57 protein-coding genes, 1 tRNA gene, 1 pseudogene and 1 riboswitch (1 of these 60 running past the window's edge) are annotated in these 53,249 nt (G+C 69.9%); of the genes and pseudogenes, 37 read left to right on the top strand and 22 right to left on the bottom strand.

Annotated features, from left to right (window positions below):
• The 4 genes from hisA to NS331_RS02450 all read left to right on the top strand — a co-directional run.
• Positions 1 to 521: the 3' portion of a 1-(5-phosphoribosyl)-5-[(5-phosphoribosylamino)methylideneamino]imidazole-4-carboxamide isomerase gene (gene hisA, locus NS331_RS02465; protein ID WP_058640429.1), read on the top strand. The gene continues 226 nt to the left of window position 1, outside the view; 521 of the gene's 747 nt are visible here — the last part of the coding sequence; its start codon lies off the left edge, out of view; its stop codon occupies positions 519 to 521.
• Between the two features lie 54 nt (positions 522 to 575).
• Positions 576 to 1,433, top strand: coding sequence for a D-hexose-6-phosphate mutarotase (locus tag NS331_RS02460; RefSeq protein WP_058640428.1), 858 nt, complete (start codon positions 576 to 578; stop codon positions 1,431 to 1,433).
• Between the two features lie 7 nt (positions 1,434 to 1,440).
• Positions 1,441 to 2,220 carry an imidazole glycerol phosphate synthase subunit HisF gene (hisF, locus tag NS331_RS02455; RefSeq protein ID WP_058640427.1) on the top strand — a complete coding sequence of 260 codons (780 nt, stop codon included), beginning with the start codon at positions 1,441 to 1,443 and terminating at the stop codon, positions 2,218 to 2,220.
• An 85-nt stretch (positions 2,221 to 2,305) separates the two neighbouring features.
• Positions 2,306 to 3,502 (top strand): polysaccharide biosynthesis/export family protein, encoded by a 1,197-nt coding sequence (locus tag NS331_RS02450; protein WP_058640426.1) that lies wholly within the window; start codon positions 2,306 to 2,308, stop codon positions 3,500 to 3,502.
• Positions 3,503 to 3,667: 165 nt separating this feature from the next.
• On the opposite strand, the gene NS331_RS02445 is transcribed toward NS331_RS02450, so the two are convergent.
• From NS331_RS02445 to NS331_RS25985, 5 genes are all read right to left on the bottom strand, one after another.
• Positions 3,668 to 5,893, bottom strand: a complete 2,226-nt coding sequence (locus tag NS331_RS02445) for a polysaccharide biosynthesis tyrosine autokinase (protein ID WP_153012723.1) — start codon at positions 5,891 to 5,893, stop codon at positions 3,668 to 3,670.
• A gap of 26 nt (positions 5,894 to 5,919) precedes the next feature.
• Complete coding sequence (locus NS331_RS02440) at positions 5,920 to 6,354, bottom strand: low molecular weight protein-tyrosine-phosphatase (protein ID WP_058640424.1); 435 nt, start codon at positions 6,352 to 6,354, stop codon at positions 5,920 to 5,922.
• A 144-nt stretch (positions 6,355 to 6,498) separates the two neighbouring features.
• Positions 6,499 to 9,504 (bottom strand): YjbH domain-containing protein, encoded by a 3,006-nt coding sequence (locus NS331_RS02435; RefSeq protein WP_058640423.1) that lies wholly within the window; start codon positions 9,502 to 9,504, stop codon positions 6,499 to 6,501.
• Entirely contained in the window at positions 9,501 to 10,205 is a 705-nt protein-coding gene (locus tag NS331_RS02430) for a YjbF family lipoprotein (protein ID WP_082702212.1), read from the bottom strand. Before NS331_RS02430 ends, NS331_RS02435 begins: the two co-directional genes overlap by 4 nt.
• A gap of 53 nt (positions 10,206 to 10,258) precedes the next feature.
• Positions 10,259 to 10,543, bottom strand: coding sequence for a hypothetical protein (locus NS331_RS25985; protein ID WP_153012722.1), 285 nt, complete (start codon positions 10,541 to 10,543; stop codon positions 10,259 to 10,261).
• Between the two features lie 134 nt (positions 10,544 to 10,677).
• Here NS331_RS25985 and hisI point away from each other — a divergent pair, with 134 nt between their 5' ends.
• The 7 genes from hisI (at position 10,678) to tatC (ending at position 14,012) form a co-directional block, all read left to right on the top strand.
• Positions 10,678 to 11,073 (top strand): phosphoribosyl-AMP cyclohydrolase, encoded by a 396-nt coding sequence (gene hisI / locus NS331_RS02420; protein WP_058640421.1) that lies wholly within the window; start codon positions 10,678 to 10,680, stop codon positions 11,071 to 11,073.
• A complete protein-coding gene (locus NS331_RS02415; protein ID WP_058640420.1) occupies positions 11,070 to 11,465 on the top strand; it encodes a phosphoribosyl-ATP diphosphatase in 396 nt (131 codons plus the stop codon). The genes hisI and NS331_RS02415 overlap by 4 nt, the downstream gene beginning before the upstream one ends.
• Before the next feature lie 59 nt (positions 11,466 to 11,524).
• Positions 11,525 to 11,917 (top strand): DUF4870 family protein, encoded by a 393-nt coding sequence (locus NS331_RS02410; RefSeq protein ID WP_058640419.1) that lies wholly within the window; start codon positions 11,525 to 11,527, stop codon positions 11,915 to 11,917.
• A gap of 56 nt (positions 11,918 to 11,973) precedes the next feature.
• Positions 11,974 to 12,330, top strand: a complete 357-nt coding sequence (locus NS331_RS02405) for a histidine triad nucleotide-binding protein (RefSeq protein WP_058640418.1) — start codon at positions 11,974 to 11,976, stop codon at positions 12,328 to 12,330.
• 43 nt (positions 12,331 to 12,373) lie between these two features.
• Positions 12,374 to 12,616: a Sec-independent protein translocase subunit TatA gene (gene tatA / locus NS331_RS02400; protein ID WP_058640417.1), complete on the top strand. Its 243-nt coding sequence runs from the start codon at positions 12,374 to 12,376 to the stop codon at positions 12,614 to 12,616.
• Between the two features lie 38 nt (positions 12,617 to 12,654).
• Positions 12,655 to 13,116, top strand: coding sequence for a Sec-independent protein translocase protein TatB (gene tatB, locus NS331_RS02395; protein ID WP_058640416.1), 462 nt, complete (start codon positions 12,655 to 12,657; stop codon positions 13,114 to 13,116).
• 86 nt (positions 13,117 to 13,202) lie between these two features.
• Entirely contained in the window at positions 13,203 to 14,012 is an 810-nt protein-coding gene (gene tatC, locus NS331_RS02390) for a twin-arginine translocase subunit TatC (RefSeq protein ID WP_058640415.1), read from the top strand.
• Positions 14,013 to 14,068: 56 nt separating this feature from the next.
• On the opposite strand, the gene NS331_RS02385 is transcribed toward tatC, so the two are convergent.
• The gene (locus tag NS331_RS02385; RefSeq protein WP_058640414.1) at positions 14,069 to 15,226 is read right to left on the bottom strand and encodes a S1C family serine protease; all 1,158 of its coding nucleotides are present in this window, start codon (positions 15,224 to 15,226) and stop codon (positions 14,069 to 14,071) included.
• Positions 15,227 to 15,524: 298 nt separating this feature from the next.
• Here NS331_RS02385 and NS331_RS02380 point away from each other — a divergent pair, with 298 nt between their 5' ends.
• Genes NS331_RS02380 through pdxA form a run of 3 tightly spaced genes read left to right on the top strand, consistent with a single transcriptional unit; the run spans position 15,525 to position 18,677 of the window.
• Positions 15,525 to 16,850 carry an MFS transporter gene (locus tag NS331_RS02380; RefSeq protein WP_058640413.1) on the top strand — a complete coding sequence of 442 codons (1,326 nt, stop codon included), beginning with the start codon at positions 15,525 to 15,527 and terminating at the stop codon, positions 16,848 to 16,850.
• On the top strand, positions 16,847 to 17,611 hold the full coding sequence (locus NS331_RS02375; RefSeq protein WP_058640412.1) for a Nif3-like dinuclear metal center hexameric protein: 765 nt from the start codon (positions 16,847 to 16,849) through the stop codon (positions 17,609 to 17,611). The genes NS331_RS02380 and NS331_RS02375 overlap by 4 nt, the downstream gene beginning before the upstream one ends.
• Before the next feature lie 10 nt (positions 17,612 to 17,621).
• On the top strand, positions 17,622 to 18,677 hold the full coding sequence (pdxA, locus tag NS331_RS02370; protein ID WP_058640457.1) for a 4-hydroxythreonine-4-phosphate dehydrogenase PdxA: 1,056 nt from the start codon (positions 17,622 to 17,624) through the stop codon (positions 18,675 to 18,677).
• A 96-nt stretch (positions 18,678 to 18,773) separates the two neighbouring features.
• Here pdxA and mscL read toward each other — a convergent pair whose 3' ends face one another.
• Positions 18,774 to 19,208 carry a large conductance mechanosensitive channel protein MscL gene (gene mscL / locus NS331_RS02365; protein ID WP_058640411.1) on the bottom strand — a complete coding sequence of 145 codons (435 nt, stop codon included), beginning with the start codon at positions 19,206 to 19,208 and terminating at the stop codon, positions 18,774 to 18,776.
• Positions 19,209 to 19,453: 245 nt separating this feature from the next.
• Here mscL and petA point away from each other — a divergent pair, with 245 nt between their 5' ends.
• The 8 genes from petA (at position 19,454) to NS331_RS02325 (ending at position 24,833) form a co-directional block, all read left to right on the top strand.
• A complete protein-coding gene (gene petA, locus NS331_RS02360; RefSeq protein WP_058640410.1) occupies positions 19,454 to 20,074 on the top strand; it encodes a ubiquinol-cytochrome c reductase iron-sulfur subunit in 621 nt (206 codons plus the stop codon).
• Between the two features lie 16 nt (positions 20,075 to 20,090).
• A complete protein-coding gene (locus NS331_RS02355) occupies positions 20,091 to 21,494 on the top strand; it encodes a cytochrome b (RefSeq protein WP_058640409.1) in 1,404 nt (467 codons plus the stop codon).
• A gap of 23 nt (positions 21,495 to 21,517) precedes the next feature.
• Entirely contained in the window at positions 21,518 to 22,273 is a 756-nt protein-coding gene (locus NS331_RS02350) for a cytochrome c1 (protein WP_058640408.1), read from the top strand.
• 102 nt (positions 22,274 to 22,375) lie between these two features.
• A complete protein-coding gene (locus tag NS331_RS02345; RefSeq protein ID WP_058640407.1) occupies positions 22,376 to 22,987 on the top strand; it encodes a glutathione S-transferase N-terminal domain-containing protein in 612 nt (203 codons plus the stop codon).
• Between the two features lie 38 nt (positions 22,988 to 23,025).
• Positions 23,026 to 23,544, top strand: coding sequence for a ClpXP protease specificity-enhancing factor (locus NS331_RS02340; protein ID WP_058640406.1), 519 nt, complete (start codon positions 23,026 to 23,028; stop codon positions 23,542 to 23,544).
• 34 nt (positions 23,545 to 23,578) lie between these two features.
• Positions 23,579 to 23,654 (top strand) — tRNA-Thr (locus NS331_RS02335).
• 349 nt (positions 23,655 to 24,003) lie between these two features.
• Positions 24,004 to 24,387, top strand: coding sequence for a DUF4148 domain-containing protein (locus tag NS331_RS26540; RefSeq protein ID WP_058640405.1), 384 nt, complete (start codon positions 24,004 to 24,006; stop codon positions 24,385 to 24,387).
• 8 nt (positions 24,388 to 24,395) lie between these two features.
• On the top strand, positions 24,396 to 24,833 hold the full coding sequence (locus tag NS331_RS02325; RefSeq protein WP_058640404.1) for a DoxX family protein: 438 nt from the start codon (positions 24,396 to 24,398) through the stop codon (positions 24,831 to 24,833).
• 44 nt (positions 24,834 to 24,877) lie between these two features.
• Here the strand turns inward: NS331_RS02325 and NS331_RS02320 are convergent, their stop codons facing one another.
• Complete coding sequence (locus tag NS331_RS02320; protein ID WP_058640403.1) at positions 24,878 to 25,597, bottom strand: Crp/Fnr family transcriptional regulator; 720 nt, start codon at positions 25,595 to 25,597, stop codon at positions 24,878 to 24,880.
• Positions 25,598 to 25,623: 26 nt separating this feature from the next.
• Between NS331_RS02320 and NS331_RS02315 the strand changes: the two genes are divergently transcribed.
• The 5 genes from NS331_RS02315 (at position 25,624) to NS331_RS25315 (ending at position 31,358) form a co-directional block, all read left to right on the top strand.
• Positions 25,624 to 27,300: an adenylate/guanylate cyclase domain-containing protein gene (locus tag NS331_RS02315; protein ID WP_058640402.1), complete on the top strand. Its 1,677-nt coding sequence runs from the start codon at positions 25,624 to 25,626 to the stop codon at positions 27,298 to 27,300.
• Between the two features lie 9 nt (positions 27,301 to 27,309).
• A riboswitch (S-adenosyl-L-homocysteine riboswitch) is annotated at positions 27,310 to 27,379 on the top strand.
• A 75-nt stretch (positions 27,380 to 27,454) separates the two neighbouring features.
• Positions 27,455 to 28,888, top strand: a complete 1,434-nt coding sequence (gene ahcY / locus NS331_RS02310; RefSeq protein WP_058640401.1) for an adenosylhomocysteinase — start codon at positions 27,455 to 27,457, stop codon at positions 28,886 to 28,888.
• Between the two features lie 117 nt (positions 28,889 to 29,005).
• Positions 29,006 to 29,779, top strand: a complete 774-nt coding sequence (locus NS331_RS02305; RefSeq protein ID WP_058640400.1) for a TlyA family RNA methyltransferase — start codon at positions 29,006 to 29,008, stop codon at positions 29,777 to 29,779.
• Between the two features lie 29 nt (positions 29,780 to 29,808).
• A complete protein-coding gene (gene metF, locus NS331_RS02300; protein WP_058640399.1) occupies positions 29,809 to 30,642 on the top strand; it encodes a methylenetetrahydrofolate reductase [NAD(P)H] in 834 nt (277 codons plus the stop codon).
• Positions 30,639 to 31,358, top strand: a complete 720-nt coding sequence (locus NS331_RS25315; protein ID WP_082702210.1) for a septal ring lytic transglycosylase RlpA family protein — start codon at positions 30,639 to 30,641, stop codon at positions 31,356 to 31,358. Before metF ends, NS331_RS25315 begins: the two co-directional genes overlap by 4 nt.
• A 54-nt stretch (positions 31,359 to 31,412) precedes the next feature.
• On the opposite strand, the gene NS331_RS02290 is transcribed toward NS331_RS25315, so the two are convergent.
• Positions 31,413 to 32,312, bottom strand: a complete 900-nt coding sequence (locus NS331_RS02290) for a 23S rRNA (adenine(2030)-N(6))-methyltransferase RlmJ (RefSeq protein ID WP_058640398.1) — start codon at positions 32,310 to 32,312, stop codon at positions 31,413 to 31,415.
• A gap of 197 nt (positions 32,313 to 32,509) precedes the next feature.
• On the opposite strand from NS331_RS02290, the gene rplM reads away from it, so the two are divergent.
• The 4 genes from rplM to mdtD all read left to right on the top strand — a co-directional run bounded on the left by rplM (position 32,510) and on the right by mdtD (position 35,464).
• On the top strand, positions 32,510 to 32,938 hold the full coding sequence (rplM, locus tag NS331_RS02285; protein WP_058640397.1) for a 50S ribosomal protein L13: 429 nt from the start codon (positions 32,510 to 32,512) through the stop codon (positions 32,936 to 32,938).
• 11 nt (positions 32,939 to 32,949) lie between these two features.
• The gene (gene rpsI, locus NS331_RS02280) at positions 32,950 to 33,342 is read left to right on the top strand and encodes a 30S ribosomal protein S9 (RefSeq protein WP_058640396.1); all 393 of its coding nucleotides are present in this window, start codon (positions 32,950 to 32,952) and stop codon (positions 33,340 to 33,342) included.
• Positions 33,343 to 33,568: 226 nt separating this feature from the next.
• Positions 33,569 to 33,943 carry an iron-sulfur cluster insertion protein ErpA gene (gene erpA / locus NS331_RS02275; protein WP_058640395.1) on the top strand — a complete coding sequence of 125 codons (375 nt, stop codon included), beginning with the start codon at positions 33,569 to 33,571 and terminating at the stop codon, positions 33,941 to 33,943.
• A gap of 102 nt (positions 33,944 to 34,045) precedes the next feature.
• Positions 34,046 to 35,464 (top strand): multidrug transporter subunit MdtD, encoded by a 1,419-nt coding sequence (mdtD, locus tag NS331_RS02270; protein WP_058640456.1) that lies wholly within the window; start codon positions 34,046 to 34,048, stop codon positions 35,462 to 35,464.
• A gap of 6 nt (positions 35,465 to 35,470) precedes the next feature.
• Here mdtD and NS331_RS02265 read toward each other — a convergent pair whose 3' ends face one another.
• Together NS331_RS02265 and NS331_RS02260 are read right to left on the bottom strand one after the other, a co-directional pair.
• Positions 35,471 to 36,610 carry an anhydro-N-acetylmuramic acid kinase gene (locus NS331_RS02265; RefSeq protein WP_058640394.1) on the bottom strand — a complete coding sequence of 380 codons (1,140 nt, stop codon included), beginning with the start codon at positions 36,608 to 36,610 and terminating at the stop codon, positions 35,471 to 35,473.
• A 93-nt stretch (positions 36,611 to 36,703) separates the two neighbouring features.
• Entirely contained in the window at positions 36,704 to 38,056 is a 1,353-nt protein-coding gene (locus NS331_RS02260; RefSeq protein WP_082702209.1) for a M23 family metallopeptidase, read from the bottom strand.
• Positions 38,057 to 38,223: 167 nt separating this feature from the next.
• Between NS331_RS02260 and tyrS the strand changes: the two genes are divergently transcribed.
• Positions 38,224 to 39,459 (top strand): tyrosine--tRNA ligase, encoded by a 1,236-nt coding sequence (gene tyrS, locus NS331_RS02255; RefSeq protein ID WP_058640392.1) that lies wholly within the window; start codon positions 38,224 to 38,226, stop codon positions 39,457 to 39,459.
• Between the two features lie 47 nt (positions 39,460 to 39,506).
• On the opposite strand, the gene NS331_RS02250 is transcribed toward tyrS, so the two are convergent.
• Complete coding sequence (locus tag NS331_RS02250; RefSeq protein ID WP_082702208.1) at positions 39,507 to 40,133, bottom strand: OmpA family protein; 627 nt, start codon at positions 40,131 to 40,133, stop codon at positions 39,507 to 39,509.
• Complete coding sequence (locus NS331_RS02245) at positions 40,130 to 40,639, bottom strand: FecR family protein (RefSeq protein ID WP_082702215.1); 510 nt, start codon at positions 40,637 to 40,639, stop codon at positions 40,130 to 40,132. Before NS331_RS02245 ends, NS331_RS02250 begins: the two co-directional genes overlap by 4 nt.
• 93 nt (positions 40,640 to 40,732) lie before the next feature.
• On the opposite strand from NS331_RS02245, the gene NS331_RS02240 reads away from it, so the two are divergent.
• Entirely contained in the window at positions 40,733 to 41,695 is a 963-nt protein-coding gene (locus tag NS331_RS02240) for a cation diffusion facilitator family transporter (protein WP_058640391.1), read from the top strand.
• Positions 41,692 to 42,132 carry a D-aminoacyl-tRNA deacylase gene (gene dtd, locus NS331_RS02235; RefSeq protein WP_058640390.1) on the top strand — a complete coding sequence of 147 codons (441 nt, stop codon included), beginning with the start codon at positions 41,692 to 41,694 and terminating at the stop codon, positions 42,130 to 42,132. The genes NS331_RS02240 and dtd overlap by 4 nt, the downstream gene beginning before the upstream one ends.
• Positions 42,133 to 42,197: 65 nt before the next feature.
• On the opposite strand, the gene ybeY is transcribed toward dtd, so the two are convergent.
• Positions 42,198 to 42,659: an rRNA maturation RNase YbeY gene (gene ybeY, locus NS331_RS02230; RefSeq protein WP_058640389.1), complete on the bottom strand. Its 462-nt coding sequence runs from the start codon at positions 42,657 to 42,659 to the stop codon at positions 42,198 to 42,200.
• Positions 42,659 to 43,615 carry a PhoH family protein gene (locus NS331_RS02225; protein ID WP_058640388.1) on the bottom strand — a complete coding sequence of 319 codons (957 nt, stop codon included), beginning with the start codon at positions 43,613 to 43,615 and terminating at the stop codon, positions 42,659 to 42,661. The genes ybeY and NS331_RS02225 overlap by 1 nt, the downstream gene beginning before the upstream one ends.
• A 48-nt stretch (positions 43,616 to 43,663) precedes the next feature.
• Between NS331_RS02225 and ruvA the strand changes: the two genes are divergently transcribed.
• Positions 43,664 to 44,245 carry a Holliday junction branch migration protein RuvA gene (gene ruvA, locus NS331_RS02220; RefSeq protein WP_017761470.1) on the top strand — a complete coding sequence of 194 codons (582 nt, stop codon included), beginning with the start codon at positions 43,664 to 43,666 and terminating at the stop codon, positions 44,243 to 44,245.
• 21 nt (positions 44,246 to 44,266) lie between these two features.
• Here ruvA and NS331_RS02215 read toward each other — a convergent pair whose 3' ends face one another.
• From NS331_RS02215 to NS331_RS02190, 6 genes are all read right to left on the bottom strand, one after another.
• Positions 44,267 to 45,214: a phosphatidate cytidylyltransferase gene (locus NS331_RS02215; protein ID WP_058640387.1), complete on the bottom strand. Its 948-nt coding sequence runs from the start codon at positions 45,212 to 45,214 to the stop codon at positions 44,267 to 44,269.
• Positions 45,211 to 45,999 (bottom strand): lysophospholipid acyltransferase family protein, encoded by a 789-nt coding sequence (locus tag NS331_RS02210; RefSeq protein WP_082702207.1) that lies wholly within the window; start codon positions 45,997 to 45,999, stop codon positions 45,211 to 45,213. Before NS331_RS02210 ends, NS331_RS02215 begins: the two co-directional genes overlap by 4 nt.
• On the bottom strand, positions 45,996 to 46,439 hold the full coding sequence (locus NS331_RS02205) for a hypothetical protein (RefSeq protein WP_153012721.1): 444 nt from the start codon (positions 46,437 to 46,439) through the stop codon (positions 45,996 to 45,998). The genes NS331_RS02210 and NS331_RS02205 overlap by 4 nt, the downstream gene beginning before the upstream one ends.
• A gap of 65 nt (positions 46,440 to 46,504) precedes the next feature.
• Positions 46,505 to 47,830 (bottom strand): phosphatase PAP2/dual specificity phosphatase family protein, encoded by a 1,326-nt coding sequence (locus NS331_RS02200; protein WP_058640385.1) that lies wholly within the window; start codon positions 47,828 to 47,830, stop codon positions 46,505 to 46,507.
• On the bottom strand, positions 47,827 to 49,590 hold the full coding sequence (locus NS331_RS02195; RefSeq protein WP_058640384.1) for a bifunctional alpha/beta hydrolase/class I SAM-dependent methyltransferase: 1,764 nt from the start codon (positions 49,588 to 49,590) through the stop codon (positions 47,827 to 47,829). The genes NS331_RS02200 and NS331_RS02195 overlap by 4 nt, the downstream gene beginning before the upstream one ends.
• A gap of 56 nt (positions 49,591 to 49,646) precedes the next feature.
• Positions 49,647 to 50,255, bottom strand: coding sequence for a CDP-alcohol phosphatidyltransferase family protein (locus tag NS331_RS02190; protein WP_058640383.1), 609 nt, complete (start codon positions 50,253 to 50,255; stop codon positions 49,647 to 49,649).
• 110 nt (positions 50,256 to 50,365) lie between these two features.
• Here NS331_RS02190 and ruvB point away from each other — a divergent pair, with 110 nt between their 5' ends.
• Positions 50,366 to 51,430, top strand: a complete 1,065-nt coding sequence (gene ruvB, locus NS331_RS02185; RefSeq protein ID WP_058640382.1) for a Holliday junction branch migration DNA helicase RuvB — start codon at positions 50,366 to 50,368, stop codon at positions 51,428 to 51,430.
• A gap of 36 nt (positions 51,431 to 51,466) precedes the next feature.
• Positions 51,467 to 52,444: a CDF family Co(II)/Ni(II) efflux transporter DmeF gene (gene dmeF / locus NS331_RS02180; protein WP_058640381.1), complete on the top strand. Its 978-nt coding sequence runs from the start codon at positions 51,467 to 51,469 to the stop codon at positions 52,442 to 52,444.
• Between the two features lie 603 nt (positions 52,445 to 53,047).
• On the opposite strand, the pseudogene NS331_RS26535 reads toward dmeF, so the two are convergent.
• Positions 53,048 to 53,249, bottom strand: a pseudogene (locus NS331_RS26535) (hypothetical protein); the annotation flags it as partial.

Here is a 53,249-nt window from a genome sequence, read left to right as displayed (position 1 = left end):
ACATCCCGGTGCAGCTGGGCGGCGGCATCCGCGACCTGGACACCATCGAGCGCTACATCGACGACGGCCTGCGCTACGTGATCATCGGCACCGCCGCCGTGAAGAACCCCGGCTTCCTGAAGGACGCCTGCGTGGCCTTCGGCGGCCACATCATCGTGGGCCTGGACGCCAAGGACGGCAAGGTGGCCACCGACGGCTGGAGCAAGCTCACCGGCCACGAGGTGGTGGACCTGGGCAGGAAGTTCGAGGACTACGGCGTCGAGTCGATCATCTACACCGACATCGGCCGCGACGGCATGCTCTCGGGCATCAACATCGACGCCACCGTGAAGCTCGCGCAGGCGCTGACCATCCCGGTGATCGCTTCCGGCGGCCTGTCCAACATCGCCGACATCGAGCAGCTGTGCGCGGTCGAAGGCGAGGGCGTGGAAGGCGTGATCTGCGGCCGCGCCATCTATTCGGGCGATCTGGACTTCGGCCAGGCCCAGGCCCGTGCGGACGAACTGGCCAATGCGGCCTGAGCGCCCGATGCGCGCCGGTCCGCGCCCGCCTTTCGCCTGCAAGAGGCCCGTGCAGTGAGCCACCGCGAGACCATCGTCCGCGGCCAGCCGGCCGTCGAACTCTCGGCCCGCACCGGCGACCGCCTCGTGGTCGCGCTGCATGGCGGCCATCTGCTGTCGTGGCAGGACGCCGACGGCACCGAGCGGCTGTACCTCAGTCCGACGGCGCTGTTCGACGGCCGTTCGGCGATCCGCGGCGGCGTGCCCATCTGCTTTCCCCAGTTCAACCAGCGCGGGCCGCTGCCCAAGCACGGCTTCGCCCGCAACCTGCCGTGGACCTTCGCCGGGGAGACGGCGCCCGACGCCTGGACGCTCCGGCTCACGGACAGCGACGCGACCCGCGCCTTCTGGCCCGAGCGCTTCGGCCTCGACCTGACGCTGAGCGTGCCGCGGGCGGGCGTGCTGCGCATCGCGCTGCAGGTCGCCAACACCGGGGTTGCGCCCTGGTCCTTCACCGCGGCACTGCATACCTACCTGCGCGTCGACGAACTGGCCGATGCGCGTCTGCTGGGCCTGCAGGGCGCGCCGTGCTGGGACGCCGTGCGCGACGCGCGCGCCACCGAGACGCGCGATGCTGTCGGCTTCGGCGAGGAATTCGACAGCGTCTACGGCGCGCCCGCACAGCCGCTGGTGCTGCGGCAGCCGCGCGGCGACCTGCACATCGCGTCGTCGCCCGACTGCCCGCAGACGGTGGTCTGGAACCCCGGCCCCGCGCTGTGCGCTCGCCTGGCCGACATGCCGGCCGACGGCTGGCGCCACATGCTGTGCGTCGAGGCCGCGGCCATCGACGCGCCGATCGAGCTTGCCCCCGGCGCCGCGACGTTGCTGTGGCAGCAGCTCGACGCCCGGCCTTCCTCTTCTCCGACCGCCTGATCCCGCCATGCTCGCCAAACGCATCATTCCCTGCCTCGACGTCACCGGGGGCCGGGTGGTCAAGGGGGTCAACTTCGTCGAGCTGCGCGACGCCGGCGATCCGGTCGAGATCGCGGCGCGCTACAACGCGCAGGGCGCGGACGAACTGACCTTCCTGGACATCACGGCCACCAGTGACGGCCGCGACCTGATCCTGCCGATCATCGAGGCCGTTGCCTCCCAGGTCTTCATTCCGCTGACCGTCGGCGGCGGCGTGCGCACGGTGGAAGACGTGCGCCGCCTGCTCAATGCCGGCGCCGACAAGACCAGCTTCAATTCGGCCGCCATCGCCAATCCGCAGGTCATCGAGGATGCCTCGTCCAAGTACGGCGCGCAGTGCATCGTGGTGGCCATCGACGCCAAGCGCCGCACGCCCGAGGAGGCGGCGACGCGCGGCGAGGGCTGGGACGTGTACAGCCACGGCGGCCGCAAGAACACCGGCCTGGACGCCGTGCAGTGGGCCGCCGAGATGGCGCGCCGCGGTGCGGGGGAGATCCTGCTGACCAGCATGGACCGCGACGGCACCAAGAGTGGCTTCGACCTGGCGCTGACCCGCGCGGTGAGCGATGCGGTGTCGGTGCCGGTGATCGCCTCCGGTGGCGTCGGTTCGCTGGACGACCTGGCCGACGGCGTGCAGCAGGGCGGCGCCGACGCGGTGCTGGCCGCCAGCATCTTCCATTACGGCCAGCACACGGTGGCCGAGGCCAAGGCCTACATGGCCGGGCGCGGCATCGTGGTGCGGCGCTGAGCGCCGGAGCGGGCCGCAAAGCCGAATATCATCCGCGGGGCAGAGACAACCCTCTCGCCGCCGCACTGCGCGCGCCGCGCCTTGCATGGCGCGCATTCCACGATCAGAACAGGTAGTTGACTTGAAATTCCCAGTGAATGTGCCGGCCTGGACGGCATTGGCGGCGGCCGCGGCCTTGCAGGGCTGCACGGTGATCCCGGGGCCGGGACCGGTCGGGCCGTATGCCGACCAGAGCGAACTGCCGCCCAAGTTCCAGTACGTGCCCGACGAGGCGCCCGAAGGCCGCATCACCCCGATCACGACCGCGCTGGTGCGCACGCTGCAGCAGTTCGCCCCGAAGGGCGTGCCGGCGGACGTGCAGGCGCTGTTCGGCAAGCCCGACCCGTACACCATCGGCCCGGGCGACGTGGTGGGCGTGATCGTGTATGACCATCCCGAGCTGCTGCCGAATGCCGGCGCGGTGATTTCGCAGTCCGTGGACCCGACGGGCGTGAGCGTGGCGCCCGGGTTCATCGTCGCTGGCAATGGCGAGATTTCCTTCCCCTACGTCGGCCGGGTCAAGCTCGAGGGGCTGACCGAGTCCGAGGCATCGGACCTGCTGGCACGGCGTCTGGCACGCAACATCCAGAGCCCCCAGGTCACGGTGCGCATCCAGTCCTTCCGCAGCCGCCGCGCCTATGTGGAGGGCCAGGTTCGCACGCCGGGCTCGCAGATCTTCACCGACCTGCCGATGACGGCGGCCGAGGCCATCAACCGTGCGGGCGGCATCGTCGATGCGGGCGACCGCTCGTCGATCGTGCTGACGCGCGGCGGCCGCTCGACCCGCATCGACCTGCCCGCGCTGCGCGAGGCCGGCCATGACCTCACCGACATCCCGCTGCGCAACGGCGACACGATCTACGTGGGCACGCGCGAGGACACCAAGATCTACGTGATGGGCGAGGTGCTGCGGCCCACCGCGCTCGCGCTGCGCGGCTCCGGTCGGCTGATGCTCAACGAGGCCCTGGGCGAAGCCGGCGGTCCGTCGCTCGATACCTCGAACCCGGGACAGATCTACGTGATCCGCAAGGGCGTGACCGGCTCTCCGGCCATCTTCCAGCTCGACGCCAAGAATCCCGCCGCGCTGGCCCTGGCCAGCCAGTTCCCGCTGCGGCCCCAGGACGTGGTCTACATCGACCCCGTGCCGCTGGTGCGCTGGAACCGCGTGATCAGCCTGATCCTGCCCTCGGCTTCGGCCGTCAACGTGGGCAGCGAGACCATCGACCGCGCGCGCGGCTGGTAAGCCCTTGCGTTGAGCGCGGCCGGAAGGCTTCTGCGCCCGGCCAACGAAAAGACCGCCCGAGGGCGGTCTTTTTTTGCCTGTGCGGCAGCGCGAAGCCGGTGCGAACCGCGAGCCGGTCCGCCACCGCCGTGCTGTGGCAGGCAGCGGCCGAGGGGCCCGCCGTGATCAGCTCTTGTACTTGTACTCGGTGTAGCGGTAGCCGCCGTAGCGGTAGCCCTGGCTGCCGTAGTGGCGGCGCGTCATGTCCATGGCGTTGAACACCACGCCGGCCGGCGTGACGTTGCCCTGGCGCAGGCGTTTGGTGCTCTCGACCAGCTCGCCCATCTGGGTCTGGTCGGCGCGGGCCACCAGCAGCACCACCGCTGCATGGGCGCCGGCGGCGGCCGCATCGGCGGCCACCAGCACCGGCGGCGCGTCCATGACCACCAGGTCGTACTGGGCGGACAGCGTGTCCAGCAGGCGGCCGAAGGTGTCGGAGAGCAGCATGTCCGCCGGGTTGGGCGGATAGCGGCCCGTGGTCATCACGTCCAGGTTGGGCACCACCTGGGCATGCACGGCCTGCTCGAGCGTCAGGTCGCCCAGCAGCAGTTCCGACAGGCCGCCTTCGCGCTTGAGGCCGAACTGCTTGTTGATGTAGCCCTTGCGCATGTCGGCGTCCATCAGCAGCACCCGCTTGCCGGCCGCGGCCATGATGGCGGCGAAATTGGCCGAGACGAAGCTCTTGCCGATGCCAGGCGTCGGGCCGGTGATCAGCACGCGGTTGTTCTCGCCTTCGAGCAGCGCGAACTGCAGCGCGATGCGCAGGCTGCGCACGCTCTCGACGGCCGTGCTGTCGGGATTGGTCACCGTCAGCACGTGCACGCCCTTCTGGCCCGTCTCCATGCGGGCTTCCAGCGCACCCTGCTCGGCGGTGTACGGGATCACCGACATCACGCTCATACCGGTGTGGTTCTCGATCTCCTGCGGGTTGCGGATGCCGCTGAAGAACATGCTGCGCACGAAGGCCAGGGCGACGCCGGCCAGCAGGCCCAGCACGCCGGCCAGGGCCACGATCAGGCCCTTCTGCGGCTTGACGGGCAGGCGCGGCGGGACGGCCGGGTCGAGCAGGCGCACGTTGCCGGTCTTGCCTTCCTTGACCAGGCGCAACTGCAGCGAGTTGTTCAGCAGCGACTGGTAGAGCTGGCTGCCCACGCGCACGTCGCGCTCGAAGCGGAAGGCGTCCTGCTGGATGGTGGGCATGCGTCCCACGCGGGCGTTGAGGGCATTGATATCCTTCTGGATCAGCCCGATCTGCTGGTCGATGGTCTGGATGCGCGGATGGTTGGCGGTGTAGAGCGACGCCAGCTCGCGGCGTTTCTGCTGTGCCTCGAGCAGCTTGCCCTGGAGTTCGACGATCTGCGCCAGCGTGCCCTTGGCCTCCTCGTCGAAGGCGACGGTGGAATTCTGGTTGCGGAAGCGGGTGTACGCGTCCTCCGAGCGCTCGAGCTGCTTCTTGAACTCGGGCAACTGTTCGTCCAGGAAGCCCAGCGTGCGTTCGGCTTCGGCGGCCTTGCGCTCGCGGTTCTGTTCGACGTACTGGGCCGCGACCGCGTTCAGGATGGACGTCAGGCGCGCGCGGTCGCTGTCTTCCAGCGCCACGCTGATCACGTTGGACTGCCGGCCCTGCTCGCTCGGCTGGATGCGGCGCTGGAGGTCCTCGATGGTGCGCAGGCGCGAGTAGCGGTGCACGACGAACTTGGCGCCGGGCAGGGCGTCCAGCGTGTCGATCTTGATCTCGATGTCGCCCAGGGGCGTCTTGTGCACCACCTGTTCGCCGACGCGGCCGGTGATCGGCTGGTCGAGGTCGGGATGCGTGAGCTCGTAGCGGCCGTCGCCCAGCGCTTCCACGATGAAGGGCTTCTGGTCTTCCAGCTCGGCCGGCACGACGAAGCGGCCGACGGCGATCTTCTCGGTGCCGTACACATGGCCGCTCAGCCCCGGGAAGGACAGCGGCTTGGACAGCGACTTGGCGCGGCGCGACAGCCATTCGCCCACCAGCGGCACGTAGTCCGGCTTGGCATCGATGTAGAAGCGTGTGGCATCCACCGCGCCGCCGATGACCAGGCGCGAACGCAGCACCTGGATCTCGCCGGTGGCGGGCGTCTTCACCTCGAACAGGCTGGACGCGTCGCCCAGGAAGCCCTTGGCGTCGGGGGCCGCGTCCTCGACCTGGATCAGCAGGTTGGACTGGTAGATGGGCGTGGACAGCAGCGCATAGGCGGCGCCGAGGACCAGGGCCAGTGCGGTGATGCCGGCCACCAGCCACTTGTTGTCGACCAGGATGTCGAAATACTCGGCCAGATGGATCTCGTCGTCATCCTTGTCGACGGCGTGGGCGGGGGTGGTTTGCATGGGGCTGGCCGCGGAGGCAGGGGGCTTCATGAGAGTTTGCGGATGCGCGCTGCCCAGTGCTGGACGCCGGCATCGATGAGTTGCAGCGCGTTCTCGAACGCGTCGCGGCTGAGCTTGTAGGGATCGGGCACGTTCAGCTTGGCGGCCTCGCCGATGCGGTAGACCTTGCCGCGCACGAAGGGATAGGTCTGCTCGAGGAAGCGCTTCTGGCCGTCGTCCATCGTCAGGATGAGATCGTTGTCCTGGCACAGGGCGCGGCTCACCTGGCGGGCGCGATGCTGGCCGATGTCGATGCCGCGCTCGGTCATGAGCGTCTGGGCCATGGGGTCGGCGGCATGGCCGATCAGTGCGCCGGTGCCGGCGGAACTCACCTTGAGGTCGGGCAGTTGCTGCGCCAGCAGGGCCTCGGCCATGGGGCTGCGGCAGATGTTGCCGACGCAGATGACGAGGAGGGACTTCATGGAATCAACGGGAACCGGAGGGCGTCGGGGGCAGGGGAAGAATGGGCGCAGGGGCCGATGGAGGCCGTGGGCGCCCAAGGGGAAATCGAGGCGCGGCGCGCAGGGTGGCTGCGCGGCGCGCGGATGCTAACCGCGGCCAGGGCGTCAGTACTTGGCATCGAAGTCCAGAATATTGTCGCCCGCCCTTGGCGCCTGGCTCGGCGGCGGCCCGAAGCGGAAGGCGTCCGGGTCGCGGATGTAGGTCAGGTCGTAGAGCGAGACGGCGCGGCCCAGGCGGGCGCCGCCGTCGCGGGTCAGTGGCGACCAGTTGAAGCCGATGAGCGAGCGGCTCGAACGCGGCAGCAGGGCGTCCAGCGGGATCGACAGGTAGATGCCCTTGTCGAAGCTGCCCTCGCCGAACTGCGCCGCCGACACGTTGGTCTTGGTCGCATAGGCGCCCAGCGTCAGGCCGTTGTCGAAGCGCTTGGCGATGTCGAGCGTGGCGCCGCGGTCGCCCGCCAAGTACTGGCCCGCGCTCACGCGCACCAGCACGCCGTTCCAGCCGGTGTTCCAGTACAGCGAGGCATGGCCGGTGTTGACGCGGTAGTCGCGCAGGCCCAGGTGCTGGTCGAACTCGCGCTGGCGCACGCGGTTGACGTCGATGCCGAAGGCCCAGCGGCTGCCCCAGGGCCGGTACAGCCACTCGGCGCCCACGCCGGCAAACATCGGCTCGAGGTAGCCGCCGTAGACGCTGTAGAACTGGTCCTTGGTCAGCTGGCCGACGTGCGTGAGCTGCAGGTTCGGAATCGTGACGCGGCTGGTCGTCAGGTAGAGACGCTGGTCGGTGCGCACGCGCGGCAGGCCGCTGGGGGCGTCGTAGGTGAAGCCCTTGTAGTTGTCGGCCAGGCGCAGGTTGACCGTACCCTGCAGCCAGGTCTGTTGCGAGAAGTTGTACTGGGCACTGGCCCGCGCGCCCAGCTCTACCAGGGCGAAGCTGTTGGGGCCGCCGATGATCTGGTTGAAGTAGGGCGACACGCCGAAGGTGAAGGTGTCCGTCGGCCGCAGCCAGGCGGCGCCGGTCTGGCCCGGCTTGCCCTCGGCCACGGGCGTCAGCAGCGTGTCGGGCTGCGGCTGGGGTTCCGGCGCATAGTCGCGGCGCGTGACGTCGCGCGCCAGGTGAGGCGGCAGCGGCTCGGTGCGGGCGCGCACCCATTCGTCGCGGGCGATGGCCTGCGCATGCAGGGGCAGGCCGCGCTCCTCGTAGTGGATGACGAAGGAGCGGATGGCCGCCGGCGCGTCGCGGTGCAGCACGGCCACGGCGCGCTCGGTGCGCGTGTCGCGGTAGACGGTGTTGGCGTCGGTCACCCACAGGTGCAGCACGTCGCCGTTAGGCGCGATGCGCAGGACGCGCCAGCCCGTCTGCGCTTCGATCTGCGCCGCCGTCTCCTGCCAGCCCGGCGGATTGGCCGGCGCACCGGGCACGAAGTTGGGCGGCGGCGGATCCAGCAGCTTGGGCACCTGGGCCGTGGACAGGTTGCCGCCCACCGTCAGGCCGATCATGAACCGTTCGCCACGCTCGAAGCCGGCGGACAGCGTCACGTTCTGCGCCAGCTTGTAGGCCAGCCCGACGTTGAGCGGCGAGCGCCGCGGCAACGGGTTGGCGAGCGGCTCGTTCTGGTAGTTGTTGCCGTCGTATTCCAGCTTGAGCGTGAGCGGATACCACGGCGTCTGCCACTGGACGCCGCCGAACAGGGCGGCCGGCCCGCGGAAATAGGCGTTGAGGTTGGCCTCGCCGGTGTTGTCGGAGCCGGGCCGCGTGGCGAATCGGTTGCTGATCAGCCGCAGCGGGTTGCTGATGTTGCCGCTCGCGCCCAGGTAGCCCCAGCCGATGCCCAGGCTGACGTCCAGGTCGCCGAAGCGCTTGTTGGCGACGAAGTACTCGCTCGAGAACAGGCCGGTGCCGCCGATGTCGCGAAAGCCCAGTGACAACTCAGGCACACGGGCCGACTCGCGCAGCAACCTGAACTTGACGTCGATGCTCTTGTCCTTGTAGCTCTGGTTGGGGAACTGCGGTCCGTACTCGCGGTTGGAGACGCTGGTGTAGCGGAATCCGGCCTCCATCCAGTCGAAGGGCTGGAACATCACGTTGAGCCGGCTGTAGGGCCACACCGAGCTGTAGGAGGTGCGCACCTCGCCGGCCGCGCTCATGCGGGCGGTGGGCGTCTGCAGCAGGCCGATCTCGCCCCAGTCGTTGGCGCTGCCATCCAGAGGGCGCGGCCAGGCGGCTGGCATGGCGGGCAGGCTGCCGGTCGCCGCGAAGCCGCCCGGCAGCGCGGGAGTGGGGACAGGTGTCGTGGCCGCGCCGTCGTTTGGCGTCGGTACCGGCTGGAATGCCGCACGCGCGGCCGAGGGCGCGGGGCCCTGCGTTCCCAGGAACTTGATGAGGCCTTCGGAGGCCGCGACCATGTCCTCCATGGACCGGGGCGGTGCCCAGACCCAGGCGCCGGGCGCGGGCTCCACGCCCGCCTCCCGGTTCCACGCCGCCACGCCCATGCGCGCGGTGCGGCCGTCGGCCTGCGCGATCCAGGCCCAGTCGGTGCCATCCAGCCGGCCGCAGGCCCGCAGGTAATCGCCCACCCAGCGGCCGCTGGCATGCCGAACGTGGCAGAGAGTGCCGTCCGGCTGGACCACGACGACGTCGCCTGTGGCATCCTGCGGCAGCACGAAACGCGCACGGTCGCCAGCCACCGGATCCTGGCCCGGGTTCACCTCCAGCCAGCGCGGATCCACGATGCCGAGCGCGACCCGGCCTGTCGCGGGCAGGGTGTGCAGCCAGCCCAGCAGCCGCTGGCGGATGGCGCGGTCCTCTCCGGAACGCTGCGCCGCGGAACGCTCGAAATGGATCAGCAGCACGTTGCGCAGGTACTGCTGGGGAAGCTTTTCCTGCGGCACCAGCCATGCCACGCCAGGGTCCGCCGGTCGGGGGGACTGCTGGAGTAGCCATTGGCTCAGGCGCTCGCCGGGCCGCGTCGGCGTCGCCTCGGTGCCGGCAGCAGGCAGGGTGCCTGCCGCGTTCTGCGCCAGCGCGCCGCCCGCCGTGCCCAGGCAGAGCGCGGCAAACAGGTGGAGCGTGAGGGGGTGCAGGCGGGACGCGCGCTCGCAGGTGGTCATGAGCCTGCGGTCGGCGTGCGGCTGGCGACGGAGGGCGTCCAGCGCTCGAAGGTGTAGCAGACGTCGGGGCTCAAGCACTGTTCCGAATAAACAACAAAAGGTGCGCCTTCCGCGTCCCGGGCGACACCGAAATGCGCGGGCGGCAGGGCCGGGCTGTCGAAAGAGCGGGGGACTGCACGCTCTTCGAACCACGTCAGCTGGGAGGCGGGGCGACCCTTGAGCGCAGCCGGTTTGTAGGCATTCAGACGAGAGACGTTCACTTTTTCCTGGATGTCGGCGTGGTAGCCGGGCATCACGTCGCGTGCGCGGTCGAAGCTGATGCCACCTTGGCCGGAAAGCAGCCGCTGCCAGCTCGGCGCATCGGCCAACCGGGTGGTGCGCCAGTCCACCGTCAATCCCGAGGTGCCGACCAGGCGACCATCTCGCAGGCGGATCACTTCGCGCTCGCCCGTGTACCAGACCTCGACCGGTCCTTCCGGTGTAGGGTCCACGTAGCCGAGCACCAGATACGCCACCGAGTCACCCCGCGTGGCGCGAAGGTAACGAAACGCGGGGTTGAAGACGGGTTGCCTCTCGTCGATGCGGCCACTGGCCCGTTCGACCACGTAGCGCGCACTCTCGAAAGTCGCACCGCCGCCGGTGCCGCATGCTGCAAGAAAGAGCGTTGCCAGGACGCAACAAAGCGGCCTTGGATTCAGCATCGAAGGCCGCTGTTGCGTGGATCGCACCCTCCCGCGGGGGAGGATGCCGGGCCTCACCGGGTGCCGGTGGTGCCGGTCGTGCCCGTGCCGGGCAGAATGAAGTTGCCACCGCCGCTGTCGCCACCCGAGCTGGCGGCTGCACCGACGACGACGCCGGCTGCGACGACCACGGCCACCGTGGCGCCGACGGACAGGCCGCCGATGCCGGCTGCGGTGGCGGCACCACCACCCGCGCCACCGCCGCCAGCAGCAGCGGGAGCGGTCTGGGCGCCGGCCACCATGGGAGCGGCGATGAGGGCAGCGGCAGCCGCTGCGGAAACGAGACGAGCGAAGTTCATGGCAGTTCCCCTATAAAAAGGTGTGCGGCCCAGCCAGACGATCTGGATGGCGGATTCAGTCGAAGTGAGTTTAACGGCCTTTCGGCGCCCGGGCCAACTGATTTGTTCCGGTGTTGCTGGGTGACAATGCGCTCATGACAACATGGCTTGACGAAGTGCGCTGGGATGCGGCCGGGCTGGTGCCGGCGATCGCCCAGGAGCACGGCAGCAAGGACATCCTGATGTTCGCTTGGATGAACCGGGAGGCCCTCGCAAAGACGGTGGAGACCGGGCGTGCGGTGTATTTCAGCCGCTCGCGCGGCAAGCTCTGGTTCAAGGGCGAGGAGTCCGGCCATGTGCAGCGTGTGCACGAACTGCGCCTGGACTGCGACAACGACGTCGTGCTGCTTTCTGTCACGCAGGAGGGCCATGATCCCGGCATCGCCTGCCACACGGGGCGTCACAGCTGCTTCTTCCAGAAATACGTCGACGGCCAATGGGTCAGCGTCGAGCCGGTCCTCAAGGATCCCGGTGCCATCTACCAATCATGAGTGACCACGATTCCACGCCGGCCAGCGGCACGGCGGATGTGCTGGACCGGCTGGCCGCCGTCATCGACGCCCGCAAGCCCGCTGCCGGGGGCGACCCGGGCCAGAGCTACGTCGCCCGCCTGCTCCACAAGGGCCCCGACGGCTTTCTCAAGAAGATCGGCGAGGAAGCCACCGAGGTGGTGATGGCCTGCAAGGACGCCGACCACGGCGCCGACCGCCAAAAAATTGTGAACGAAGTGGCCGATCTGTGGTTCCACAGCATGGTGGCGCTGGCGCACTATGGGCTGGCGCCCCGGGACGTCGCGGCTGAGCTGGCGCGGCGCGAGGGCACCAGCGGCATCGAGGAAAAGGCGCTGCGCAAGGCGCAGGCCCGTGAGGCCGCGGGCGACTGAGCGTCGCCCGGCGCACATCGCCGCGCCGTCGCTGCAATACAAACTCTGAAGGGGATCGCATGAGCAACAGGGACATCATCGAGGTGGATCGCGGCGACTCGCTGCGCACCATCGGCTGGGTGAGCTATGTGCTGCACCTGATCGTCGCCGTCGCTGCGGTGGTGCCGGGCGCGCAGGTGTCCGTCCTGTTGCTGCTGCTCGCACTGCTGATCGACTTCGTCAAGCGCGATGATGCGGCGGGCACCTGGCAGGCCTCCCATTTCAGCTGGCGCATCCGGTCGGTGCTGTGGGCCGGGCTGCTGTATGTGCTGACCTCCTGGCTATGGCTGATCTTCCTGCTGCCGGGCTTCATCGCCTGGAGCCTCATATCCCTCTGGTTCCTCTACCGCATCGTCAAGGGCATGGTGCGGATGAATGCCGGCCGCCCGATGGACGCGGTGGCCATCGCCTGAGGCGCGGCGGACCTGCTGTGGCCGTTTGACCCCTGTTGCCCTGGAGACCGATTCGAATGGCAGAGCACGACTGCATCTTCTGCAAGATCGTGGAAGGCAAGATTCCTTCCAACAAGGTGTACGAGGACGAGGAACTGCTCGCTTTCCACGACATCGCGCCCTGGGCGCCGGTGCACTTCCTGATCGTGCCCAAGCGTCATATTCCCTCGATGGCCCAGCTCGGGCCGGAGGATGCCGGCCTGATGGGCCGCATCATGACGCTGGCACCGCGCCTGGCGCTGGCGCAGGGCTGCGGTGCCTATCCCGAAGGCGGTTTCCGTGTCGTCGTCAACACGGGCCAGGAAGGCGGGCAGGAAGTGCACCATCTCCATGTCCACGTCATGGGCGGTCCGCGTCCCTGGCTCAAGGGCTGAGGCCGCCGGCGGTCTAGAATTTCAACATTGTTAGGAGCATTCCATGGGTTCGTTTTCCATCTGGCACTGGCTGATCGTGCTGCTCATCGTGGTCATGGTGTTCGGCACCAAGAAGCTCAAGAACATGGGCTCGGACCTGGGCGGTGCGGTCAAGGGTTTCAAGGACGGCATGAAGGACGGTTCCTCGTCCGACGCGCCGGCCGCATCGGCCCCGCATCAGCAGGTCACCGGCCAGCCTGCGGCCGACAAGTCCACCATCGACGTCGAGGCACGCCAGAAGTCCTGAGCCGTGCAGCACGCCATCCCTGAGGCAAGGACGTCGCGGTGATCGATCTCGGCATTTCCAAGATGGCGTTGATCGGCGCTGTGGCACTGGTGGTGATCGGCCCCGAGAAGCTGCCGCGGGTGGCCCGTACCGTGGGCACCCTGCTGGGCAAGGCGCAGCGCTACGTCAACGACGTCAAGGCGGAGGTCAACCGCTCGATGGAGCTGGATGAGCTTCGCAAGATGAAGGACGGCGTGGTGGGTGCTGCGCGCGAGGTCGAGCAGAGCATCCGCGACCATGCCGGCCAGGTGCAGGACGACCTGTCGGGCCTGGACACGGTGACGCCGGCCACGTCGTACGAGGCGGCGCCGGTGTACCCGGTCTACCGCCATCCCAAGAAGAACTGGCGCCTGAAGCAGGGCGCCGTGCCGCACTGGTACAAGGCGCGCAACAAGCTGCGCACGCGGACGCAGTCCGGCGCTGCGCGAGTGGCCCGGCACCGGCCGCGGCCTGGCGGTTGAGGCAGCGCGGGCCGCCTGGGCCCGGCGCGCCGTCTTTCACTTTCCTCCCGTTTCTGTGCGCTGATCCAGCCACGCGGTGACCTCTGATGGCTGATTCGAATTCCAACAACAAAGAAGACGAGCTCGCGGGCACCGAGCAGCCCTTCGTCGCCCATCTGGTCGAGCTGCGCGACCGGCTGCTCTACTGCATCTACGGCATTGCCGCTGCCGCTGCGCTGCTGGCCTTCTGGCCCGGGCCGGCCGGGCTGATCGACTGGATCGCGGTGCCCATCAAGGCCCACATGCCGCCCGATGCCAAGCTGATCGCGGTGGGTGTGTTCTCGCCCTTCTTCGTGCCGCTGAAGGTGCTGGGCATGGCGGCGGTGCTGCTGGCGCTGCCCTGGCTGATGTACCAGATCTGGGCCTTCGTGGCGCCGGGCCTTTACAGCCATGAGAAGCGCTTCGCACTGCCGCTCATCATCTTCGGCAGCTTCCTGGCCTATTCCGGCATCGCCTTCGTGCAGTTCTTCGTGCTGGACAAGATGTTCGCCTTCATCCAGCGCTTCACGCCGCCGTCGGTGGCGGCAACGCCGGACATTTCGTCGTATGTGGAGTCGATCCTGTCGCTCTACATCGCCTTCGGCCTGGCCTTCCAGGTGCCGATCGTGGTCATGCTGCTGGTGCGCTTCGAGATGGTCACGATCGAGAAGCTGCGCAGCTTCCGCGGCTACTTCATCGTGCTGTCCTTCGTCGTCGCCGCCGTGGTGACGCCGCCGGACGTGATCTCGCAACTGGCGCTGGCGGTGCCCATGTGCCTGCTGTACGAGGTGGGCATCGTGGCCGCGGGCTATTTCTCGCGCGCCACCAAGTCCGAGGAGGAGCGCAGCGAGGAGACGGCGGGGCCGACCGGGCAGTAAGCGCCGGCAACGGTTCGGCCGCGGGGCTGGACCGCCGGCCGAAATCCCTGGCGTCTCTATTCCGGCTGCTGCCGGCGCACCGGCGTGGCGGGCCGGGTGCCGGCGGTGACGTCCAGTTCCACCCGGTCGTTGCCGCGCTGGACCTGGAAGCGGCTGCCGGTGCCGGGCTTGAGTCCCGCCACCGCGGTGAGCAACTCCTGCACGTTGCCGATGGCCTTGTCGTCCACGCCGGTGATCACGTCGCCCGGCCGGATGCCCGCCTGCGCCGCCGGCGCGTTCTGCAGCACGCCGGTGATGATGACGCCCTGCGTCGCCTTGACGCCGAAGGTCTCGGCCATCTCCGGCGTCAGCGTGGCGGGCTCCACGCCGATCCAGCCGCGCGTCACTCGGCCGTCCTTGACGATGCCTTCGAGCACCTGCTTGGCCGTGGAGACCGGAATGGCGAAGCCGATGCCCATGCTGCCGCCGGAGCGCGAATAGATGGCCGTGTTGATGCCCTGCAGGTTGCCCTGCGTGTCGATCAGCGCGCCGCCGGAGTTGCCGGGGTTGATGGCGGCGTCGGTCTGGATGAAGTTTTCGAAGGTGTTGATGCCCAGCTGGTTGCGTCCCAGTGCGGAGACGATGCCGCTGGTCACCGTCTGGCCCACGCCGAAGGGATTGCCGATGGCGAGCACCTGGTCGCCGACGCGCAGCGCGTCCGAGTTGCCCAGCACCACGACCGGCAGCTTGTCGAGCGCGATGCGGATGACGGCCAGGTCGGTGTCGGGGTCGGTGCCGATGAGCCGGCCGGTCGCATGGCGGCCGTCGTTGAGCGTGACCTCGATCTCGTCGGCGCCCTCGACCACATGGTTGTTGGTCAGGATGTAGCCATCGCTGCTCACGATCACGCCGCTGCCCAGGCCGATCTGCGGCTGCTCGCTGCCCTGGTCGCCGAAGAAGAAGCGGAACCACGGGTCGTTGGAGCGCGGATGGCGCGGCGCGGCTTTGCTGGTGTTGATGCTCACCACCGCCGGTGCCGCCTTCTGCGCGGCGGCCGCGAAGCTGCCCGGTGCCGCCTCGGCCGTGGGCGCCGATGGCGCCTCGACGATCGACACGACGCCGCCCAGCGAGGTGCTGCCGCGGCGCACCCAGTCGGGCTTGAGCGTGACGAGGACGAAATAGGCAGCCAGCAGGACCGTGACGGCCTGGGCGAAAAGCAGCCAGATGCGCTTCATGAGGAAACCAGAGGCAGGAAAAAATGCAGGGAGCGTCCCCGCGGGGCCCGGGATTGTCGCTGATGACCCCTGGACGGGCCGTGTCGCGGCCGTCGGACAAGCGCCCGTCCCGGACCCGGAGAGCGGGTAAACCCTAAAATCCTGCCCCTTGGCCTATCCGGCCTGCCCGACGTGGCCCGGGCGCGACCCATCCGGTCGCCTGCTGCGCGCCGCTCGTCCTCGCCCCTTTCTCGCCTCGATTCGCGCCCGACCTGTGCCGGGCGCCGGCGGCGGCCGTCTCCGCCGGTTGGGTTTTTCCATGTCTTCTGCTTCCCCATTCGCCGGCGCCGCCGCCGGCCCGCGCCCGTTGACCGCGCGGGACTACAAGACGCTCGCGCTGTCCGCGCTGGGCGGCACGCTCGAGTTCTACGACTTCGTCATCTATGTCTTCTTCGCTGCCGTGATCGGCGGCCTGTTCTTTCCGGCCGACATGCCGGACTGGCTGCGCCAGCTGCAGACCTTCGGCATCTTCGCCGCCGGCTACCTGGCCCGGCCGGTGGGCGGCATCGTCATCGCGCACTTCGGCGACCTGCTGGGGCGCAAGCGCATGTTCTCGCTGTCGATCTTCCTCATGGCCGTGCCGACGCTGGTGATCGGCCTGCTGCCCACCTATGCCGCCATCGGCGTGGCCGCGCCGCTGCTGCTGCTGGCCATGCGCGTGCTGCAGGGCGCTGCCATCGGCGGCGAGATGCCGGGCGCCTGGGTCTTCATCGGCGAGCACGTGCCGGCGCAACGCTACGGTCTGGGCGTGGGCACGCTCACGGCTGGCATCACCGGCGGCATCCTGCTGGGCTCGCTGGTGGCAGTGGCCATCAACACGCACTACGCGCCGGCCGAGGTGAGCGACTTCGCCTGGCGGATTCCCTTCATCCTGGGCGGCGTGTTCGGCCTGGTGTCGGTGTACCTGCGCCGCTTCCTGCACGAGACGCCGGTGTTCCAGGAGCTGGCGCAGCGCCGCAGCGTGGCCGCCGAGCTGCCGCTCAAGACCATCGTGCGCGACCACCGCGCGCCGGTACTGTACGTTGCGCTGCTGACCTGGGTGCTGTCGGCCGCCATCGTCGTGGTGGTGCTGTACACGCCCACCTACCTGCAGAAGGTGCACCACGTTCCGGCCGCCGTCGCGCTGGAGGCCAATGCCCTGGCCACGTTCATGCTGACGCTGGGCTGCGTGCTCGTCGGCTGGGCCTGCGACCGCTTCGGCACGCGCCCCACCATGCTGGTCGGCTGGGCGGGCCTCTTCATCACGGCCTACCTGTTCTACACCGGCCTGCCGGGCACCACCGCGTCGCTGTTCTGGCATTACGGACTGGTCGGGCTGTTCGTGGGCACCATCGCCACGGTGCCGATCGCGAGCGTGCGGGCCTTCCCGGCGCCCGTGCGCTTCTCGGGCCTGTCCTTCGCCTACAACATGGCCTATGCCATCTTCGGCGGTCTGACGCCGGTGATCCTGACGCTGTGGCTGCAGCGCGACCTGATGGCGCCCGCCCACTACGTCGGCGCGCTGGCCGTGCTGGGCTTCGTGCTGGCATGGTTGCCGCTGGCCGTCCGGGGCCAGCCGATGCAGGCCGCGACAATGCGCGGATGAGCCTGTCCCGATCCGCCCTCCTGCAGTCCTTCGATGCCCTGCTGACGCCCGACCGCTTCAAGGACTACGGCCCCAACGGCCTGCAGGTCGAGGGCCGCGCCGAGATCCGCAAGATCGTCTCGGGCGTGACGGCCAGCCGGGCCTTCATCGAGGCCGCCATTGCCGAAGGTGCGGATGCGCTCTTCGTGCACCACGGGCTGTTCTGGCGCGGCCAGGACGGCCGGGTGACCGGCTGGATGCGCCAGCGCCTGGGCCTGCTGATCGGCCACGACGTCAACCTGTTCGCCTACCACCTGCCCCTGGACGCGCATCCGCTGCTGGGCAACAACGCGCAGCTCGGCCGCGTGCTCGGGCTGGAGGCGCAGGCCACACGCTTCGGCGAGCAGGACCTGGGCTGGCTCGGCACGCCCGAGGCCGGCACGGCGTTCGACGGCGCCGCGGCGCTGGGCCGGCACGTCGAGTCGCGGCTGGGCCGCCCGGTGACCGTGGTGCCCGGCGACGGCCGGCCGCTGCGCCGCATCGCTTGGTGCACCGGTGGGGCGCAGGGCTTCTTCGAGGCCGCCATCGCTGCAGGGGCGGATGCCTTCCTCACCGGCGAGATCTCGGAGCCGCAGGCGCATTACGCCCGCGAGACGGGCGTGGCCTTCCTGGCCTGCGGCCACCATGCGACCGAGCGCTACGGTGCCCCGGCCGTGGCAGCGCAGGTGGCGGCGGCGCACGGACTCGAGCATGTCTTCATCGACATCGACAACCCGGCCTGAAGGGATGGTCATGGACGCATCCTCCGCCGCCCATTCCCTTTTTGCCATCACGCAGGGCGACCCGGCCGGCATCGGGCCGGAGATCGTCGTGCGGGCCTGGCATGAGGCGCCCGACGCCCTGCGGGGTGCTTTTGTCGCAGGCGACGTCGCCGTCATGCGACGGGCCTCGCAACTCGTCGCGGGACCGGGCGGCATCGCCTGGCCTGTCGCGCAGATCGCGCAGCCGGCGGACGTGCAGCAGGTGCCGCCGCGCTGCATGCCCGTGCTGCAGGTGGGCGAGCCGTTGGTGCCGCCCGACTACGGCCGCATCAGTGCCGGGGCCGGACGCAGCGCCGGCACCGCCGTCGAATGGGCGGCCCGCGCGGCATTGCGCGGTGAAATCGCCGCCATGGTGACGGCGCCGCTGCACAAGGAGGCGTTGTCCGCCGCCGGCTACGGCTTTCCCGGCCACACCGAACTGCTGCAGGCCGAGGCGGCCGCCTTCCAGGGCTGCAGCATCGACGACGTGCCGGTGCGCATGATGCTGGCCAACGACGAACTGCGCACCGTTCTGGTCAGCATCCATGTCTCGCTGCGCGAGGCCATCGACCGCCTGAGCCGTGCGGGCGTGCTGCAGACGCTGCGCATCACGCATGCCTCGCTCGCGCGCATGCTTGGCCGTGCGCCGCGCATCGCGGTGGCGGGGCTCAATCCGCATGCGGGGGAGGGTGGCCTTTTCGGCCGCGAGGAGATCGACCTCATCGCGCCCGCCGTGGCCGATGCGCGGGCCGAAGGCATCGACGCCTCGGGGCCCTATGCGCCGGACACGGTCTTCATGCGGGCCCGACGCCTGCCAGGCCGGACGGCCGGCGAATTCGACGTTGTGGTCGCGATGTACCACGACCAGGGCCTGATTCCGGTGAAGTACCTGGGCGTGGAAACCGGCGTCAACGTGACGTTGGGCCTGCCCTTCGTGCGCACCAGCCCGGACCACGGCACGGCCTTCGACATCGCCGGCCAGGGCATCGCCAAGGCCGACAGCCTGATCGCCGCCGTGCGCATGGCGCGCAGCCTGGCGGGGAATTGAAACGCCAGCGGCGGGGGCCGGCCGTTCTCAGGGCGGCCGGCGACCGACCGGCACGCTGCGCCCGGCGGCGCCTTCATGCCCGCCGGCAGCGCCCGCTCAGCGGCGCGCCAGGCTGTCGCGGATCTCGCGCAGCAGCACGATGTCTTCCGGCGGCGCGGCAGGGGCGGCCGCCTGCGGCTCGGCCTTCTCGCGGCGCAGCCGGTTGATCTGCTTGACCATCAGGAAGATCACGAAGGCCAGGATCAGGAAGTTCACGACGATGGTCAGGAAATTGCCGTAGGCCAGCACGGCGACGCCGGCTTTCTTGAGATCGGCCAAGGTATTGGGCACGCCGGCGGGTATCGTGCCGAGCACCACGTACAGGTTCGAGAAGTCGAGCCGTCCGAACACCAGGCCCACCAGCGGCATGATCACGTCGCCCACCAGCGAGTCGACGATCTTGCCGAAGGCCCCGCCGATGATCACGCCGACGGCGAGGTCGACCACGTTGCCCTTGACCGCGAACTCGCGGAATTCGCTGAAGAAGCTCATGAATTGTTTCTCCTGTCCCATGCGCCTTAACAATTGGCGCAGGAAGTATAGGGAGCAGGAAGGCCGTTCCACGGTGTCGTCCGCACGTCGCGGGCGGCGGTCGAACACGGCCTCCGGACCGCACGCCGGCGGGCCTGGCCGCCCTGTATATCGGGTCTGTCCCAAATTGAAGCCGACAAAACCCCTCCGTTAAAATTGTTTGTTGACCCGGCTCAGCCACCACAAGTACATCGAGGAAGCCCCCCATGAGTGACATTCCGGTCGGCCCGAAGCGGGTCGACGCCAGCAAGCGGACTTGGCTGATCGCATCCGGCTGTGCCGGCGCGGTGGGTGGGGTGGCCACGGCGATTCCCTTCGTCAGCACCTTCCAGCCGTCGGAAAAGGCCAAGGCCGCCGGCGCGCCGGTCGAGGTCGACATCGGCGGCCTGCAGGTCGGCGAGAAGATCACCGTCGAATGGCGCGGCAAGCCGGTGTGGATCCTCAAGCGATCGCCGGCGCAGATCGCCGAGCTGCCCAAGCTGGACCCGCAGCTCGCCGATCCGGAGTCCAAGCGCAACCCTTCTGAATTCACGCCCAAGTACGCGCAGAATGAGAACCGCTCGATCAAGCCCGAGGTGCTGGTGGTCGTGGGCATCTGCACCCACCTGGGCTGCTCGCCCACCGACAAGCTGCAGGCCGGCCCCCAGCCCTCGCTGCCCGACGACTGGCAGGGCGGCTTCCTCTGCCCCTGCCACGGCTCGACCTTCGACCTGGCCGGCCGCGTGTTCAAGAACAAGCCCGCCCCCGACAACCTGCCCGTTCCTCCGCACAAGTACCTGTCGGACACGCGCCTGTTGATCGGCGAAGACGGCACCGGCAACGCCTGAGCGGGAGGAGACACCCATGGCCGACTTCAAGGACATCTCGCCCAACGCGCCCGCCGGCGCCAAGCTGGGCAACTGGCTGCACAACCGCTTTCCGACGGCTTTCGACGCCTACCGCGTCCACATGTCGGAGTACTACGCGCCGAAGAACTTCAACTTCTGGTACATCTTCGGCTCGCTGGCGCTGCTGGTGCTGGTCATCCAGATCGTCACCGGCATCTTCCTGGTGATGCACTACAAGCCGGATGCCACCCAGGCCTTCGCCTCGGTCGAGTACATCATGCGCGACGTGCCCTGGGGCTGGTTGATCCGCTACATGCACTCCACCGGCGCCTCGGCCTTCTTCGTGGTGGTGTACCTGCACATGTTCCGCGGCCTGCTCTACGGCAGCTACCGCAAGCCGCGCGAGCTGGTCTGGATCTTCGGCTGCGCCATCTTCCTGTGCCTGATGGCCGAGGCCTTCATGGGCTACCTGCTGCCCTGGGGCCAGATGTCCTACTGGGGCGCGCAGGTGATCGTGAACCTGTTCTCCGCCATTCCCTTCATCGGCCCCGACCTGGCGCTGCTGATCCGCGGCGACTACGTGGTGAGCGACGCCACGCTCAACCGCTTCTTCAGCTTCCACGTGATCGCCGTGCCGCTGGTGCTGCTGGGCCTGGTGGTGGCGCACCTGCTGGCGCTGCACGACGTGGGCTCCAACAACCCCGACGGCATCGAGATCAAGGCCAACAAGGACGCGCAGGGCCGGCCGCTGGACGGCATTCCCTTCCACCCGTACTACACGGTGCACGACATCTTCGCGGTCGTGATGTTCCTGATCGTGTTCACGGCGGTGATCTTCTTCGCGCCGGAGATGGGCGGCTACTTCCTGGAGTACAACAACTTCATCCCGGCCGACCCGCTCAAGACGCCCAACCACATCGCGCCGGTCTGGTACTTCACGCCCTTCTATTCGATGCTGCGCGCCATCACCAGCGAGATGATGTATGCGCTGATCGCCTGCGTCGTCGGCGCTGCCGTGTTCGGTGTCTGGAAGACGCGCCTGGCGCGCATCGCCAAGATCGCCATCGTCGTGGCGGCCGTCCTGGCCTGCGCGATGATGCTGTCGATCGATGCCAAGTTCTGGGGCGTGGTCGTGATGGGCGGCGCCGTGATCATCCTGTTCTTCCTGCCCTGGCTGGACAAGAGCCCGGTCAAGTCGATCCGCTACCGGCCTTCCTGGCACAAGTACCTCTACGGCGTCTTCGTGGTGGTCTTCGTGGTGCTGGCCTACCTGGGCGTGCAGCCGCCGTCGCCCCTCGGCGAGCGCGTGTCGCAGGTGGGCACCCTGTTCTATTTCGGCTTCTTCCTGCTCATGCCGTGGTGGACCCGCCTGGGCGAATTCAAGCCCGTGCCCGACCGCGTGACCTACGCCGCGCACTGAACGAGCGCCGGAGAAGCATCCCCATGAAGAAACTGATCCTCACGTTGATGATGGCGCTGGGCGTCGCCACGGGCGCCCTGGCGGCCGAAGGCGGCATCGCCTGGGACAAGGCGCCGGGGCGCACCAACGACCTGGCGTCGCTGCAGAACGGTGCCAAGCTGTTCGTCAATTACTGCCTCAATTGCCACTCGGCCGCCTTCATGCGCTACAACCGCCTGCAGGACATCGGCCTGACCGAGCAGCAGATCAAGGACAATCTGCTGTTCACCACCGAAAAGGTGGGTGACACGATGAAGGCCAACATCGATGCCCGACAGGCCAAGGAATGGTTCGGCGGCAACCCGCCCGACCTCACCTTGGTGGCGCGTTCGCGCGCCGGTCACAATGGCACCGGTGCCGATTACCTCTACACCTATCTGCGCACCTACTACCGCGACGACACCAAGGCGACCGGCTGGAATAACCTGGCTTTTCCGAGCGTGGGCATGCCCAACGTGCTCTGGGAACTGCAAGGCGAGCGCCGCCCGGTCTACGACAAGGTGGAGCAGCACGGTCACGAGACCGAGGTCCTCAAGGGCTGGGAGCAGGTCAAGCCGGGCAAGATGACGCCGCTGCAGTTCGACCAGGCCGTCGGCGACCTGGTCAACTACCTGCAGTGGATGGCAGAGCCCGCGCAGAACACGCGCGTGCGCGTGGGGGTGTGGGTGTTGCTCTTCCTCGTGGTGTCGCTGGTCTTCGCCTGGCGTCTCAATGCCGCGTTCTGGAAGGACGTGAAGTAGCGGGAACGCCGACGGCGCTGCCCGGGCCTGCCGGGCGCGTGGACCGACAGAGTGGGCTGCGCCAGCGGCCCACTCTTTTTTGATTTTTTGGAGCCTTTCGCCATGATGGTGCTGTATTCCGGAACGACCTGCCCCTTCTCCCATCGCTGCCGCTTCGTGCTGTTCGAAAAGGGCATGGACTTCGAGATCCGTGACGTCGACCTCTACAACAAGCCCGAGGACATCAGCGTGATGAACCCGTACGGGCAAGTGCCGATCCTGGTCGAGCGCGACCTGATCCTGTACGAATCCAACATCATCAACGAGTACATCGACGAGCGCTTCCCGCATCCGCAGCTGATGCCCGGCGACCCGGTCGACCGCGCCCGCGTGCGTCTGTTCCTGCTCAATTTCGAGAAGGAACTGTTCGTCCACGTCTCCACGCTCGAGAACCGCAGCGCCAAGGGCAACGACAAGGCCATCGAGAAGGCCCGCTCGCACATCCGCGACCGCCTGACGCAGCTCGCGCCCGTGTTCCTCAAGAACAAGTACATGCTGGGCGAGAACTTCTCCATGCTGGACGTGGCCATCGCCCCGCTGCTGTGGCGCCTGGACTACTACGGCATCGACCTGAGCAAGAACGCCGCGCCGCTGCTGAAGTACGCCGAGCGCATCTTCTCGCGCCCCGCCTACATCGAGGCGCTGACGCCCTCCGAGAAGGTGATGCGCAAGTAATTGCGCGGCCGTCCGGAAGAAAGACGCCTCATTCCTCCATGATCAGTGCCCTCGAATCCACCTCGCTGCGGCCGTACCTGCTGCGTGCCCTGTACGAGTGGTGCACCGACCACGGTTTCACGCCCTACATCGCCGTTCTCGTGGACGACACGGTGCAGGTGCCGCGCGAGTACGTCAAGAACGGCGAGATCGTGCTGAACATCAGCTACGACGCGACCAGTGCGCTGAAGATCGGCAACGACTTCATCCAGTTCAAGGCCCGGTTCGCCGGCACGGCGCGCGACATCGCCGTGCCCATCGGCCGGGTCGTGGCCATCTATGCGCGCGAGAACGGCCAGGGCATGGCCTTCCCGCCGCTGGAGGCCGGTGCACCGGACGCCGGCGATGCCGCCGGCCCGGTGGCCAGCCAGCCGGTGCCCGAGCCGCGCGCGGGCATGCACCTGGTGGGCGAGGGCGGCGAGCCCGAGCCCAGCGTCGCGACGCCAGCCGCCACGCCCGACGACGAGCCGCCGCGCCCGCCGCAGGGCGGTCGGCCTGCGCTCAAGCGCGTGAAATAGCGCACGGGGCCCCTTCGCTAGAATCGCCCGCTTCGCCGCTTTAGCTCAGTTGGTAGAGCACCCGCCTTGTAAGCGGTAGGTCGTCAGTTCGATTCCGACAAGCGGCACCATCTCCAGGCCTGGCGGCCAGCCCGCCCTGCCCAAAGCCTCCGCGCAGTTCCTGCCGGAGGCTTTTTTTCGTCCGCGTCCGGCCGCCTGTCCCGATCGGCGGCACGTTGCCTGCCAAACAGGCAATCCACCCGGATGGCCCGCAGGAACGTCACTTGGCGTCGTCCTCCCCGACATATGCCCAGGCTTATCCACAGAAATCCGGGACAACCTGAGGGCGCGACCTGCTTCCGGGTGTGCGCAAACGCACTGCCGCGCGGACGCCGCGGCGAGAGACTCCTTCCATCGATTCGCCGACGCCCCGGGCGCGGCGGTCGAACTTCCGAACCTCAACGTCCCAAGGATTGCGCCATGAACACCAAGACCGCCCTGATCGCCGCACTGCTTGCCGCCGTCGCCGGCACCGCCGCCGCCGAAACCCAGGCCGACTACATCCAGCAGAACCGCACCGCCTTCCACGGCACGCTGTCGCGCGCCCAGGTGCAGCAGGACCTGGCCGCTGCCCAGCGCGGTGGCGAACTGGCGGCCATCGGCGAGGCCAGCAGCTTCGGCCAGCCCAGCCTGGTGGTGGGCGAGCGCAGCCGCGCCCAGGTGCAGGCCGAGGCCGTGGCCGCCGCCCACGCGCCCAACCAGAACCTGGACCCGCGCGCCTTCGTCGACAGCCGCCTGCCGGCCCGCCTGCAGACGACGGCCCAGCCCCAACAGGCCGCTGCCGGGCAGCAGCCCGCCCTGTGAGGTCCGCCATGACCGCCGCTGCCAACGAAAACGGCCTCGTGTGGCCGCGCCAGAACGATGCCGGCAAGCTGGTGCTGCGCCTCGCGGTCGGCCTGCTGGTGCTGCTGCACGGCCTCTCCAAGCTGGGCACGGGCCCCGGCTTCATCGTCAAGATGCTGGCCGCCCATGGCCTGCCGGGCGCCATCGGCTACCTGGTCTACGTGGGCGAGGTGCTGGCGCCGGTGCTCATGATCCTGGGCCTGTGGACGCGCGCCGCCGCCGGCGTGGTGGTGATCAACATGATCGTCGCGCTGCTGCTGGTGCACACCAGCCAGTTCTTCGCCATGACCAGCCAGGGCGGCTGGGCGCTGGAACTGCAGGGCCTGTACCTGTTCGGCGCGCTCGCCGTGATGCTGATGGGCGCTGGCCGCTTCGCGCTGGCCGGGCCGCAGCGCGGGCTGAACTGAGCGTCCTGGAGGCCGCCGCGCTCAAGGGGCGCGCGGCGCCGCGCTCAGCGCTCCCCGTCGCCCATCACCTCGGCCACCAGGCGCGCCAGCCGGGCGAGGTCGGTGACGACCAGCGCATCGGCCTCCTTGCGCAGCAGCCCGGCGCGCACCAGCGCATTGAGCTCGCGCGTGACCTGTTCGCGGTTGGTGCTGATGCGGCTGGCCAGCTCGGCGTGGCGCGGCACGGGGGCGATGCGCGCTTCCCGGGCGGCATCGGCGTCCTCGGTCGCGGCCCGCGCCAGGCGCAGAAGTTCCGCATGCAGCCGGTTCTGCACGCCCAGCGTGCTCAGCTCGATCACCCGCTCCGACAGCTGGCGCACCAGCAGCGCCAGCCGCGCCATCAGGCGCAGGGCGACGGCGGGCTCTTCCTGCAGCATCGCCAGGAAGGCCTCACGCTCCAGCACGGCCACCAGGCTGTCCGCCACCGTCACCACGTCGGCCGAACGGGGCTGGCCGTCCAGCGCCGACAGGTCGCCGACGATCTCGCCCGCACCGAGGTCGCGGAAGGTGACCTGCCGGCCGTTGGCGCCATAGGTGGTCACGCGCACCGTGCCGTCGACCACCAGGAAGACGTCGGCGCGCCGCTGGCGCCGCAGCAGCAGCGGCTGGCCGGCGGGCACGCGGCGCCACGTGCAGCGCCCGGCCAGCGCGTCCAGCCGCTCGGCCGGCAGTTCGTCGAAGAGGGCAAAGCGCCGAAGCGCGAGACTGGAGGGCCGGTCGCTCATGGGCGGCCGATTATGCTCAGCCGCCCATGACCCCGCCTCCCGCTCCGGCCGCGCCGCCGGCCTTCGACTTGCGCTCGCGGCGCGACCTGCGCTGGGCCAGCGGGCTGGTGCTCATGGCCTACGTCACGCTGCACCTCGCCAACCATGCGCTCGGCCTGGTGTCCATGCATCTGGCGCAGCAGGTGCTGGCGCCGTTGCGGGCGTTCTGGCATGCCTGGCCCGGCACGCTGCTGCTCTATGGCGCTGCCTGCGTGCACATGCTGCTGGCCTTCGTGGCGCTGTGGGAGCGGCGCAGCCTGCGCATGCCGCCGCTGCAGGGCCTGCGCATCGTGCTGGGTTTCGCCTTGCCGCTGCTGCTGGCCTCGCACCTGGCGGCCATGCGCGGCGGCTACACACTGCTGGGGCTGGACGGCAGCTATGCCCGCGTGGTGGCCGGACTGTGGGATTCGGCCGGCGGCTGGTTCCAGGTGCTTGCCATGGCGGTGGCCTGGGCGCACGGCTGCATGGGCCTGCATTTCGCGTTGCGGGCCGCCCCGCGCTGGCGCCGAGCCCAGCCGCTGCTGCTGGTGGCCGCCGTGCTGCTGCCAGTGCTGGCGGCCCTGGGCTTCGTCGCCATGGGCCGCGAATGGCAGGTCGCGCCGCAGCCGGTGAACGGGCCCGACGCGGCGGGCAGCGCGCGGCTGTCCATGCTGGCGGATGGGGGCGAGGCGCTATTCCTGGCGGCGCTGGCCGGCGTGCTGGTGGCCCGGCTGATCCGCAGTCGCTGGCTGCGCCTGGCTGGCGGACGCGTGCTGACGCTGCGCTATCCCGACCGGCAGGTGCAGGTGCCGGTGGGCTGGAGCGTGCTGGAGGCGAGCCGGGCCCATGGCATCGCGCACCTGTCCCTGTGCGGCGGCCGGGCCCGCTGCTCCACCTGCCGGGTGCAGGTGAGCGGCCCCGACGCCCACTGCCCCGCGCCGAATCCCGACGAGGCACGCACGCTGGCGCGCGTGCACGCCGGCCCCGGCGTGCGGCTGGCGTGCCAGCTGCGGCCGACCGGCGACCTGTCGGTGCGGCCGCTCCTGGGCCGCACCGCCGCGGCCGACGCGCAGCGCCCGCGCCTGGGCGGCGAGCGCGAGGTGGCCGTGCTCTTCGTCGACCTGCGCCGCTGGTCCGGGCTGGCGGAGCGCCAGTGGCCCTTCGACCTGGTCTACGTGCTCGACCGCTATTTCGCGCTGGTCGGCGAGGCGGTGCGCGAGGCCGGCGGCGTGCCCAACCAGTTCATCGGCGACAGCGTGATGGCCATCTTCGGGCTGGACGAGGGGCTGGACCTGGCCTGCCGCCGCGCCTTCCGGGCCGCCGCCCTGGTGAGCCTGCGCATGCGCGAATGGCGCGACCGTTTCGAGCGCGAATTCGGCCAGCCGCTGGACTTCGGCATGGGCCTGCATGCCGGCTCGGCCGCGCTCGGCGAAGTGGGCCATCTGGACGTGCAGAGCTTCACCGCCGTGGGCGAGGTGGTGAACACCGCCAGCCGGCTGCAGGAGCAGACCAAGACGGCCGGTGCTGCGCTGGTGGCCTCGCGCTTCGCCGCCGAGCAGGCGGGCCTGGCGCCGGGGGCGGCAAAGTTGCAGCGCATCGAGGTGCGCGGCCGGCGCGCGCCCATCGAGGTGCTCGCCTGGTCCGCGGAGGACATGGCCGCCGCACCCTTCGCCGCGCTTTTGTAGAATCCCCGGCCAACCGAGGAGCGTTGCAGCGCCGTCAGGCGTGAGGCTCGGAATTCACACGCAACCACGCTCACCCGCATCGCGCCGTGGTGAGTGCTTTTTCTCCCTCCCCACGCGCAGCGGAAACCCTGAAACCCGTGTTCTGGAGCATTGCATGAGCGCCGTTCTCAAAGTTGACCCGTCCGCCGACCAGGCGATTGCCGACATCTCGCTGGCCGACTGGGGCCGCAAGGAAATCAAGATCGCCGAGACCGAGATGCCCGGCCTGATGGCCATCCGCGAGGAATTCGCGGCGGCCCAGCCCCTGAAGGGCGCCCGCATCACCGGCTCGCTGCACATGACCATCCAGACGGCCGTGCTGATCGAGACGCTGAAGGAACTGGGCGCCGACGTGCGCTGGGCCTCGTGCAACATCTTCTCCACGCAGGACCATGCCGCCGCCGCCATCGCCGCGGGCGGCACGCCGGTGTTCGCCATCAAGGGCGAATCGCTGGAAGACTACTGGGACTACACCCACCGCATCTTCGACTTCGGCCCCAAGGGCTCGGCCGGCGAAGGCCCCAACATGATCCTGGACGACGGCGGCGATGCCACGCTGCTGATGCACCTGGGCCAGCGCGCCGAGAAGGACCTGTCCGTGGTCGCCAACCCGTCGAGCGAAGAAGAGCGCATCCTGTTCGCCGCCATCAAGGCCAAGATCGCCCAGGACCCGACCTGGTACACCCGCAAGTCGGCCGAGATCATCGGCGTGACCGAAGAGACCACCACCGGCGTGCACCGCCTGAACGAGATGTCCGCCAAGGGCACGCTGCTGTTCCGCGCCATCAACGTGAACGACTCCGTCACCAAGAGCAAGTTCGACAACCTCTACGGCTGCCGCGAGTCGCTGGTGGACGGCATCAAGCGCGCCACCGACGTGATGATCGCCGGCAAGGTCGCCGTCGTGGCCGGCTACGGCGACGTGGGCAAGGGCTGCGCCCAGGCCCTGGCCGCCCTGCGCGCCCAGGTGTGGGTGACCGAGATCGACCCCATCAACGCCCTGCAGGCGGCCATGGAAGGCTTCAAGGTCGTGACCATGGAGTACGCCGCCGACAAGGCCGACATCTTCGTGACCACCACCGGCAACAAGGACGTGATCCGCCACGAGCACATGCTGGCGATGAAGAACGAGTCCATCGTCTGCAACATCGGCCACTTCGACAACGAGATCGACGTCGCCTCGATCGAGAAGTACCAGTGGGAAGAAGTGAAGCCCCAGGTCGATCACGTGATCTTCCCGGACGGCAAGCGCATCACCCTGCTGGCCAAGGGCCGCCTGGTCAACCTGGGCTGCGCCACGGGCCACCCCAGCTTCGTGATGTCGTCCTCCTTCGCCAACCAGACCATCGCGCAGATCGAGCTGTTCACCAAGCCCGATGCCTACCAGGCCGGCAAGGTCTACGTGCTGCCGAAGGTGCTCGACGAGAAGGTCGCGCGCCTGCACCTGAAGAAGGTCGGCGCCCAGCTCACCGAGCTGACCGACGCGCAGGCTGCCTACATCGGCGTCGCCAAGACCGGGCCCTACAAGCCCGACACCTACCGCTACTGATCCCGCACCGGGCCGTGGCGGCCGCCGGCACCGTCCACACCGGGCGGTGCGCGGGCCGGCCGCTGCGGCCGGTGAGGGGCGGCGCCCGTCCGCACGGGCCGCCGCGTCGCTGCATCCATGCGCGCTGACCAGTTGCTCGTCGACCGCGGCCTGGCCGCCTCCCGCTCGCAGGCCGCGCGCCTGATCGCGGGCGGCCTGCGCTGGCGCCTGCATGCGGCGCTGCCCTGGCGCGCCGTGGCGAAGAACGGCGACGACGTGCCGTCCATCGCCGAGCTCGACCTGGCCGATGCGGCCGAGGCCCGCTACGTCTCGCGCGGCGGGCTCAAGCTCGAAGGCGCGCTGGACGCGGCGGGCATCGCGGTCGCCGGCCTGCGCTGCCTGGACGTCGGCCAGTCCACCGGTGGCTTCACCGACTGCCTGCTGCAGCGCGGCGCCGCCGCCGTGGTGGGCGTGGACGTGGGCCACGGCCAGTTGCACGAGCGGCTGCGCGGCGACGCGCGCGTGCGCGCGCTCGAGAAGGTCAATGCCCGCCATCTGCTGCCGGCGCAGTTCGCGCCGGTGGGCGGTGCCGGTTTCGACCTCGTGGTGGGCGACCTGTCCTTCATCTCGCTCACGCTGGTGCTGCCGGCACTCTTGCCGCTGATGGCGCCCGCGGGCCGGCTGCTGATGCTGGCCAAGCCGCAGTTCGAACTGCAGCCGGCGCAGATCGGCAAGGGCGGCATCGTGCGCGATGCGGCGCTGTATGCCGAGGTCGAGGCCCGGCTGCGGCAGGGCTGCGCCGATGCGGGGCTGGTGCTGCTGCAGTGGCTGGACAGCCCCATCGCGGGCGGCGACGGCAACCGCGAGTTCTTCATCCACGCGGCGCGGCCCGCGGCCGTGGACGAGCCATAGAGCCACAAGAAAGAAGAAAGGGATTTCCGATGCGTCTTCCGATCAGTTTCGAGTTCTTCCCGCCGAAGACGCCCGAGGGCGCGGTCAAGCTGCGTGCGGTGCGCGCGCAACTGCGCGAACGCGCGCCGCAGTTCTGCTCGGTGACCTACGGCGCCGGCGGCTCCACGCAGGCCGGCACCTTCGCCACCGTGCTCGAGATCCTGGAAGAGGGCAACGACGCCGCCTCGCACTTCAGCTGCATCGGCGCCACCCGCGACACGGTGCGCGAGCAGCTGCAGCAGCTCAAGGCCATGGGCGTGCGCCGCCTGGTGGCGCTGCGCGGCGACCTGCCCAGCGGCTACGGCATCGGCGGCGAGTTCCAGTACGCGAGCGACCTGGTGGCCTTCATCCGCGCCGAGACCGGCCGCGACTTCCACCTGGAGGTGGCCTGCTATCCCGAGGTGCATCCGCAGGCCCGCTCGCCGCAGGCCGACCTGCAGGCCTTCGTCACCAAGGTGCGTGCCGGCGCCGATTCGGCCATCACGCAGTACTTCTTCACGCCCGAGGCCTACTTCCGCTTCGTGGACGAGGCGCGCCGCGCGGGTGCCGAAGTGCCCATCGTGCCCGGCATCATGCCCATCACCAGCTCCACGCAGCTGATGCGCTTCTCCGACGCCTGCGGCGCCGAGATCCCGCGCTGGGTGCGGCTGCGGCTGCAGTCCTTCGGCGACGACACCGCCTCGATCAAGGCCTTCGGCCTGGACGTGGTCGGTGCCCTGTGCGAGCGGCTGGTGGTCGGCGGCGCCCCGGCGCTGCACTTCTACACGATGAACCAGGCCGCGCCCACGCTGGCGCTGCTGGACCGGCTGGGCGGCGCCGCATGAGCGTGGCGGCGACGGCGCGCGCCGTCTGCGCCGGGCTGGCCACGCTGCTGACGGTGGCCTGCGCACCGTTGCCGCCGGCGCCCGGCGAGCCGGCCGCGGCGGGCGCGTCGCCCCCGGCGGCTGCGGCGGTGCCCAGCGCTCCTGCCGCGGCACCCGCCGCGGCCGGCAAGCCGCCGGCTCGCAGCCTGCTGCCGCTCCAGCGCCAGGCGCCCCTGCCCGCGGATGCGCCGACCTCGCGCGTGGTGCAGATCTTTCCCGAGCCCGGCGATGCCCCCGACGCGACCGAATTGCCCGGCGAGGAATTCGAGCGCGGCGGCGGCTCCTGGTACGGCATCCAGTTCCACCGCCGCCGCACCGCCAGCGGCGAGATGTTCGACATGACGAGCCTGACGGCCGCCCACAAGACACTGCCCTTCGGCACCAAGGTCTGCGTGCGCAGCCTGGTCAATGGCCGCGAGGTGCTGGTCCACATCAACGACCGCGGGCCCTTCACGCCGGGCCGCATCATCGACCTGAGCCAGGCCGCGGCCGAGCGCATCCAGCTCACCAGCCTGGGCTTCAAGCAGGTGTCGCTGACGGTGATCGGTGACGAGGGCGGCCTGTGCGACGGCCAGCGCGTGGAAGGCGGCCTGGTGCCGATCAACGTGGCGCCGGTGGTGCGCCAGCCGGTGCGGCGTGCGCCCGCGCGCGGCAAGGCGCCGGTGCGGCGTCGCTGACGGGCCCGCAGCCGGCCATCGGCCCGGCCGAGGCAGCGCAGGGCGCAGCGACGCTCAGCCGCCGTGCTCGAGCGTGAAGGCCGCGTTGGCGTCCTGCGCCAGCATCTGCGCCATGCGGGCCAGCGAGGGCCGCAGGCGCGCCGCCAGCGTGTGGGGCGGATTGATCAGGAACATGCCGCTGGCCGGCAGCCCTGGGCGGCGCACCGTCTCGCCCGGCAGGGCCGTCGCCATGCGGCTGGACTTCACCGTCAGCGAGGCGCTCAGCCAGGGCTTGCCGGCCTTGGTCGCCAGCGTCTTGAGCCGGCGCGGCAGCTCGTGCGCTTCGGGCCGCGGAATGATCGGGTACCACACCGCGTACACGCCCGTGGCGAAGCGCTTGAGCGCGTCGCCCACGTAGGCGGCGGTGCGGGCGTAGTCGGTCTTGATCTCGTAGCTCGGGTCCGTCAGCACCAGGGCGCGGCGCGAGGGCGGCGGCAGGAACTTGGTCGCGCTGCCGAAGCCGTCCTCGCGCAGCACGGCGATGCGCCGCCCGGCGTCGAGCTGGGCCACATTGCCGTCCAGGGTCTTGGCATCGGTGGGATGCAGTTCGTAGAGCTTGAGCCGATCCTGCTCGCGCAGCAGGTGCTGGGCGACGAAGGGCGAGCCGGGGTACACGCGCAGCGCCTCGCCGCGGTTGAATTCGCGCACCAGCGCCAGGTAGCGGGCCAGGGCGTCGGGCAGCGGCTCCTTGGCGGTGGCGGCGGCCTCCGCCAGGCGCAGCACGCCCTCGGCGGCCTCGCCGCTGGTGCCGGCATAGTCGCCGTCCAGCCGGTACAGTCCCGCGCCGGCATGGGTGTCGACCACGGTCAGGGCCGTGTCCTTTTCCAGCAGGTGGTCGAGGACGGCGATCAGCACCGTGTGTTTGAGCACGTCGGCATGGTTGCCGGCATGAAAGGCGTGGCGGTAGCTGAACATGGGCCAATGCTAACCGCCGACGGGCGCATCTGGCGCCGGTGCGGCATCCGTGCCTATAATGGAAGGCTTCGCAGCGAATTCCCAGAGCCCCGCGGCGAAGCGCGGCCTGCCCGCGTTCACCACCTAAGAGCCTTCCTCCAGAGAAGGACCGACCGTGGAAAAGGGCTCCTTCCAAACCTCCTTTCCAAGGAAATCTCATGTCTACGTTCAGCGCCAAGCCCGCTGACGTGAAGCACGAGTGGTTTGTGATTGACGCAACCGATAAGGTTCTCGGACGGGTCGCCAGCGAAGTGGCCCTCCGTCTGCGCGGCAAGCACAAAGCCATCTACACGCCTCACGTCGACACCGGTGACTTCATCGTCATCGTCAACGCGTCCAAGCTCAAGGTCACCGGCACCAAGAGCATCGACAAGGTCTACTACCGTCACTCCGGCTTCCCGGGTGGCATCACCGCCACCAACTTCCGCGACATGCAGGCCAAGCACCCCGGCCGCGCGCTCGAGAAGGCCGTCAAGGGCATGCTGCCCAAGGGTCCTCTGGGCTACGCCATGATCAAGAAGCTGAAGGTCTACGGCGGCGCTGAGCATCCGCACAGCGCCCAGCAACCGCAGCCGCTGGAAATCTGAGGAGTCCCGAGATGATTGGTGATTGGAACAACGGCACCGGCCGTCGCAAGTCCAGCGTCGCCCGCGTGTTCCTCAAGAAGGGCAGCGGCAAGATCACGGTGAATGGCAAGCCGATCGAGCAGTTCTTCGGCCGCCAGACCTCGATCATGATCGCGAAGCAACCGCTCGCGCTGACCGAGAACCTGGAAACCTTCGACGTGCAGGTCAACGTGCACGGCGGCGGCGAATCCGGCCAGGCCGGCGCCACCCGCCACGGCATCACCCGTGCGCTGATCGACTACGACGCGACGCTGAAGCCGGTGCTGAGCCAGGCTGGCTTCGTCACCCGCGATGCGCGTGAAGTCGAGCGTAAGAAGGTCGGTCTGCACTCCGCACGCCGCCGCAAGCAGTTCTCGAAGCGCTGAGCCTGGCTGCTGCGGCCCTGCATGGCCGCGTTGCGAATCCTCGCCGGACGCCAGTCCGGCTCCGGTTCGCGCCTTGCCCTGCAGGCCCTCGCGACGCCAGTCTCAGCGCTTCGGGCGCTGGCTGGTGCCGCAAAAGAAAAACCGCCCTCGGGGCGGTTTTTCTTTGCCTGCGTTAGCATCCTTCCCTTGGCTGTGCCTGCCCGGCCGGCTCTCACGGAGATTTCCCATGACCGCAGTTGCCGAAACCACCGCGCCCGCCGTGCAGGCGATGCCCGAGCCGATCGTGTTCACCGATTCCGCTGCCGCCAAGGTGGCCGACCTGATCGCCGAGGAAGGCAATCCCGACCTGAAGCTGCGCGTCTTCGTGCAGGGCGGTGGCTGCTCCGGCTTCCAGTACGGCTTCACCTTCGACGAGGTGACCAACGAGGACGACACGACCATGACCAAGAACGGCGTGTCCCTGCTGATCGATGCCATGAGCTACCAGTACCTGGTCGGCGCCGAGATCGACTACAAGGAAGATCTGCAGGGCGCCCAGTTCGTGATCAAGAACCCCAACGCCACCACCACCTGCGGTTGCGGTTCTAGCTTCTCGACCTGATCCCCGCACCGTGCGAACAGCAACGCCTGCGTCGCACTGCCAAAGCCGCCTTCGGGCGGCTTTTTGTTTTCCCTGTTCCGGAGCCTGCCTTTGACCGATCCCATGCCCGACGCCTCGGCCGCCGCCACCGATGCCCGCCAGCGGGTGCTGCTGTGGCTGGTGGCCATCGGCTTCTTCATGCAGACGCTGGACGCCACGATCATCAACACCGCGCTGCCGTCGATGGCGCGGGCGCTGGGCGAGAGCCCGCTGCGCATGCAGTCGGTGGTGGTGTCCTATTCGCTGACCATGGCGATCCTGATCCCGGCCTCGGGCTGGCTGGCGGACCGCTTCGGCACCCGCCGCATGTTCATGCTGGCGATCGGGTTGTTCACCTTGGGCTCGCTGGCCTGCGCGGCCTCGCGGCACCTGGACGAGCTGGTGGCTGCGCGCATCCTGCAGGGCCTGGGCGGTGCGCTGCTGCTGCCGGTGGGTCGGCTGTCGGTGCTGCGCACCTTTCCGCGCGCGCAGTTCCTTCAGGCGATGAGCTTCGTCGCCATCCCCGGACTGATCGGTCCGCTGCTGGGGCCGACGCTGGGCGGCTGGCTGGTGGAATACGCCTCCTGGCACTGGGTGTTCCTCATCAACCTGCCGGTGGGCCTGATCGGCCTGCTGGCCACGCAGCGCTTCATGCCCGACGTGCGCGCCGATGCGCCCGGCCGTTTCGACCTGCTGGGCTACGTGCTGCTGGCCATCGGCATGGCGGGCCTGTCGATGGCCATCGAGGGCGGCGGCGAGCGCCTGGGCCATGCCGGCGCGCTGGTGCTGGCCATCTTCGGCTTCGCCGCCATCGTGGCCTACTGGCTGCATGCGGCGCGGCATCCGGCGCCGCTGTTCTCCACGCACCTGTTCCGGGTGCGCACGCTGTCGGTGGGGCTGCTGGGCAACCTGTTCTGCCGCCTGGGCAGCGGGGCAATGCCCTTCCTGATTCCGCTGTCGCTGCAGGTCTCGCTGGACTATTCGCCCATGCAGGCCGGCCTGATGATGCTGCCCACGGCGCTGGCCGGCATGGGCATGAAGCGCATCGCGGCGCAGCTGATCCTGCGCTGGGGCTACCGCCGCATCCTGGTGGGCAACACCTGCATCATCGGCCTGCTGATGATCAGCTTCGCGCTGGCCTCGCCGGGCGAGCCGGTATGGCTGCGGCTGGTGCAGTTCGCGCTGTTCGGCGCCTTCAACTCGCTGCAGTTCACGGCCATGAACACGCTCACGCTCAAGGACCTGGACGGCGCCAGCGCCAGCAGCGGCAACAGCCTGTTCTCGATGGTGCAGATGCTGGCGATGAGCATGGGCGTGGCCATGGCGGGGGCCGTGCTGTCGGGCTTCAGCAATGCCTTCGGCGCGCATGCGCTGCCGGCCTTCCAGGCCACCTTCGTCACCGTGGGGCTGGTGACCATCGCCTCGGCCTTCATCTTCTGGCAGGTGCCGCCGGAGGCGCGCTCGCCGCAGCTGGAAGAGCCGGACGTGGCCGGGCGGCACTAGGCGCCCTCAGGCGGGATACAGCGCTCCCAGCACGCGCAAGCCGTGCGCGCCGGTCACGGCCGGCAGGTTGCCGGGCGCGCCGTTCACCAGTTGCCGTGCCAGCCAGGCAAAGGCCGCGGCCTCCACCTGCTGCGGCGGCAGTCCGTGGTCGGCCGAGCTGTCGATGGCCACGCCGGGCAGATGCCGCGCCAGCCGGCGCAGCAGGTCGCCGTTGAAGGCGCCGCCGCCGCAGACGATCAGGCGCCGCGTGGCCGGCGCGTGCGTGCGCAGCGCCTCGGCGCTGCTGCGGGCGGTCAACTCGGCCAGCGTCGCCTGCACGTCGGCTGGGTCGGCGGCCCGGTCGGCGTCGTCGAGGCGCTGCGCCAGCCAGTCGGGATGGAACAGGTCGCGGCCGGTGCTCTTGGGAATGGGCTGGGCGAAATAGGGCTCGGCCAGCAGGCGCTGCAGCAGCGATGCGCGCGCCGTGCCGGTGGCGGCCCAGGCGCCGTCGGCGTCGAAGGGGTGGCCGCGGTGCAGCTGGCACCAGTGGTCGAGCAGGGCATTGGCCGGCCCGCAGTCGAAGCCGCGCACCGGCGTGCCGTCGCCCGGCAGCAGGCTCAGGTTGGCGATGCCGCCCAGGTTGAGCGCGGCACGCGCCTCGCCGGCCCGTCCGAAGACGGCCGCATGGAAGGCCGGCACCAGCGGCGCCCCCTGGCCGCCGGCGGCGACGTCGCGGCTGCGGAAGTCGGCCGCCACGGCGATGCCGGTCAGCTCGGCCAGCAGGGCCGGGTTGTTGAGCTGCATCGTGTAGCCCGTGCCGTCGAAGGCGCCGGGCCGATGACGCACGGTCTGGCCATGGGCGCCGATCGCGCGGATGGCGGCGGCGTCCAGCCCGGTGCGCGCCAGCAGTTGCGCCACCACGTCGGCGTAGACCCGGGTCAGGCCGTTCGCGGCCAGGGACGCGCGGTGCAATTCATCCACGCCGGCGGGCGTGTTGAGGGCCAGCAATTCGGCCCGCAGCGCCGGCGGAAATGCGGCACCGGCGTGGGCGCACACTGCGAGGCCGTCCGCGCCGAACTCCGCCACCACCCCATCCACGCCGTCGAGCGAGGTGCCCGACATCAGGCCGATGTAGCAGTCCGGGGCGGCGGGAGGCGTCGTGGTCATGGGCGGCTCGGGAATGAAAAAAGCGCCGGACGGGCCGGCGCTTGGGATGTTGCCAGGCCGCCGGCGGAGGCGCCGCGGCCGGACAGCGGTCGTTCAGTCGGCTCGCGCCTGCAGCGTCGCGCTGGCGGCGGCCAGCTCGGTGCGGGCGGCGCCCATCACCTTGGCGAAGGCGGCACGGGCGGAGGCGGGCACCGGCGTGCCGCCGTCCTGCTCGGCCAGCATGCGCTGCGGGTCGAAGTACTGGCCGTCGATGCGGAACTCGAAATGCAGGTGCGGGCCCGTGGCCCAGCCCGTGGAACCGACGGCACCGACCTTCTGGCCCTGGCTCACCGACTGGCCGGCCTTGACGTCGATGCGGCTCAGGTGCGCATAGGCGGTCTGCTGGCGGTTGCGGTGGTTGACGATGACGATGTTGCCGTAGCCGTTCTGCCAGCCGGCGAAGTCGACCGTGCCGTCGCCCACCGTGCGCACCGGCGTGCCGGGCGGGGCGGCGAAGTCGGTGCCGGTGTGCTGGCGCCAGCTGTTGAGGATGGGGTGCAGCCGCATCGCGAAGCCGCTGGACACGCGGGTGAATTCCACCGGCGAGGCCAGGTAGGCGCGGCGCAGGCTCTCGCCATTGAAGCGGTAGTAGCCGCCCTTCTGGCCGGGTGCCTCGAACCACAGGGCCTGGTGCACCTTGCCGCCGGTCTCGAACTCGGCGGCCAGCACGCGGCCGCTGCGCATGGCCTGGCCGTCGGCCTCCAGGCTTTCGTACTGCACGGCGAAGCGGTCGCCTTTGCGCAACTGGCGGAAGTCCACGTCGCCCGAGAAGATGTCGGCCAGCTGGCTGGCGATGGCATCGGGAATGCCGGCGGCGTCGGTGGCGGCGAACAGCGAACTCTGGATCGTGCCGCCGGCCACGCGCTGGTTGGTGTCCAGCGTCTCGGCCTCGTTGCGCACGGCAAAGCCGCTGCCGTCCGGCTCGACCGTCACGCGGCGGAAGCCGCCGTTGGCGTCGGGCACCCAGCGGGCGGACAGGCGGTGCAGCCGGCCGTCGTGGCCGATCTCGGCCGAGATGGTGCGGCCCACGCGGCTGAGCATGGCCAGCCGGGCGTCGCCGTTGCCGCGCACGAAGGCGGCGGCGGCGGGGTCACGCACACCCAGGCGGCCGAGCAGGGCGTCGGCCGTGTCGCTGGCGCGGGTGAATTCGGTGCGGAAGAGGGTGAAGCTGTAGCCGTCCAGGGCCTCGCTCTGGCTTTCGACCGACAGCGGGGTGACGGTTTCCAGCACCTGGCGGATCGGCAGATCCGCCGCATCGGGGCCCAGCGAGGCGACGGCGAAGGCGCCGCCGCCGGCGGTCATCAGCAGCGCGGCGACGGCGGCGGTGAGATGGCGGGGATGGGTCCGGATGACGAAGGCCAGGCGAGACGCAAAAGCTTCCTCGGCGGCCAGAATGCCGTTGATCAATGTCGACAACGTAGGAATCCAGGGCTCGGGTTCGGCGGCCGCCGGGTCGGGCTGTAGGTCTCAGGCCGACACAGGGCGGGGCGAAAAAGAGGCGCTGCGTAGAATGCAGAGCGCGAAACCCGGCGGAGTATAGCGGCGCAGTGTTGTTTCCGCCCCTCAAAATCCCAATGAATCCTCAGATCGATATTGGTCATTCCCTATCGGATGGTGTAAGACAAGCGCTCGACATCTCGCTGCGCGGCGCCGACGAACTGCTGCCTCAGGACGAGTGGGTGCGCAAGCTGCAACGGGCCGAATCCACCGGCCAGCCGCTGCGCATCAAGCTGGGCCTAGACCCCACGGCACCGGACATCCACATCGGCCACACGGTGGTGCTCAACAAGATGCGCCAGCTGCAGGACCTGGGCCACCAGGTGATCTTCCTGATCGGCGACTTCACCACGCTGATCGGCGATCCGTCGGGCCGCAACAGCACCCGCCCGCCGCTCACCCGCGAGCAGATCGAGGTCAACGCCCAGACCTACTACCGCCAGGCCAGCCTGGTGCTGGACCCGGCGCGCACCGAGATCCGCTACAACTCCGAATGGAGCGACCCGCTGGGCGCGCGCGGCATGATCCAGCTGGCGGCCAAGTACACCGTGGCGCGCATGATGGAGCGCGACGACTTCACCAAGCGCTTCAAGGCGGGCCAGTCGATCTCGGTGCACGAATTCCTGTATCCGCTGATGCAGGGCTACGACTCGGTGGCGCTCAAGAGCGACCTGGAGCTCGGCGGCACCGACCAGAAGTTCAACCTGCTGGTGGGCCGCCACCTGCAGCAGGAATACGGTCAGGAGCCGCAGTGCATCCTGACCATGCCGCTGCTCGAGGGCCTGGACGGCGTCGAGAAGATGTCGAAGAGCAAGAACAACTACATCGGCATCAGCGAGGCGCCGAACACCATGTTCGCCAAGGTGCTGTCGATTTCCGACGACCTGATGTGGAAGTGGTTCACCCTGCTGAGCTTCCGCTCGCTGCAGGAGATCGCTGCGCTCAAGGCCCAGGTGGACGCCGGGCGCAATCCCAAGGACGCGAAGGTGATGCTGGCCAAGGAGATCACGGCCCGCTTCCACAGCGCCCAGGCGGCCGATGCGGCCGAGCAGGACTTCGTCAACCGCAGCCGCGGCGGTGTGCCGGACGAGATTCCCGAGGTGCAGCTGGCGGGCGCGCCGCTGGGCATCGCCCACCTGCTCAAGCAGGCGGGGCTGGCGGCCTCCACCTCCGAGGGCAACCGCCTGATCGACGGCGGCGGCGTGCGGGTGGATTCAAGCGTGGTGAGCGACAAGGGCCTCAAGCTGGAGGCCGGCAGCTACGTGGTGCAGGTGGGCAAGCGCAAGTTCGCCCGCGTGGTGCTGGGCGCCTGAGCCGGGTTCTCCGGCCGGCCTTGCCGGTGGGGGCCTTCCCCCCGCCTTCAGCGCACCTCGACGACCACGCGCCGGTTGCGCGGCTCATCCACGTTGTCAGCGGTGGGCACGGCCAGTTCGCGCTCGCCCCGGCCGGCGGCCTCGATCCGGTTGGCCGCGAAGCCGCGCGCCACCAGCATGCGCTGCAGCAGTTGCGCGCGCGCCAGGGACAGCGCGTCGTTGGCCGCGGCGGCGCCGCGGGTGTCGGTGTGGCCGGTGATGACCACGTCCGAGCCCGGCTGGGCGGAAGCATCCGCCAGCAGCGCGTCCAGTTCACGCTGGGAAGCAGCGGCCAGCTGGGTGCCGCCGGCATCGAAGAACAGCACGTAGCGTCGGGACGCGGGCGGCCGCATGGCGAACAGCGCCGGGTTCTCGGCCTGCACCGTGGCGGCATCGGTGGCGCCCAGGCGCGGCGGCTGGTCGGTGGCGATCACCGAGGCCTGCGCGTAGGGCTTGTCCAGCCGCTGCTCGCCGCCCTGGGTGGCGACGACCACGGCCGACGGTGTGCCATCGGCCTGCGGCAGCAGCACCACGCGGGTGGAGGGCGGCGCCGCGCAGGCGGCCAGCAGCAAGGCCGCGAGCGGCACGGCCACGCGCAGCAGCGACGACGGCGTGAAGGGGCGGTGCAGCATCATGGGGCCTCCGTGGACACGATGAAGTCCGTCCCGCGGATGCCGATGGTGGCGGTCTGCGTCTGCACGCGCACCGCCTCCGGATGGCTCTTGCCCAGCAGGCCGGTGATCATGCGCAGCGAGCCGCTGAGCAGGCCGATCAGCATGCCGCCGTCCTGCGCCGTGCTCTCGAAACGGTAGTCGCGCACGTCCATGCGGGACCTGGGGCCGACCACCAGCGTGGTGCCGTCGCGCAGCACCAGGCCGGCCGAGCCGTCGTCGCCGGTCTGGACGCTGTCGCTGACCCGCAGGGCGCTGCCCGGCTGGGCGGGCTGGGCCTGGCCGGCGGCATCGACCAGCCGCACGGTGCCCTGCACCGTCTTGATGAAGCCGGCGTGCTGGGCCGCGGGCGCCGCGGCAGGCGGTGCGGCGGTCTGCGCCCGCAGCGGCGGCGCGACCGCCCACAGGACGCCGGCCAACAGCCAGCCGCAGGCGGCGGGGCCAGGCCGGGCAAAAAGTCGTGGTTGCATGAAGACGTTCATCCCTGGTTTCTTATGGCCGGGCATCATAGACAGGCTGCGCCGACCGGTGCCCCGAAGAAGCCAACCCCTGCTCCCCTTGCCATGAAAACCCTGTCCTTCGCGCCCGATTCTCCCTTGTGGGCGCCGCGCAACCTGCTGCGGCTGTCCATCGCGGTGGCCCTGCTGACCATCCTGCTCAAGAGCATCGCCGGCTACGTCACCCATTCGATGGGCCTGATCTCGGACGCGATGGAGTCCTTCGTCAACCTGGCGAGCGCCATCTTCGCGCTGAGCATGATCACGGTGGCGGCGCGGCCGGCGGACGACGACCATCCCTACGGCCACCACAAGGCCGAATATTTCTCCTCCGGTTTCGAGGGCGTGCTGATCGTCGGCGCGGCGCTGGCCATTGCGGGTGCAGCCGTGCACCGGCTGCTCAATCCCCAGCCGCTGGAGCAGCTGAGCTGGGGCCTGGTGCTGTCGGCGGTGAGTTCGGCCTTCAACGGCGGTCTGGCCTGGCTGCTGTTCCGCGCTGCCAAGCGGCACAACTCCATCGCGCTGGAGGCCGATGGCCGCCACCTGATGACCGACGTCTGGACCTCCGTGGCGGTGATCGTCGGCGTGGTGGCGGTGGGCTTCACCGGCTGGTTGTGGCTCGATCCGCTGCTGGCCATCGGCGTGGCGATCAACATCATCCGGGAGGGCGGCCAGCTGGTCTGGCGCTCGGCCCAGGGCCTGATGGACGAGGCGCTGGCGCCGGCCGACCAGGCGCTGCTGCAGTCGGTGCTCGACCGCATCGCCGCCGAGACGCCGGCCGACACCGAGCTGCGCTTCGACCACCTCGTCACCCGCCGTGCCGGCCGGCGTTGCTTTGCCGACCTGCACATGCACCTGCCGGGCGGCTGGACGCTGCGCCGCGCCGCGCTGATGCGCGACGACGTGGAGCGGGCGCTGATGGGCGTACTGCCCAACCTGCGGGTCACCATCCAGCTGCTGCCGCTCAAGTTCGAATCGCGCGCCGCCCTGGCGCAGGACCGCGACCCGGTCGGCCGGGTGCTGCCATGAAGGCGCTGCTGCAGCGGGTGCGCGAGGCCCGCGTCGAGATCGGCGGCGAGCTGGCCGGCGCCATCGGCCCGGGCCTGCTGGTGCTGGTGTGCGCCGAAGCCGGCGACACCGACGCGGTGGGCGAGCGCCTGCTGGCCAAGATCCTGAAGCTGCGCATCTTCGCGGACGAGGCCGGCAAGATGAACCGCAGCGTGCAGGACGTGGGCGGCGGGCTGCTGATCGTCAGCCAGTTCACGCTGGCGGCGGACGTGCGCGGCGGCAACCGGCCCAGCTTCACCGGGGCCGCGCCGCCGGACGAAGGGCGGCGGCTCTACGACGCCTTCGTGGCGCAGGCCCGCCGCCTGCATCCCGAGGTGGCCACGGGGCGCTTCGGGGCGGACATGCAGGTGCACCTGCTCAACGATGGGCCGGTGACGATTCCGATCGACATGCGCTGACGGCGCGGGCTCGCCGCCTGGCCTGGGGGGCCGTGCAGGCCGCGCGCGGTGAGGGACGGGGGCGGTCAGCGGCCACGGTACGGGTTGCGCACGCCGAGCCCCGCCAGGATCTCGATCTCGCGCGCTTCCATGGCCTCGGCGTCCTCGTCGCCGGTCTCGTGGTCCCAGCCCTGCGCATGCAGCGTGCCGTGCACCAGCAGGTGGGCATAGTGGGCGGCCAGGGTCACGCCCAGTTCCTTCGCCTCGCGCGCGACCACGGGCGCGCACAGCACCAGGTCGGCCATCACCATCGGCGACTGGGCGTAGTCGAAGGTGAGCACGTTGGTCGCGTAGTCCTTGCCGCGGAACTCGCGGTTGAGCTGCTGGCCTTCCTCGGCATCGACGATGCGCACGGTGATCTCGCCGGGCGCTTCCAGCGCATGGCGGATGCAGCGGGCCACGCGGTGGCGGGGCAGGGCGGCGCGGTGGCGCGCGAGCGCATCGATGCGGCCGAACTGCAGCGACAGGGACAGCGGCGGCATCGCCATCAGTCGGCCTTCGCGCTGCTGCTGCGCTTGCGGGCGGCGTCGTAGGCATCGACGATGCGCGCCACCAGCGGATGGCGCACCACGTCCCCGGTGTCGAAGCGGGTGAAGGCCAGGCCCTGCACGCGGCGCAGCACGCGCTCGGCCTCCACCAGCCCGCTGGTCTGGGTCTTGGGCAGGTCGATCTGGCTGATGTCGCCGGTCACCACGCACTTGCTGCCGAAGCCGATGCGGGTGAGGAACATCTTCATCTGCTCGGGCGTGGTGTTCTGCGCCTCGTCCAGGATGACGAAGGCGTTGTTGAGCGTGCGCCCGCGCATGAAGGCCAGCGGCGCGATCTCCAGCGCGTTGCGTTCGAAGGCCTTGGTGACCTTCTCGAAGCCCATCAGGTCGTAGAGCGCGTCGTAGAGCGGACGCAGGTAGGGGTCGACCTTCTGCGACAGGTCGCCGGGCAGGAAGCCCAGGCGCTCGCCGGCCTCCACCGCCGGGCGGGTGAGCACGATGCGCTGCACGCTGCTGCGCTCCAGCGCATCGACCGCGCAAGCCACCGCCAGGTAGGTCTTGCCGGTGCCGGCCGGGCCGATGCCGAAGGTGATGTCGTGGCTGGCGATGTTGTCCAGGTAGACGCTCTGGTTGGGCGTGCGGGCGCGCAGGTCGCCGCGGCGGGTGCTGAGCGTGAGGGCGCCGGCGGCGTCCTCGGCCATCTGGCCGTCGCCGGCCAGCGTGAGCTGCACCATGGCGGCGTCGAGGGGATGCCGGGCGATCTCGTAGAGGGCCTGCAGCACCTCCAGCGCGCGCTCGGCGCGGGCCTTGGGACCGTCGATCTTGAACAGCTCGTGGCGGTGGGCGATCTTGACCTCCAGCGCCTCCTCGATGCGGCGCAGGTGCGCGTCCATGGGGCCGCACAGGTGGGCCAGGCGGGTGTTGTTCGCGGGGGTGAAGCTGTGGCGGAGAATCACGCGGCTTTTTTCTCTGGCAGATGGAATCGAAGGATCGGCACGCAAGTCATGATAGGAAAACTCACCGGAACCCTGGCCGAACGCAACCCGCCGCAGATCGTCATCGACTGCGGCGGTGTGGGCTACGAGGTGGACGTGCCGATGAGCACCTTCTACAACCTGCCGCAGGTGGGGGCGAAGGTCTCGCTGCTCACGCATTTCATCGTGCGCGAGGATGCGCAGATTCTCTACGGCTTCGCGTCGGCGGAAGAACGTGCGGCCTTTAGACAGCTGATCAAGATCGCCGGCGTGGGGCCGCGCACGGCGCTGGGGATCCTGTCGGGCCTGAGCGTGGGCGAGCTGGTGCAGGCCATCGCACTGCAGGAGCCGGGCCGGCTGGTGAAGATTCCCGGCATCGGCAAGAAGACCGCCGAGCGGCTGCTGCTGGAACTCAAGGGCAAGCTGGGCGACGCGGTGGGCACCGCCGGCGCCGCGGCCCAGCCCGCCAGCGACGCCCAGGCCGACATCCTGCAGGCCCTGCTGGCGCTGGGCTACAACGACAAGGAGGGCGCCGCCGCGCTCAAGGCCCTGCCCAAGGACGTGGGCGTGAGCGAGGGCATCAAGATGGCGTTGAAGGCGCTGGCGAAGTAGTCGCCTCAGCGCCGGGGTGGGTCACGGAACCCACCAGTAGTGGAGGGCGTGGAAGTACATCGGTGCAGCAAAGATCACGGAGTCCAGCCGGTCCAGCATGCCGCCGTGGCCCTCGATCATGGTGCCCCAGTCCTTCACCCCGCGGTCGCGCTTGATGGCCGACATCACCAGCCCGCCGAAGAAGCCCATCACGCAGATCATGAGGGCCATGAGCGCGGCCTGCCAGGGCGTGAAGGGCGTGGCCCACCACAGCGCCGCGCCCAGCAGCGTGGCGCTGGCCACGCCGCCGACGAGCCCTTCCCAGGTCTTGGAGGGCGACAGCTCCGGCGCCACCTTGCGCCGCCCCAGCAGCTTGCCCCAGACGTACTGCAGCACGTCGCTGCCCTGCACCACGATCACCAGGAAGGCGATCAGCAGCAGGTTGCGGTCCTCGAAGCCCGGGATGTGGAGCGTCAGCAGCGCCGGCACGTGGCTGATGCAGAACACGCAGACCATCAGCCCCCACTGCACCTTGGACGTGCGCTCCAGGAAGCGCTGCGTGTCGCCGCCCAGCGCCGACAGGATGGGCAGGATCAGGAACACCTCCACCGGGATGAAGATGGCGAACATGCCGTACCACTCGATCCATACCAGGAAGTACTGCACCGGCAGTGCCACGTAGAAGGCGGCCGCCATGGCCAGGTGGTCGCCGCGGCGGGTGTAGGTGAGGCTCAGGAACTCGCGCAGCGCATAGAACGAGACCAGGTAGAACAGCACGATCACGCCCAGCTTGCCGAAGGCGAAGGCGATGCCGATCACGGCCACCATCACCCACCAGGCGTTGACCCGGGCGTTGAGGTTGTCGATGACGGCATGCGGCCCGCCATGGGCCACGCGCCACTTGAGCAGCGCGCCGATGGCCGAGGCGAGCACCAGCACGCCGGCCACGCCGCCGAAGAGCATCAGGGTGGTGTGGGTGGTGGGGTTCATGGAGCGTCGACCTGCTTCGGTTGGCCGGACTGGGACGCGGCGGGCGGGGAGGGAATGGGCGCTGCGGCAGGCGGCGCCGTGGACGCGTCTTCTGCCTTGTCGTGATCGGGCCGCAGGTCCAGCATCGCCTGCTGGGCGCGGGCGAGGAACGATGCCTTGTCCTCGCCCTCGGCCAGCACCACCGGCGCGCCGTAGCGCACCGAGCAGGCCAGCGGCACCGGCACCAGCTGGCCCTTGGGCAGCACGCGCCGGAGGTTCTCGATCCACACCGGCACCAGGCGCACCTGCGGGCAGGCGCGGGCGAGGTGGAACAGGCCACTCTTGAGGGGCAGCATGACTGCATCGCCGGTGTTGCGCGTGCCTTCCGGGAACATGATGAGCGAGTCGCCGGCCTGCAGCGCCTGCACCATCTGTTCGACCGGGTTGGCGCTCGGCGCGCCAGTGGCGCCGCTGCCGTCGCGGCGGATCATCAGCGCATTGAACACGTCCCGGCCGATGAAGCGCCGTGCGCGCGAGGCGAGCCAGTAGTCCTGCCCGGCCACGGGCCGGGTGCAGGCGCGCAGGTCGGGCGGCAGCGTGGCCCACACCAGCACGAAGTCGCCGTGGCTGGAATGGTTGGCGAAGTAGAGCGTGGTCTCGGCCAGCGGCGTGGTGCCGCTCCAGATGGCGCGCACGCCGGTCAGCAGGCGCGCACCGCCCACGATCAGGCGGGCCGACACGAAGGCGGCGGCCCGCCGCAGCAGCACGCGCGGCGGCGGAGTGTCGGCGTCGAGAAGGTCGTTCATGCGGGAGGATGAAGAAGGAAGCCGGCCGCGAGGGCGGCCGTGAGGAACAGGGTCTGGAGCAGGACGGTGGCGAGATGGCGGCGCAGCAGCGCGCGAGTGCCGCGCAGGCGCTCATGGAGGCTGCGCGGCGCGGTCGTGGACATGGACGTGGACGTGGCGGGGCGCAGGCCCAGCCAGGCAAGGCCGTCGTCCAGCGCCGGAAGGCCCGCCAGCCGGCCCGTGGCGAGCGCGTGAAACAAGGCTTCGTCCAGCCGCAGGCGGAAGGCGAGGTAGCGCTCGGCCAGGCCGAGCAGGCCGGCGGCGACCAGGAAGAGGGCGGCCGCGTCCGCCATCGGTGGTACCAGACCGAAGGCTGCCGCGAGCAGTCCGCTCGCCGCCAGGGCAGAAGACATCACGCCCCAGGCGCCGACGGCGCGGTGGGCGCCGAGCAGGGCGGCCAATGCCGCGCAACGGCTGCGCGCGGTGGCGTCGTCGTCCGCCTCTGGCGCCGACACGGGGCCGCCCCTCACGCCGGGCCCTCCGGCTGCCGGCCTGCCTGCGTGCGGGCCAGCAGGGTGCGCCAGCGCTCGCGCAGCACGATCTGCGGCCGTGCACGCCGCACGGCTGCCTCGGCGGTGCCGAGGTCGGCGGCCGAGCCGTGCCGCAGCAGCCACCCCACCACCGTTGCGGCGCTGCGCGAAAAGCCAAGCGCGCAACAGACCCACACGGGCCCCGCGCGCCGCTGGCCTTCCAGCACGGCGACGGCGCGCCGCAGTTGCGCGGCCGAGGGCGTCACCAGGTCCAGCATCGGCACGCAGCGCGCCTGCGGCACCGGCGGCAACTGCAGCTCGGCGCACAGGCTCAGCAGCCGCGGCCGGCCGGCGGCCTGCCATTCGGCATGGCCGGGCATGCGGCCCAGCCGCAGCCCGGGCGCGATCTCGGCACTGGCGGGCAGCCGGCGCGTCCAGGCCCAGGCGTTGAGCGCGGCGGCGGCGCGGTAGGGGCCGAAGAGCCAGCGCGCCGTCCAGTGCATGCGGCCCTGGCCATCCATGCGGAAGCCGCGCGCGCCCAGGCCGGCATAGTTCAAGGCGACGAGCGCGAGCGACACCGCAGGCCAGGCCAGCCAGAGCAGCCAGCCGCCCGCCCACAGGCCCAGCCCCAGGCACAGCAGCGCGCCTGCGGCGTAGGCGCTGGCCAGCGTCCAGCGCCCGGCATCCCGCGCCAGCCGCCAGGCGCGCGGCAGCGCCACCTGCCGCTCCAGCGGCCACAGCCACACGCACAGCACGCCCAGCAGCGCACCGGTCGGGATGTCGATGAAGTGGTGCTGGTAAGTGGTCAGCACCGAGGCGCAGATCAAGAGCGTCCACCCGTGCAGCACGCCGCGCGCCCAGCGCGTTCGGATCAGCTGCCGGTACCAGTCCCACAGGATCACGGCCAGCGCGATGTGCAGCGAGGGCGCCTGGTTGAAGGGCTTGTCGAAGCCGCGCAGCGCCTCGAACAGGAAGGCTGGCGCGCCCGCCACCGCCGGCTGCCCGAAGCTGAAGGCAAGCGGCCACAGCACGAAGCAGCCGACGGCCACCACTTGCGCGGTCAGCAGCCGCGCCGCATGCCGGTCCACCCGATGCCGCGTCCGGCCCAGGAACAGCGACAGCGCGTAGAAGGCGTTGATCGACCAGTAGGGAAAGATGGTCCAGGCCCAGAAGGGCATGCCCCGCTCCCAGTCGAACACCACCGACGGCACCTGCGCCCGCGTGCCGGCCCACCAGTTGGCGAGGCCATAGCTCAGGTAGAAGAAGGGCCCCAGCAGGGCCAGCCAGGCGAGGGCGCGCTTCCAGGGGCGCTCGTTCGTCATGCCTTCTGCGCGAGCGAGACGGTAAAGATGCCCCAACGGTCCACGCGCTGGGCGATCTTGCGGAAGCCCGCGGCCTGCACCAGCTGGTCCATCTCGGCCTGCGTGCGGCGGCGCATCACCCAGGCCTGGCCCTGCCGGTGACTGGTCAGTGCCCGCGCGATCATTTCCAGTTGCGGATGCCAGGGCTGGCCGGTGTAGACCAAGTAGCCGCCGGGCTCGACCGCATTGGCCACGCCGTCCAGCGAGCGGGCGACCATCTCGTTGTCCGGGAACAGCTCGTACAGCCCGGACACCACCGCCAGCGTCGGCCGCGGCATGACGGCGGCTAGGCTCGCGCGGTCGAAGGCGTCGGCCTGCACGAAGCGCGCTGTGTCCTGCAGGCCGCGCTCGGCGATCAGGCGCTGGCCGTCGCGCACGTTGATGTCGCTGTAGTCGCGCAGCAGGATCGAGGCCGGCGCCACCGCGCTGCCCGCCACGGCGTCGAGCACGTAGCGACCGTGGCCGGCGGCGATGTCCATCAGCCGCACTTCGCGGCCATCGGTGGCCAGGCGGGCCATGGCCTCGCGCAGCAGTTCTTCCACGTGCAGCTTGCGCTGGCGGATGCCGCGCCAGCCGATGGAATCGAGGTAGGTCTTGTCGATCAGCCGGCCGATGACCGGTGCGCCGGCGGGCGCGTTGCGGTAGACGTAGTCGAGCGTGCTGCCGGAGTCGAAGCCGGTGGCATGGCCGAGTGCGATGCCCTTCGACAGTCGGCCACCCAGCCGCAGCCCGGCGCGCGTTGCGGCCCAGTACAGGCCGCGCGGCGACAGCGCCGGCAGCGGCGCGGCGAGTGCGCGGGCCTCGTCGGCGGTGAAGCCCTGGCGGTCGGCGCCGCGCAGGTCGACCGGTTCCGGCGGCGCATCGAACAGCCGCAGCACGAAGCCGCGCACCGCGGCCACCGCGCCGGCCCGGTCCCGCTCGCCCAGCGTGTCGTGGAAGAAGCCGGGCAGCTCCAGCTTCTCCTTGACTCGGCTGCCCAGCCGCTCGAAGAAGCGGTGCTGCGGCCCGTGGTGCACCACCCAGTCGGCGCCCGAGATCAGCAACTGCGTCGGCAGCACGATGGCCTGGGCGTCGTCCACCACGCGCTCGGCGGCCTCGTACAGGTCGAGCAGGATGTTGACCGCGATGGGCCGGGTGATCAGCGGATCGGCCTGGTAGCTGGCGATGCGCGCCGGATCGTGCGTGAGGAACTTGGGCTTGACGTAGCTGTTGACGAAGAACAGCCCGCGCAGCTTGTGCATGAGTGCAAGGCCCGGCCGCGCGAAGGGCACGTAGAGCTTGACCTTGAAGGCCGGCGAGGCGAGCGTGAGGCCGCGCACCTTGGGGGCGTAGTCGTGCGCCCAGGTGGCGATCAGCACCGCGCCCACGCTCTGGGCCACGACGTGCATGTCCTGCTCCGCCACGCCGTGCTGCGCGGCGATGTGCTCGACGAAGGTCTGCACGTCGCGCACCGAATGCGCGAAGCTGGGGCTGTGGCCGCGCTGGCCCGGCGAGCGGCCGTGGCCACGGGCGTCCCAGGCGAAGAAGTCGAAGTCGGGCAGGTCCAGCTCGTCCACCAGGTGCGCCATGCGGGCGCCGTGCTCGTGGCCGCGGTGGAACAGCAGCACCGCGCCGCGGCGCGCGCCGCCGGTGGCCGGCCAGTGGCGGTAGAAGAGCGATTCGCCGTCGTGGGTGCGGAAGTGGTGTTCCCCGGCGATGCGTGGCGTGCTGGTTGTCGTCATGTGTGAACCCTCCCCAGGGTCGTCGTTGTGGAATTTTGATGGCGGGTCATGGCGTGTCATCGTGCGCCGACTTCTGCCAGGGCGCCGCGCACGCGGCGCACCATGGTCCAGCACACCGCCAGCGCCAGCAGCGGCATCAGCCAGGCGGCCGCCGGCGGCAGCGGCCAGCCCAGCGCCACATAGAGGCCCAGCGCGCCGAACACGAAGGCCCGGTCGCTCTTGCCCAGCGGCCCGTCGTAGCGCCGGCTGGCGCCCACCGTGGGCCCCAGCGCGCCCGCGAATTCGGACAGCCCGGCCAGCACGATGACCCCGCCCACCCAGAAACCGGAGAAGGGCGCCACCAGTGCGAACGGCAGGTACAGCACCGCGTCGGACACCACGTCCGTCAGCTCGTTGAGAAAGGCGCCCAGGGCACTCTTCTGGCCGTGCTCGCGCGCCAGCATGCCGTCCACCGCATTGAAGGCCATGCGCAGCAGCATCCACAGCGGCACCAGCGCGAAGGCCACCCGGCCCGGCGCGGCCCAGAACAGCCACAGCCCGAGCAGCACGGACACCCCGCATGCCGCCAGCGTGACCTGGTTGGCCGTGATCCCGGCCCCGGCGAGTCGATGGACCAGGGGGCGGAGCAGGGCCTGGAAGCGGGGCTTGAGCTGGTAGATGGACAAGGTGGTCGGCGCAGATGGAAGGGTGGTCGCCGATTCTGCCGCCTGAATGCCGGCTGAACGCGTCCCGCCGGTGGCACCGCCGCCTACAATCTCACGCTTCCGCCCGCGACATGTCCATCCACACCGACGACTTCGCCCCGGTACCGCCGCGCGTGGTGTCCGCGGCCCCCGCCTCGCCCAACGAAGAGGCCATCGAACGCGCCCTGCGGCCTAAGCTGCTGCAGGAATACGTGGGCCAGGCCAAGGTGCGCGAGCAGCTCGAGATCTTCATCGGCGCCGCCCGCAAGCGGCGCGAGGCGCTCGACCACGTGCTGCTCTTCGGCCCGCCCGGCCTGGGCAAGACCACGCTGTCGCACATCGTCGCGGCCGAGCTGGGCGTCAACCTGCGCCAGACCAGCGGCCCGGTGCTCGAGAAGCCCAAGGACCTGGCCGCGCTGCTGACCAACCTCGAGCCCAACGACGTGCTCTTCATCGACGAGATCCACCGGCTCTCGCCGGTCGTCGAGGAAATCCTGTATCCCGCGCTCGAGGACTACCAGATCGACATCATGATCGGCGAGGGGCCGGCGGCGCGCAGCATCAAGCTCGACCTGCAGCCCTTCACGCTGGTGGGTGCCACCACGCGCGCCGGCATGCTGACCAACCCGCTGCGCGACCGCTTCGGCATCGTGGCGCGGCTGGAGTTCTACACGGCCGAGGAGCTCACGCTCATCGTCACCCGCAGCGCCGGCCTGCTCAACGCGCCCATCGAGCCCGACGGCGCCTACGAGATCGCCCGCCGCTCGCGCGGCACGCCCCGCATCGCCAACCGGCTGCTGCGCCGCGTGCGCGACTATGCCGACGTGAAGGGCGACGGCCGCATCACCCGGCCCATCGCCCACAAGGCGCTGGCCATGCTCGACGTGGACCCGGAAGGCTTCGACCTGATGGACCGCAAGCTGCTGGAGGCGGTGATCCACCGCTTCGACGGCGGACCGGTGGGCCTGGACAACATCGCCGCCAGCATCGGCGAGGAGTCCGGCACCATCGAGGACGTGATCGAGCCCTACCTGATCCAGCAGGGCTACCTGCAGCGCACGCCGCGCGGGCGCATCGCCACGCTGGCCGCCTACCGCCACCTCGGCGTGGCGGCGCCGAGCAGCCGCAGCGGTGAAGGGGACTTGTTCGGCGGCTAGGCGGGCAGTGCGGTGGCTGCCAGAATCGCCGCCGCCATGCACACCCACGACCTCAGCCCCTGGCAGCACAGCCACCAGTTCGACGCCGGCAATCCCGCCGCCGAGCGCAGCACCCGCTGGGTGCTCGCCATCACCGCCGCCGCGATGCTCATGGAGATCGCTGCCGGCTGGTGGTTCAACTCCATGGCGCTGCTGGCCGATGGCTGGCACATGAGCTCGCATGCGGTGGCCATCGGCGTCAGCGCCTTCGCCTACACGGCGGCGCGGCGCCTGGCGCGCGACCGGCGCTTCGCCTTCGGCACCTGGAAGATCGAGGTGCTGGGCGGCTTCGCCAGCGCGGTGTTCCTGCTGGCGGTGGCGGGGCTGATGGTCTTCGCCTCGGTGGAGCGGCTGTGGTCGCCCGAGCCGATCCACTACCGCGAGGCCGTGATGGTGGCCGCCCTGGGCCTGGCGGTGAACCTGCTGTGTGCCTGGCTGCTGGCGGGTGCGCACGGGCATGACCACGGACACGGCCACGGCCATGCGCACGACGGCCACGACCACGGCCATGGGCATGACCACGGGCATGGCCACCACCATGACCTGAACCTGCGCTCCGCCTACCTGCACGTGCTGGCCGATGCCGCCACCTCGGTGCTGGCCATCGCGGCGCTGCTGGGCGGCTGGTTCCTGGGCTGGGCCTGGCTGGACCCGGTGATGGGCGTGGTCGGTGCGGTGCTGGTGGCCAACTGGGCGCGCAGCCTGCTGCGCCAGACCAGCGCCGTGCTGCTGGACCGCGAGATGGACCATCCCGTGGCCGAGGAGATCCGCGAGGGCGTCGAGACGGGCCTGGCCGATTCGCACACCCGCGTGGTCGACCTGCACGTCTGGCGCGTGGGCCGCGAGGCCTATGCCTGCGCGGTGACGGTCGTCACACACTCGCCCACGCTGGATGCGGACGGCGTGCGGGCCTGCTTCTCGATGCACGAGGAGATCCGGCACTCCACGGTCGAGGTGCAGCGCTGCAGCGGCTGAAGCAGGTGCTGCCGGGCCGTGGTTGACGGTGGCGGTACGTTCTGACGTTCCCGGCTCTCGGTTCTTGTGTCGAGGGTTGAGGTGAGCATCGGGGCGCGGAAAGTTTCGGGGCGCTAACCGGCAGAGGACGCCGGCATGCGCTCTCCGGCACCGCGTCGCGCTCACCGGCTTGCCACACCAGACGGGTGCTCGCTCTCCACCGACGCGCTTTGGGCACTGCACGGCGCCGCGAATGGGGCGCCTCCGATCGCACGCCGGCATCCTCCGCCTCGACCGTGCGCTTGGACCGCCGAGTTCAGGGGCGCGGGTCTGTGGGCACGTCGGGGACATGGCAAGCTGCCACGGCGCGGCGGCGCAGGGCTTCGACAGGCTCAGCCCGAACGGTTCGGGGGCATCCGTTCCTGGCCGCCACGTACCCACCCACCCGTTTGCCCACCGACCACACGCCGACCCGTTCATCCGCCAACCCTTTCTCCGAAAGGCCACACACCGACCCGTTCATCCTCCAACCCGTTCACCCAGCGACCCGTTTGCCCAAGTACCCGTTTGGCCAAGTACGCGTTTGCCCGTCGACCCGTTCGCCCTGAGGTTCTATGGTTCTCGTCAAGCTTTGGCGGCCGCCAAGCGGGCATTGAACATCACGTGTCGCTTGAACAGCGAGAACGCCACGCGCATGAGCTTTCGGGCCAGCACCACCAGTGCAGCCGTCGTGCTCAGCCCCTTGTTGCGCTGCGTCTGGTAGAAGTCCTTCCACGTCTTCGTGCGCGCCGCCGACATCGCCGCGACGTACAGCAGGCGCCGACTC

The sequence above is a fragment of the Pseudacidovorax intermedius genome (assembly GCF_001476815.1).
Classification (GTDB): domain Bacteria; phylum Pseudomonadota; class Gammaproteobacteria; order Burkholderiales; family Burkholderiaceae_C; genus Xenophilus; species Xenophilus intermedius_A.
The sequence above is the reverse complement of the archived record's forward strand: the minus strand, read 5'-3'. Positions and strand labels throughout refer to the sequence as shown.

Excerpts from the sequence above, each read along its gene's own strand:
- hisF (WP_058640427.1), top strand. The coding sequence starts at position 1,441 with ATGCTCGCCAAACGCATCATTCCCTGCCTCGACGTCACCGGGGGCCGG.
- NS331_RS02450 (WP_058640426.1), top strand. The coding sequence starts at position 2,306 with ATGGCGCGCATTCCACGATCAGAACAGGTAGTTGACTTGAAATTCCCA.
- NS331_RS02445 (WP_153012723.1), bottom strand. The coding sequence starts at position 5,893 with ATGCAAACCACCCCCGCCCACGCCGTCGACAAGGATGACGACGAGATC.
- NS331_RS02440 (WP_058640424.1), bottom strand. The coding sequence starts at position 6,354 with ATGAAGTCCCTCCTCGTCATCTGCGTCGGCAACATCTGCCGCAGCCCC.
- NS331_RS02435 (WP_058640423.1), bottom strand. The coding sequence starts at position 9,504 with ATGACCACCTGCGAGCGCGCGTCCCGCCTGCACCCCCTCACGCTCCAC.
- NS331_RS02430 (WP_082702212.1), bottom strand. The coding sequence starts at position 10,205 with ATGCTGAATCCAAGGCCGCTTTGTTGCGTCCTGGCAACGCTCTTTCTT.
- NS331_RS25985 (WP_153012722.1), bottom strand. The coding sequence starts at position 10,543 with ATGAACTTCGCTCGTCTCGTTTCCGCAGCGGCTGCCGCTGCCCTCATC.
- hisI (WP_058640421.1), top strand. The coding sequence starts at position 10,678 with ATGACAACATGGCTTGACGAAGTGCGCTGGGATGCGGCCGGGCTGGTG.
- NS331_RS02415 (WP_058640420.1), top strand. The coding sequence starts at position 11,070 with ATGAGTGACCACGATTCCACGCCGGCCAGCGGCACGGCGGATGTGCTG.
- NS331_RS02410 (WP_058640419.1), top strand. The coding sequence starts at position 11,525 with ATGAGCAACAGGGACATCATCGAGGTGGATCGCGGCGACTCGCTGCGC.
- NS331_RS02405 (WP_058640418.1), top strand. The coding sequence starts at position 11,974 with ATGGCAGAGCACGACTGCATCTTCTGCAAGATCGTGGAAGGCAAGATT.
- tatA (WP_058640417.1), top strand. The coding sequence starts at position 12,374 with ATGGGTTCGTTTTCCATCTGGCACTGGCTGATCGTGCTGCTCATCGTG.
- tatC (WP_058640415.1), top strand. The coding sequence starts at position 13,203 with ATGGCTGATTCGAATTCCAACAACAAAGAAGACGAGCTCGCGGGCACC.
- NS331_RS02385 (WP_058640414.1), bottom strand. The coding sequence starts at position 15,226 with ATGAAGCGCATCTGGCTGCTTTTCGCCCAGGCCGTCACGGTCCTGCTG.
- NS331_RS02380 (WP_058640413.1), top strand. The coding sequence starts at position 15,525 with ATGTCTTCTGCTTCCCCATTCGCCGGCGCCGCCGCCGGCCCGCGCCCG.
- NS331_RS02375 (WP_058640412.1), top strand. The coding sequence starts at position 16,847 with ATGAGCCTGTCCCGATCCGCCCTCCTGCAGTCCTTCGATGCCCTGCTG.
- pdxA (WP_058640457.1), top strand. The coding sequence starts at position 17,622 with ATGGACGCATCCTCCGCCGCCCATTCCCTTTTTGCCATCACGCAGGGC.
- mscL (WP_058640411.1), bottom strand. The coding sequence starts at position 19,208 with ATGAGCTTCTTCAGCGAATTCCGCGAGTTCGCGGTCAAGGGCAACGTG.
- petA (WP_058640410.1), top strand. The coding sequence starts at position 19,454 with ATGAGTGACATTCCGGTCGGCCCGAAGCGGGTCGACGCCAGCAAGCGG.
- NS331_RS02355 (WP_058640409.1), top strand. The coding sequence starts at position 20,091 with ATGGCCGACTTCAAGGACATCTCGCCCAACGCGCCCGCCGGCGCCAAG.
- NS331_RS02350 (WP_058640408.1), top strand. The coding sequence starts at position 21,518 with ATGAAGAAACTGATCCTCACGTTGATGATGGCGCTGGGCGTCGCCACG.
- NS331_RS02345 (WP_058640407.1), top strand. The coding sequence starts at position 22,376 with ATGATGGTGCTGTATTCCGGAACGACCTGCCCCTTCTCCCATCGCTGC.
- NS331_RS02340 (WP_058640406.1), top strand. The coding sequence starts at position 23,026 with ATGATCAGTGCCCTCGAATCCACCTCGCTGCGGCCGTACCTGCTGCGT.
- NS331_RS26540 (WP_058640405.1), top strand. The coding sequence starts at position 24,004 with ATGAACACCAAGACCGCCCTGATCGCCGCACTGCTTGCCGCCGTCGCC.
- NS331_RS02325 (WP_058640404.1), top strand. The coding sequence starts at position 24,396 with ATGACCGCCGCTGCCAACGAAAACGGCCTCGTGTGGCCGCGCCAGAAC.
- NS331_RS02320 (WP_058640403.1), bottom strand. The coding sequence starts at position 25,597 with ATGAGCGACCGGCCCTCCAGTCTCGCGCTTCGGCGCTTTGCCCTCTTC.
- NS331_RS02315 (WP_058640402.1), top strand. The coding sequence starts at position 25,624 with ATGACCCCGCCTCCCGCTCCGGCCGCGCCGCCGGCCTTCGACTTGCGC.
- ahcY (WP_058640401.1), top strand. The coding sequence starts at position 27,455 with ATGAGCGCCGTTCTCAAAGTTGACCCGTCCGCCGACCAGGCGATTGCC.
- NS331_RS02305 (WP_058640400.1), top strand. The coding sequence starts at position 29,006 with ATGCGCGCTGACCAGTTGCTCGTCGACCGCGGCCTGGCCGCCTCCCGC.
- metF (WP_058640399.1), top strand. The coding sequence starts at position 29,809 with ATGCGTCTTCCGATCAGTTTCGAGTTCTTCCCGCCGAAGACGCCCGAG.
- NS331_RS25315 (WP_082702210.1), top strand. The coding sequence starts at position 30,639 with ATGAGCGTGGCGGCGACGGCGCGCGCCGTCTGCGCCGGGCTGGCCACG.
- NS331_RS02290 (WP_058640398.1), bottom strand. The coding sequence starts at position 32,312 with ATGTTCAGCTACCGCCACGCCTTTCATGCCGGCAACCATGCCGACGTG.
- rplM (WP_058640397.1), top strand. The coding sequence starts at position 32,510 with ATGTCTACGTTCAGCGCCAAGCCCGCTGACGTGAAGCACGAGTGGTTT.
- rpsI (WP_058640396.1), top strand. The coding sequence starts at position 32,950 with ATGATTGGTGATTGGAACAACGGCACCGGCCGTCGCAAGTCCAGCGTC.
- erpA (WP_058640395.1), top strand. The coding sequence starts at position 33,569 with ATGACCGCAGTTGCCGAAACCACCGCGCCCGCCGTGCAGGCGATGCCC.
- mdtD (WP_058640456.1), top strand. The coding sequence starts at position 34,046 with ATGCCCGACGCCTCGGCCGCCGCCACCGATGCCCGCCAGCGGGTGCTG.
- NS331_RS02265 (WP_058640394.1), bottom strand. The coding sequence starts at position 36,610 with ATGACCACGACGCCTCCCGCCGCCCCGGACTGCTACATCGGCCTGATG.
- tyrS (WP_058640392.1), top strand. The coding sequence starts at position 38,224 with ATGAATCCTCAGATCGATATTGGTCATTCCCTATCGGATGGTGTAAGA.
- NS331_RS02250 (WP_082702208.1), bottom strand. The coding sequence starts at position 40,133 with ATGATGCTGCACCGCCCCTTCACGCCGTCGTCGCTGCTGCGCGTGGCC.
- NS331_RS02245 (WP_082702215.1), bottom strand. The coding sequence starts at position 40,639 with ATGCAACCACGACTTTTTGCCCGGCCTGGCCCCGCCGCCTGCGGCTGG.
- NS331_RS02240 (WP_058640391.1), top strand. The coding sequence starts at position 40,733 with ATGAAAACCCTGTCCTTCGCGCCCGATTCTCCCTTGTGGGCGCCGCGC.
- dtd (WP_058640390.1), top strand. The coding sequence starts at position 41,692 with ATGAAGGCGCTGCTGCAGCGGGTGCGCGAGGCCCGCGTCGAGATCGGC.
- ybeY (WP_058640389.1), bottom strand. The coding sequence starts at position 42,659 with ATGGCGATGCCGCCGCTGTCCCTGTCGCTGCAGTTCGGCCGCATCGAT.
- ruvA (WP_017761470.1), top strand. The coding sequence starts at position 43,664 with ATGATAGGAAAACTCACCGGAACCCTGGCCGAACGCAACCCGCCGCAG.
- NS331_RS02215 (WP_058640387.1), bottom strand. The coding sequence starts at position 45,214 with ATGAACCCCACCACCCACACCACCCTGATGCTCTTCGGCGGCGTGGCC.
- NS331_RS02210 (WP_082702207.1), bottom strand. The coding sequence starts at position 45,999 with ATGAACGACCTTCTCGACGCCGACACTCCGCCGCCGCGCGTGCTGCTG.
- NS331_RS02200 (WP_058640385.1), bottom strand. The coding sequence starts at position 47,830 with ATGACGAACGAGCGCCCCTGGAAGCGCGCCCTCGCCTGGCTGGCCCTG.
- NS331_RS02195 (WP_058640384.1), bottom strand. The coding sequence starts at position 49,590 with ATGACGACAACCAGCACGCCACGCATCGCCGGGGAACACCACTTCCGC.
- ruvB (WP_058640382.1), top strand. The coding sequence starts at position 50,366 with ATGTCCATCCACACCGACGACTTCGCCCCGGTACCGCCGCGCGTGGTG.
- dmeF (WP_058640381.1), top strand. The coding sequence starts at position 51,467 with ATGCACACCCACGACCTCAGCCCCTGGCAGCACAGCCACCAGTTCGAC.